General features: G+C 69.4%; 62 protein-coding genes, 1 tRNA gene and 4 pseudogenes (1 of these 67 only partly in view). 53 read left to right on the top strand and 14 right to left on the bottom strand.

The window, feature by feature from the left end; translation table 11 throughout:
* From dnaJ to ACF07B_RS19625, 4 genes are all read right to left on the bottom strand, one after another.
* Positions 1–518, bottom strand: partial view of a molecular chaperone DnaJ gene (gene dnaJ / locus ACF07B_RS19640; RefSeq protein ID WP_362393371.1) — the beginning only. Its footprint begins 670 nt before the window's first position; only the first 518 of its 1188 coding nucleotides appear in the window; its start codon is at positions 516–518; the stop codon falls past the left edge of the window.
* Positions 519–551: 33 nt separating this feature from the next.
* Positions 552–1211, bottom strand: a complete 660-nt coding sequence (gene grpE, locus ACF07B_RS19635; protein ID WP_326786568.1) for a nucleotide exchange factor GrpE — start codon at positions 1209–1211, stop codon at positions 552–554.
* Positions 1208–3052, bottom strand: a complete 1845-nt coding sequence (dnaK, locus tag ACF07B_RS19630) for a molecular chaperone DnaK (RefSeq protein WP_392179798.1) — start codon at positions 3050–3052, stop codon at positions 1208–1210. Before dnaK ends, grpE begins: the two co-directional genes overlap by 4 nt.
* Before the next feature lie 147 nt (positions 3053–3199).
* Positions 3200–4315 (bottom strand): MraY family glycosyltransferase, encoded by a 1116-nt coding sequence (locus tag ACF07B_RS19625; RefSeq protein ID WP_369484954.1) that lies wholly within the window; start codon positions 4313–4315, stop codon positions 3200–3202.
* A gap of 266 nt (positions 4316–4581) precedes the next feature.
* On the opposite strand from ACF07B_RS19625, the gene ACF07B_RS19620 reads away from it, so the two are divergent.
* From ACF07B_RS19620 to ACF07B_RS19605, 4 genes are all read left to right on the top strand, one after another.
* Entirely contained in the window at positions 4582–6858 is a 2277-nt protein-coding gene (locus tag ACF07B_RS19620) for a (Fe-S)-binding protein (RefSeq protein WP_369484956.1), read from the top strand.
* A 385-nt stretch (positions 6859–7243) separates the two neighbouring features.
* A complete protein-coding gene (locus tag ACF07B_RS19615) occupies positions 7244–8737 on the top strand; it encodes an FG-GAP and VCBS repeat-containing protein (protein ID WP_369484957.1) in 1494 nt (497 codons plus the stop codon).
* Between the two features lie 100 nt (positions 8738–8837).
* Positions 8838–9899: a Yip1 family protein gene (locus tag ACF07B_RS19610; RefSeq protein ID WP_392179797.1), complete on the top strand. Its 1062-nt coding sequence runs from the start codon at positions 8838–8840 to the stop codon at positions 9897–9899.
* A 227-nt stretch (positions 9900–10126) separates the two neighbouring features.
* Entirely contained in the window at positions 10127–11560 is a 1434-nt protein-coding gene (locus ACF07B_RS19605; protein WP_392179796.1) for a recombinase family protein, read from the top strand.
* Between the two features lie 74 nt (positions 11561–11634).
* Here the strand turns inward: ACF07B_RS19605 and ACF07B_RS19600 are convergent.
* A pseudogene (locus ACF07B_RS19600) lies at positions 11635–12054 on the bottom strand (replication initiator); the annotation flags it as partial.
* A gap of 39 nt (positions 12055–12093) precedes the next feature.
* On the opposite strand from ACF07B_RS19600, the pseudogene ACF07B_RS19595 reads away from it, so the two are divergent.
* Both ACF07B_RS19595 and ACF07B_RS19590 read left to right on the top strand, forming a co-directional pair.
* Positions 12094–12841 (top strand): annotated as a pseudogene (locus ACF07B_RS19595) (GntR family transcriptional regulator).
* Positions 12838–13395 (top strand): GNAT family N-acetyltransferase, encoded by a 558-nt coding sequence (locus tag ACF07B_RS19590; protein ID WP_392179795.1) that lies wholly within the window; start codon positions 12838–12840, stop codon positions 13393–13395. Before ACF07B_RS19595 ends, ACF07B_RS19590 begins: the two are co-directional and overlap by 4 nt.
* A 451-nt stretch (positions 13396–13846) precedes the next feature.
* On the opposite strand, the gene atpF is transcribed toward ACF07B_RS19590, so the two are convergent.
* The 3 genes from atpF to ACF07B_RS19575 form a co-directional block, all read right to left on the bottom strand.
* Positions 13847–14356: a F0F1 ATP synthase subunit B gene (gene atpF / locus ACF07B_RS19585; RefSeq protein ID WP_392179794.1), complete on the bottom strand. Its 510-nt coding sequence runs from the start codon at positions 14354–14356 to the stop codon at positions 13847–13849.
* Between the two features lie 254 nt (positions 14357–14610).
* Positions 14611–14688, bottom strand: a tRNA-OTHER gene (locus tag ACF07B_RS19580).
* The gene (locus ACF07B_RS19575; protein WP_392179793.1) at positions 14673–14876 is read right to left on the bottom strand and encodes a hypothetical protein; all 204 of its coding nucleotides are present in this window, start codon (positions 14874–14876) and stop codon (positions 14673–14675) included. Before ACF07B_RS19575 ends, ACF07B_RS19580 begins: the two co-directional genes overlap by 16 nt.
* Before the next feature lie 376 nt (positions 14877–15252).
* Here ACF07B_RS19575 and ACF07B_RS19570 point away from each other — a divergent pair, with 376 nt between their 5' ends.
* The gene (locus ACF07B_RS19570) at positions 15253–15438 is read left to right on the top strand and encodes a hypothetical protein (protein WP_392179792.1); all 186 of its coding nucleotides are present in this window, start codon (positions 15253–15255) and stop codon (positions 15436–15438) included.
* 390 nt (positions 15439–15828) lie between these two features.
* Here ACF07B_RS19570 and ACF07B_RS19565 read toward each other — a convergent pair.
* Positions 15829–16131 (bottom strand): annotated as a pseudogene (locus ACF07B_RS19565) (phosphoribosyltransferase); the annotation flags it as partial.
* A 64-nt stretch (positions 16132–16195) separates the two neighbouring features.
* Here ACF07B_RS19565 and ACF07B_RS19560 point away from each other — a divergent pair.
* Positions 16196–17941, top strand: coding sequence for a recombinase family protein (locus tag ACF07B_RS19560; protein ID WP_392179791.1), 1746 nt, complete (start codon positions 16196–16198; stop codon positions 17939–17941).
* 385 nt (positions 17942–18326) lie between these two features.
* On the opposite strand, the gene ACF07B_RS19555 is transcribed toward ACF07B_RS19560, so the two are convergent.
* Positions 18327–18827 carry a helix-turn-helix domain-containing protein gene (locus ACF07B_RS19555; RefSeq protein WP_392179790.1) on the bottom strand — a complete coding sequence of 167 codons (501 nt, stop codon included), beginning with the start codon at positions 18825–18827 and terminating at the stop codon, positions 18327–18329.
* Between the two features lie 164 nt (positions 18828–18991).
* Here ACF07B_RS19555 and ACF07B_RS19550 point away from each other — a divergent pair, with 164 nt between their 5' ends.
* The 38 genes from ACF07B_RS19550 (at position 18992) to ACF07B_RS19365 (ending at position 47433) form a co-directional block, all read left to right on the top strand.
* Positions 18992–19141 carry a hypothetical protein gene (locus ACF07B_RS19550; RefSeq protein ID WP_165430346.1) on the top strand — a complete coding sequence of 50 codons (150 nt, stop codon included), beginning with the start codon at positions 18992–18994 and terminating at the stop codon, positions 19139–19141.
* Between the two features lie 14 nt (positions 19142–19155).
* Positions 19156–19431, top strand: coding sequence for a hypothetical protein (locus ACF07B_RS19545; RefSeq protein ID WP_165430341.1), 276 nt, complete (start codon positions 19156–19158; stop codon positions 19429–19431).
* Positions 19428–20480 carry a YqaJ viral recombinase family protein gene (locus ACF07B_RS19540; protein ID WP_392179789.1) on the top strand — a complete coding sequence of 351 codons (1053 nt, stop codon included), beginning with the start codon at positions 19428–19430 and terminating at the stop codon, positions 20478–20480. Before ACF07B_RS19545 ends, ACF07B_RS19540 begins: the two co-directional genes overlap by 4 nt.
* Complete coding sequence (locus tag ACF07B_RS19535; protein ID WP_392179788.1) at positions 20477–21379, top strand: recombinase RecT; 903 nt, start codon at positions 20477–20479, stop codon at positions 21377–21379. The genes ACF07B_RS19540 and ACF07B_RS19535 overlap by 4 nt, the downstream gene beginning before the upstream one ends.
* On the top strand, positions 21379–22005 hold the full coding sequence (locus ACF07B_RS19530; protein WP_392179787.1) for a DNA cytosine methyltransferase: 627 nt from the start codon (positions 21379–21381) through the stop codon (positions 22003–22005). Before ACF07B_RS19535 ends, ACF07B_RS19530 begins: the two co-directional genes overlap by 1 nt.
* A gap of 4 nt (positions 22006–22009) precedes the next feature.
* Positions 22010–22561: a hypothetical protein gene (locus ACF07B_RS19525; RefSeq protein ID WP_392179786.1), complete on the top strand. Its 552-nt coding sequence runs from the start codon at positions 22010–22012 to the stop codon at positions 22559–22561.
* 159 nt (positions 22562–22720) lie between these two features.
* Positions 22721–23548 (top strand): hypothetical protein, encoded by an 828-nt coding sequence (locus tag ACF07B_RS19520; protein WP_392179785.1) that lies wholly within the window; start codon positions 22721–22723, stop codon positions 23546–23548.
* Positions 23545–24351: a hypothetical protein gene (locus ACF07B_RS19515; protein WP_392179784.1), complete on the top strand. Its 807-nt coding sequence runs from the start codon at positions 23545–23547 to the stop codon at positions 24349–24351. Before ACF07B_RS19520 ends, ACF07B_RS19515 begins: the two co-directional genes overlap by 4 nt.
* Positions 24348–24590 carry a hypothetical protein gene (locus ACF07B_RS19510; protein ID WP_358954294.1) on the top strand — a complete coding sequence of 81 codons (243 nt, stop codon included), beginning with the start codon at positions 24348–24350 and terminating at the stop codon, positions 24588–24590. The genes ACF07B_RS19515 and ACF07B_RS19510 overlap by 4 nt, the downstream gene beginning before the upstream one ends.
* Complete coding sequence (locus tag ACF07B_RS19505; RefSeq protein WP_392179783.1) at positions 24587–24766, top strand: hypothetical protein; 180 nt, start codon at positions 24587–24589, stop codon at positions 24764–24766. The genes ACF07B_RS19510 and ACF07B_RS19505 overlap by 4 nt, the downstream gene beginning before the upstream one ends.
* Positions 24763–25206 carry a hypothetical protein gene (locus tag ACF07B_RS19500; RefSeq protein ID WP_392179782.1) on the top strand — a complete coding sequence of 148 codons (444 nt, stop codon included), beginning with the start codon at positions 24763–24765 and terminating at the stop codon, positions 25204–25206. The genes ACF07B_RS19505 and ACF07B_RS19500 overlap by 4 nt, the downstream gene beginning before the upstream one ends.
* Positions 25203–26009, top strand: a complete 807-nt coding sequence (locus ACF07B_RS19495; RefSeq protein WP_392179781.1) for a hypothetical protein — start codon at positions 25203–25205, stop codon at positions 26007–26009. Before ACF07B_RS19500 ends, ACF07B_RS19495 begins: the two co-directional genes overlap by 4 nt.
* A gap of 214 nt (positions 26010–26223) precedes the next feature.
* Entirely contained in the window at positions 26224–26385 is a 162-nt protein-coding gene (locus ACF07B_RS19490) for a hypothetical protein (protein ID WP_392179780.1), read from the top strand.
* A gap of 235 nt (positions 26386–26620) precedes the next feature.
* Positions 26621–27067 carry a helix-turn-helix domain-containing protein gene (locus ACF07B_RS19485; protein ID WP_392179779.1) on the top strand — a complete coding sequence of 149 codons (447 nt, stop codon included), beginning with the start codon at positions 26621–26623 and terminating at the stop codon, positions 27065–27067.
* Positions 27067–28299, top strand: coding sequence for a PBSX family phage terminase large subunit (locus ACF07B_RS19480; RefSeq protein ID WP_392179778.1), 1233 nt, complete (start codon positions 27067–27069; stop codon positions 28297–28299). Before ACF07B_RS19485 ends, ACF07B_RS19480 begins: the two co-directional genes overlap by 1 nt.
* A 70-nt stretch (positions 28300–28369) precedes the next feature.
* On the top strand, positions 28370–28825 hold the full coding sequence (locus ACF07B_RS19475) for an HNH endonuclease signature motif containing protein (RefSeq protein ID WP_392179777.1): 456 nt from the start codon (positions 28370–28372) through the stop codon (positions 28823–28825).
* Positions 28785–30257, top strand: a complete 1473-nt coding sequence (locus ACF07B_RS19470) for a phage portal protein (protein WP_392179776.1) — start codon at positions 28785–28787, stop codon at positions 30255–30257. Before ACF07B_RS19475 ends, ACF07B_RS19470 begins: the two co-directional genes overlap by 41 nt.
* 19 nt (positions 30258–30276) lie before the next feature.
* Positions 30277–32538: a phage minor capsid protein gene (locus ACF07B_RS19465; RefSeq protein ID WP_392179775.1), complete on the top strand. Its 2262-nt coding sequence runs from the start codon at positions 30277–30279 to the stop codon at positions 32536–32538.
* 5 nt (positions 32539–32543) lie between these two features.
* Positions 32544–32717 carry an Rmf/CrpP fold protein gene (locus ACF07B_RS19460; protein ID WP_385861039.1) on the top strand — a complete coding sequence of 58 codons (174 nt, stop codon included), beginning with the start codon at positions 32544–32546 and terminating at the stop codon, positions 32715–32717.
* A 783-nt stretch (positions 32718–33500) separates the two neighbouring features.
* Entirely contained in the window at positions 33501–33980 is a 480-nt protein-coding gene (locus ACF07B_RS19455; RefSeq protein WP_392179774.1) for a hypothetical protein, read from the top strand.
* A 16-nt stretch (positions 33981–33996) separates the two neighbouring features.
* Entirely contained in the window at positions 33997–35007 is a 1011-nt protein-coding gene (locus ACF07B_RS19450; RefSeq protein ID WP_392179773.1) for a major capsid protein, read from the top strand.
* A gap of 1 nt (position 35008) precedes the next feature.
* Positions 35009–35260 (top strand): hypothetical protein, encoded by a 252-nt coding sequence (locus tag ACF07B_RS19445; protein ID WP_130438764.1) that lies wholly within the window; start codon positions 35009–35011, stop codon positions 35258–35260.
* A gap of 3 nt (positions 35261–35263) precedes the next feature.
* On the top strand, positions 35264–35662 hold the full coding sequence (locus ACF07B_RS19440; RefSeq protein ID WP_392179772.1) for a hypothetical protein: 399 nt from the start codon (positions 35264–35266) through the stop codon (positions 35660–35662).
* A complete protein-coding gene (locus ACF07B_RS19435; RefSeq protein WP_392179771.1) occupies positions 35656–35976 on the top strand; it encodes a hypothetical protein in 321 nt (106 codons plus the stop codon). Before ACF07B_RS19440 ends, ACF07B_RS19435 begins: the two co-directional genes overlap by 7 nt.
* Positions 35973–36332: a hypothetical protein gene (locus ACF07B_RS19430; protein ID WP_392179770.1), complete on the top strand. Its 360-nt coding sequence runs from the start codon at positions 35973–35975 to the stop codon at positions 36330–36332. Before ACF07B_RS19435 ends, ACF07B_RS19430 begins: the two co-directional genes overlap by 4 nt.
* Positions 36322–36747 (top strand): minor capsid protein, encoded by a 426-nt coding sequence (locus ACF07B_RS19425; RefSeq protein ID WP_392179769.1) that lies wholly within the window; start codon positions 36322–36324, stop codon positions 36745–36747. The genes ACF07B_RS19430 and ACF07B_RS19425 overlap by 11 nt, the downstream gene beginning before the upstream one ends.
* Positions 36748–36759: 12 nt before the next feature.
* Positions 36760–37233, top strand: coding sequence for a phage tail tube protein (locus ACF07B_RS19420; protein WP_392179768.1), 474 nt, complete (start codon positions 36760–36762; stop codon positions 37231–37233).
* The gene (locus ACF07B_RS19415) at positions 37230–37697 is read left to right on the top strand and encodes a hypothetical protein (protein WP_392179767.1); all 468 of its coding nucleotides are present in this window, start codon (positions 37230–37232) and stop codon (positions 37695–37697) included. Before ACF07B_RS19420 ends, ACF07B_RS19415 begins: the two co-directional genes overlap by 4 nt.
* Before the next feature lie 71 nt (positions 37698–37768).
* Positions 37769–37909: a hypothetical protein gene (locus ACF07B_RS19410; protein ID WP_392179766.1), complete on the top strand. Its 141-nt coding sequence runs from the start codon at positions 37769–37771 to the stop codon at positions 37907–37909.
* A 35-nt stretch (positions 37910–37944) separates the two neighbouring features.
* The gene (locus ACF07B_RS19405) at positions 37945–40107 is read left to right on the top strand and encodes a hypothetical protein (protein ID WP_392179765.1); all 2163 of its coding nucleotides are present in this window, start codon (positions 37945–37947) and stop codon (positions 40105–40107) included.
* A 2-nt stretch (positions 40108–40109) separates the two neighbouring features.
* Positions 40110–41015, top strand: a complete 906-nt coding sequence (locus tag ACF07B_RS19400; RefSeq protein ID WP_392179764.1) for a phage distal tail protein — start codon at positions 40110–40112, stop codon at positions 41013–41015.
* 15 nt (positions 41016–41030) lie between these two features.
* Entirely contained in the window at positions 41031–42014 is a 984-nt protein-coding gene (locus ACF07B_RS19395) for a hypothetical protein (protein WP_392179763.1), read from the top strand.
* A gap of 24 nt (positions 42015–42038) precedes the next feature.
* Complete coding sequence (locus tag ACF07B_RS19390) at positions 42039–43130, top strand: hypothetical protein (RefSeq protein WP_392179888.1); 1092 nt, start codon at positions 42039–42041, stop codon at positions 43128–43130.
* A complete protein-coding gene (locus ACF07B_RS19385) occupies positions 43130–44005 on the top strand; it encodes a hypothetical protein (protein WP_392179762.1) in 876 nt (291 codons plus the stop codon). Before ACF07B_RS19390 ends, ACF07B_RS19385 begins: the two co-directional genes overlap by 1 nt.
* 19 nt (positions 44006–44024) lie before the next feature.
* The gene (locus ACF07B_RS19380) at positions 44025–45968 is read left to right on the top strand and encodes a hypothetical protein (protein ID WP_392179761.1); all 1944 of its coding nucleotides are present in this window, start codon (positions 44025–44027) and stop codon (positions 45966–45968) included.
* 67 nt (positions 45969–46035) lie between these two features.
* Positions 46036–46833: a peptidoglycan-binding protein gene (locus ACF07B_RS19375; protein ID WP_392179760.1), complete on the top strand. Its 798-nt coding sequence runs from the start codon at positions 46036–46038 to the stop codon at positions 46831–46833.
* A 79-nt stretch (positions 46834–46912) separates the two neighbouring features.
* Positions 46913–47179 (top strand): hypothetical protein, encoded by a 267-nt coding sequence (locus ACF07B_RS19370; protein WP_392179759.1) that lies wholly within the window; start codon positions 46913–46915, stop codon positions 47177–47179.
* Entirely contained in the window at positions 47176–47433 is a 258-nt protein-coding gene (locus ACF07B_RS19365; protein ID WP_358954323.1) for a hypothetical protein, read from the top strand. The genes ACF07B_RS19370 and ACF07B_RS19365 overlap by 4 nt, the downstream gene beginning before the upstream one ends.
* 66 nt (positions 47434–47499) lie before the next feature.
* Here ACF07B_RS19365 and ACF07B_RS19360 read toward each other — a convergent pair whose 3' ends face one another.
* Positions 47500–48369 (bottom strand): Eco29kI family restriction endonuclease, encoded by an 870-nt coding sequence (locus ACF07B_RS19360; RefSeq protein WP_392179758.1) that lies wholly within the window; start codon positions 48367–48369, stop codon positions 47500–47502.
* Positions 48370–48532: 163 nt separating this feature from the next.
* Here ACF07B_RS19360 and ACF07B_RS19355 point away from each other — a divergent pair, with 163 nt between their 5' ends.
* From ACF07B_RS19355 to ACF07B_RS19325, 7 genes are all read left to right on the top strand, one after another.
* Positions 48533–49807, top strand: coding sequence for a DNA cytosine methyltransferase (locus ACF07B_RS19355; protein ID WP_392179757.1), 1275 nt, complete (start codon positions 48533–48535; stop codon positions 49805–49807).
* A 392-nt stretch (positions 49808–50199) separates the two neighbouring features.
* Positions 50200–50586 (top strand): very short patch repair endonuclease, encoded by a 387-nt coding sequence (locus tag ACF07B_RS19350; protein ID WP_392179756.1) that lies wholly within the window; start codon positions 50200–50202, stop codon positions 50584–50586.
* A gap of 169 nt (positions 50587–50755) precedes the next feature.
* Positions 50756–51985, top strand: a complete 1230-nt coding sequence (locus ACF07B_RS19345; protein ID WP_392179755.1) for a helix-turn-helix domain-containing protein — start codon at positions 50756–50758, stop codon at positions 51983–51985.
* A 56-nt stretch (positions 51986–52041) separates the two neighbouring features.
* Positions 52042–52479 (top strand): hypothetical protein, encoded by a 438-nt coding sequence (locus ACF07B_RS19340; protein WP_358954328.1) that lies wholly within the window; start codon positions 52042–52044, stop codon positions 52477–52479.
* A 331-nt stretch (positions 52480–52810) separates the two neighbouring features.
* Positions 52811–53272 carry a glycine-rich domain-containing protein gene (locus ACF07B_RS19335; protein WP_392179754.1) on the top strand — a complete coding sequence of 154 codons (462 nt, stop codon included), beginning with the start codon at positions 52811–52813 and terminating at the stop codon, positions 53270–53272.
* A gap of 86 nt (positions 53273–53358) precedes the next feature.
* Positions 53359–54168, top strand: coding sequence for a hypothetical protein (locus ACF07B_RS19330; protein WP_392179753.1), 810 nt, complete (start codon positions 53359–53361; stop codon positions 54166–54168).
* 98 nt (positions 54169–54266) lie between these two features.
* Complete coding sequence (locus ACF07B_RS19325) at positions 54267–54815, top strand: endonuclease domain-containing protein (protein WP_392179752.1); 549 nt, start codon at positions 54267–54269, stop codon at positions 54813–54815.
* A 106-nt stretch (positions 54816–54921) separates the two neighbouring features.
* Here ACF07B_RS19325 and ACF07B_RS19320 read toward each other — a convergent pair whose 3' ends face one another.
* The 3 genes and pseudogenes from ACF07B_RS19320 to dcd form a co-directional block, all read right to left on the bottom strand.
* Positions 54922–55419: a phosphoribosyltransferase gene (locus ACF07B_RS19320; protein WP_392179751.1), complete on the bottom strand. Its 498-nt coding sequence runs from the start codon at positions 55417–55419 to the stop codon at positions 54922–54924.
* Between the two features lie 227 nt (positions 55420–55646).
* Positions 55647–55871, bottom strand: a pseudogene (locus ACF07B_RS19315) (phosphoribosyltransferase); the annotation flags it as partial.
* Between the two features lie 10 nt (positions 55872–55881).
* Complete coding sequence (dcd, locus tag ACF07B_RS19310; RefSeq protein WP_392179750.1) at positions 55882–56457, bottom strand: dCTP deaminase; 576 nt, start codon at positions 56455–56457, stop codon at positions 55882–55884.
* Positions 56458–56588: the final 131 nt, after the last annotated feature.

Genomic DNA, 56588 nt, shown 5'->3' with positions numbered 1-56588 from the left:
GCCTGCGAGGTCATGCGCAGCGGAACGGTCGCGCCGTCCACCGCCTCCGTGAAGGAGAGCGTGACCTCGGTGTCGATGTCCTGGCCGCGCCTGGGCTGCGTACGCGTGCCCGTGGTGGGCCCGCCCCGGTTGAACAGGCCCCCGAAGACGTCGCCTATGCCGCCGCCGAAGCCGCCGGCTCCTCCCGCTCCCTGGCCCTGGGCACCGCCTCCGAAGAGGTCACCCAGGTCGAAGTTGAAGTTGCCGCCGCCCGCGCCGGGACCCGGCCGGAAGCCACCGCTGCCGAAGAGGGCACGCGCCTCGTCGTACTCCTTGCGCTTCTTGGGATCGCCGAGCACGTCGTTCGCCTCGGAGATCTCCTTGAAGCGCTCCTCGGCCTTGGCGTTGCCCTTGTTGGCGTCCGGGTGGAACTCGCGGGCGAGCTTCCGGTACGCCTTCTTGATCTCGGCCTCGGTGGCGTCCTTGGGGACGCCGAGGACCTTGTAGAAGTCCTTCTCGATGAAGTCCTTGGTGCTCATCCCCGACGTCCCTCCTTCCTCGTCCGTTCAAGCTCAGCCCTCGTCCGGGCCACCGCTCTCCTTGTCCTCCGCCGCCTCGGCCTGATCCTCGGCCTTGACCGGCTGCGCCCCGGGCTGCGGCTCGGCGACGGCCACCCGCGCGGGGCGGATGGTGCGTTCGCCGAAGCGATACCCCGGCTGCAGAATCGCCACGCACGTCGTCTCCGTGACGTCCGGCGCGTACGAGTGCATCAGGGCCTCGTGGATCGTCGGGTCGAAGGGCTCGCCCTCCTTGCCGAACTGCTGGAGTCCCATCTTCGCCGCGACGGTCTCCAGGGATTCGGCGACGGACTTGAATCCGCCGACGAGTTCCCCGTGGTCCCGCGCGCGGCCGATGTCGTCGAGCACGGGCAGGAGTTCGGTCAGGAGGCTCGCCACGGCGACCTCCCTGACCGCGATCCGGTCGCGCTCGACGCGGCGGCGGTAGTTCTGGAACTCGGCCTGGAGCCGCTGGAGGTCCGCGGTGCGCTCGGTGAGCGCCATGCGGGCCTGGTCCAGCTGGGCCGTCAGGCCGGTCAACTGTGCTGCTGCGTCCCCGTCCGGGGCCGCCGCCCCCTCCGCAGAGGGGGTGGCGGACTGCGGCTCGGCGTCGTCAGAGGTGGCGCCGGAAGGGACGTCGGGCTGCTCTTCGAAGCCCGGGGTCTCCTCCGTCACGCGGCACCGTCCCGGCGGTCCTCGTCGACGATCTCGGCGTCGACGACGTCGTCGTCGGCCTTCGGGGCCTCGGCGCCGTGGGCGTCGCCGCCCGTGGCCTGGGAGGCCTGGGCGTCGGCGTACATGGCCTGGCCGAGCTTCTGCGAGACCGCGGCGACCTTCTCGGTGGCGGTGCGGATCTCGGCGATGTCCTCGCCCTTGAGCGCGGCCTTCAGCTCCTCGACGGAGGCCTCGACCTCGGTCTTGATCTCACCGGGGACCTTGTCCTCGTTGTCCTTGAGGAACTTCTCGGTCTGGTAGACGAGCTGCTCGCCCTGGTTGCGGGTCTCGGCGGCCTCGCGGCGGGCGTGGTCCTCCTCCGCGTACTTCTCGGCCTCCTGGCGCATGCGGTCGACCTCGTCCTTCGGCAGCGAGGAGCCGCCGGTGACGGTCATCTTCTGCTCCTTGCCCGTGCCGAGGTCCTTCGCGGTCACGTGCATGATGCCGTTGGCGTCGATGTCGAAGGCGACCTCGATCTGCGGGACACCGCGCGGGGCGGGCGGCAGACCGGTCAGCTCGAACATGCCGAGCTTCTTGTTGTACGCCGCGATCTCGCGCTCGCCCTGGTAGACCTGGATCTGGACGGACGGCTGGTTGTCCTCGGCCGTCGTGAAGATCTCGGAGCGCTTGGTCGGGATCGTGGTGTTGCGCTCGATGAGCTTGGTCATGATCCCTCCCTTGGTCTCGATACCGAGGGACAGCGGGGTCACGTCGAGGAGCAGGACGTCCTTGACCTCACCCTTGAGGACACCGGCCTGGAGGGCCGCGCCGATGGCGACGACCTCGTCCGGGTTCACGCCCTTGTTGGCCTCGTTGCCGCCGGTCAGCTCCTTGACGAGCTCGGCGACGGCGGGCATACGGGTGGAGCCACCGACGAGAACGACGTGGTCGATCTCGGACAGCTGGATGCCGGCGTCCTTGATGACGTTGTGGAACGGCGTCTTGCAGCGCTCCAGGAGGTCGGCCGTCAGCTGCTGGAACTGGGCGCGCGTGAGCTTCTCGTCCAGGTGCAGCGGGCCCTCGGCGGAGGCCGTGATGTAGGGCAGGTTGATCGAGGTCTCGGTGGACGAGGACAGCTCGATCTTGGCCTTCTCGGCGGCCTCGCGCAGACGCTGGAGCGCCATCTTGTCCTTGGCGAGGTCCACACCGTGACCGGAGCGGAACTGCTGCACCAGGTAGTCGACGACGCGCTGGTCCCAGTCGTCACCACCGAGGTGGTTGTCACCGTTGGTGGCCTTCACCTCGACGACGCCGTCGCCGATCTCCAGGAGGGACACGTCGAAGGTGCCGCCACCGAGGTCGAAGACGAGGATCGTCTGGTCGTCCTTGTCGAGGCCGTACGCCAGGGCGGCGGCGGTCGGCTCGTTGACGATACGAAGGACGTTGAGACCGGCGATCTCACCGGCTTCCTTCGTCGCCTGACGCTCGGAGTCGTTGAAGTACGCGGGGACGGTGATGACCGCGTCGGCCACCTTCTCACCCAGGTACGCCTCGGCGTCGCGCTTCAGCTTCTGCAGGATGAAGGCGCTCATCTGCTGCGGGTTGAAGCTCTTGCCGTCGAGCTCGATCTTCCAGTCGGTGCCCATGTGACGCTTCACCGAACGGATGGTCCGGTCCACGTTCGTGACCGCCTGGCGCTTGGCGACCTCGCCGACGAGCACCTCGCCGTTCTTCGCGAAGGCGACGACGGACGGCGTGGTCCTGGCGCCTTCGGCGTTGGTGATGACGGTGGGCTCGCCGCCTTCGAGAACGCTGACGACGGAGTTAGTCGTGCCCAGGTCGATGCCGACCGCACGTGCCATTTCGATTCCTCCAGCAATGACTTGAGTGGAACGGACTCAAGTGTGCACGACGTCCGCCTCCCGGTCAACAGACCTGAGTCGTGGGGGCTCAACTCTTATCCGTTCCTTACACGCATGGAGCCTCTGACCTGGCGTTTTCTCGTAGAGTCAGTGCACCTTTACCGCACCGGGTGCCTCCGGACGGGGACGCCCCGGACGCCCCAGCGACCTCGGGACGGGTCCCCCGGGAGCGGGAATCGCATGCGGATGGGCACGACGCGGGCGGGCCCCGGGACGTACGGCGCCCACGACCGCGACGGCGGCCACCGCGCCGGCCACCCACCAGGCGGCCCCCGCCCCCAGCCACCCGAGGTCGATGCACAGGCCCACGAGCGCAGCCGCGAACGCCGCGAGACCCGTCACGACCATGACCCCCTGACGGGTGAGTCCCGCCCGCCGCAGCCGGTGCACCAGATGGTCCGGCGCCGGGCGCAGCAGCGGCCGCCCCGCCCGCCGCCGCGACACCAGGACGAGGACGGCGTCCGCGCTGGCCACGGCCGTCAGCGCGAAGGCGGCGCCGAGGCCGGTCCCGGCGGGCCGCTCCGCGTGCACCAGCACGACCGCCGAGGCCAGGACGAAGCCGGCGAACAGCGACCCGCACCGCCCCGGCGCGATCCTGGCGGGCGGCCATCCGTGCATCAGGAAGCCCGTGAGGGCGGCGGCCAGCACGCTGAGCAGCGCCGCGAGCCCGTCCATGAGCTCGGCGGCCGCGCACCCGCTGAGGGCGAACGCCGTGATGACACCGACCGTCCCCATCACCCCGTCGGCGTGGTCCAGCGAACGGAAGGCCTGGGTGACGAGGACGATCCAGACCACCGCCAGCACTCCGGCCGGCACGCCGAGCGCGTCGTAGGGGACGGTCAGCGCGGCGGCGACGGCGACGCCCGCCCCGCACACCACCGGGGGTACGGGCAGCAGATCGGCGGCCAGGCCGAGCAGGGCGATCCCGATCCCGGCGACCAGCAGCCGGCCCGTCGCGGGCCCGAGCGGGGCGGCGCCGGTCCAGTCCCCGGCCCAGCCGACGAGCGCCGTCGCGCCGGCCACGGCGACCCCGCCGAGGAGCGGAACGGGCCTCCCTCTTCCGGGGGCCCGCGGTTTCGCCCGGCGCGCGGGAAGCCCCCTCCCGTCGGCCGGGCCGAGGCGCAGGGAGAACGACCGCAGCAGCGCGGTGAGCGTGGCGGTCAGGAGCAGAGCGGCGATGGCGGCCGTGATTCCGTACAGCACGTCGCCAATTTAGGGGTAATTGTCACAGTATTGGGTGAATAACACGATCGGGTTTACGTGTCCCGTCGGCGCGGGGCGAAACGGACCTGCTGCCCGCCTCGCGCGCGGCCACTCAGGCTTCCCTCAGCGACGCAGATCACCGCACCTCTGACTACAGTGCGGCGGAGGAAGTGGGTAGTCTCGAACGGACTGCATAAGTTACCGCTTAGTAATCACCTTCGAGGTCAGTCTCGAAGCAACACCTCGCAGGCCCGAGGAGCCCCCGAATGCAACTCGCCGCGATCATTGTGTCGCTGGTCCTGACCGTGGTCGGCGTCGCGCTGATCGCGCGGGCCGTCGCGCAGATCTACCGGTTCATCAAGCTCGGCCAGGCCGTACCCGCCGGCAGCCGCACCGACGACTGGAAGGCCCGCAGCGTCACGCTGGCCAAGGAGTTCGTCGGCCACACCCGTATGAACCGGTGGGGGATCATCGGCGTCGCGCACTGGTTCGTGGCCGTCGGCTTCCTGACCCTGGGCCTGACGATCGTCACGGCCTACGGCCAGCTCTTCAAGGCCGACTGGACGCTTCCGGTCCTCGGCGGCTGGCTTCCGTACGAGCTCTACACCGAGTTCATCGCCCTGTTCACGACGCTCGGCATTCTCGTGCTGATCGCCGTCCGGCAGCTGAACCGGCCGTCGAAGCCGGGCCGCAAGTCGCGCTTCGCCGGCTCCAAGACCGGCCAGGCCTACTTCGTCGAGGCCGTGATCCTCGTCATCGGCCTCGCGATCATGACCCTGCGCGGCCTTGAGGGCGCGATCCACGGTGTCCACCACTACGAGGCCGCGTACTGGGCCTCGTACCCCCTGGTCGCCGCCTTCAAGGGTCTGAGCGTCGGAACGCTGCAGAACCTGGTCTACCTCACCGCCATGATCAAGCTCGGCGTCACCATGGGCTGGGCGATCACGGTCGGCCTCAACACCAACATGGGTGTCGCCTGGCACCGCTTCCTCGCCTTCCCCAACATCTGGTTCAAGCGCGACGCCAAGGGCGCGACCGCCCTCGGCGAACTGCTCCCGATGACCAGCGGCGGCAAGGCCATCGACTTCACCGACCCCGGTGAGGACGACGTCTTCGGCGTCTCCCAGGTCGAGCAGTTCTCCTGGAAGGGCCTGCTCGACTTCTCCACCTGCACCGAGTGCGGCCGCTGCCAGTCGCAGTGCCCCGCCTGGAACACCGGCAAGCCGCTCTCCCCCAAGCTCCTCATCATGTCGCTGCGCGACCACGCGCACGCCAAGGCCCCGTACCTGCTGGCCGGCGGCGGCAAGACCGTGGAGGGCGAGGAGAAGGCGTCCGAGGAGCAGCTCAAGGACGTCCCCGCGGCCGCCCTCGCCGAGGCCGAGCGCCCCCTCATCGGCACCGCCGAGGAGAACGGCGTCATCGACCCGGACGTCCTGTGGTCCTGCACCACCTGCGGCGCCTGCGTCGAGCAGTGCCCGGTCGACATCGAGCACATCGACCACATCGTCGACATGCGCCGCTACCAGGTGATGATCGAGAGCGCGTTCCCGTCCGAGGCGGGCACGATGCTCAAGAACCTGGAGAAGAAGGGCAACCCCTGGGGTCTTGCCAAGAAGCAGCGCCTCGAATGGACCAAGGAGGTCGACTTCGAGATCCCCGTCGTCGGCCGCGACATCGAGGACCTCAGCGAGGTCGAGTACCTGTACTGGGTCGGCTGCGCCGGCGCCCTGGAGGACCGGGCCAAGAAGACCACGAAGGCCTTCGCGGAGCTGCTGCACATGGCGGGCGTCAAGTTCGCGATCATGGGCGGCGACGAGAAGTGCACCGGTGACTCAGCCCGCCGCCTCGGCAACGAGCCCCTGTTCCAGGAGCTCGGCATGGAGAACGTCGCGGCGCTGAACATGGCCTTCGGCGAGGACGACGAGGACGAGTCCACCAAGAAGCCGCGGACGGCGAAGAAGATCGTCGCCACCTGCCCGCACTGCCTCAACACGATCGGCAACGAGTACCCGCAGCTCGGCGGTGACTACGAGGTCATCCACCACACCCAGCTGCTCCAGCACCTCATCGACGAGGGCAAGCTGCTGCCGGTCACCCCGGTCGAGGGTCTGATCACGTACCACGACCCGTGCTACCTGGGCCGCCACAACAAGGTCTACACGCCCCCGCGCGAGATCATGTCCGCCGTCCCGGGCCTGCGCCAGCAGGAGATGCACCGCCACAAGGAGCGCGGCTTCTGCTGCGGCGCCGGCGGTGCGCGGATGTGGATGGAGGAGCGGATCGGCAAGCGCATCAACAACGAGCGTGTCGACGAGGCTCTGTCGCTGAACCCCGACATCGTCTCCACCGCCTGCCCGTTCTGCCTCGTCATGCTGACCGACTCGGTCAACGGCAAGAAGAACGAGGGCAAGGCCAAGGAGTCCGTCCAGGTCGTCGACGTCGCCCAGCTCCTCCTCGAGTCCGTCAAGACCCCGGTCGAGGAAGAGCCCCCGGCGGGCGCGGCCGAGTCGGAGAGCGAGCCGGAACCGGAACCGGTGAAGTAGCCGGTCCCGGACGGTCCCGCGCGACCGTCCGCCGACCGCGTGTCCGGCCCGCCCGCCCGGCCGTCCCTCAGGCACAGCCGACCGGCCCGGTCCGGATCGGTCCGACCGACACCCCCGTGCTCCACGGAGCACGGGGGTGTCGCCGTGTCCAGGCACCCCGCACACCCGCGCCCCGGCCACAGACGCCGTCCGCGGGCCCTGCCCGTGGAGACAACCGAACAATCAACCACCGAACTCACGTACAACCCTTGGCCTCCTTCGGCGGTCTCCTGTTCGCCGATCAGTCAGTGAACTGCCGGACAACTCCAGGCAAATGCAGACGATCGGCTCCCTATTGACAGGGGATGTGCGCCCAGCGTCCCCGCATGCCGCAGGAGAATCCCGCATGCACATGCGTCACCCGCACCACCTGCGTCTCGCCCTCGCGACGGCCACGGCCGCCGCTCTGACGGGCGGCCTTCTGACCTTCTCGGCCGCGACCGCGACCGCCGCGGACTCCACCACGGTCCCGCAGGCCGACTTCAACGGCGACGGCAAGGGCGACGTGGCCTTCTCGGCCCACGGCGCCTACGTCAGCGGCCACGCGGGCGCCGGCCAGATCGTCGCCCTCTACGGCACGACCACCGGCGTCTCGTCCGCCAAGCGCAGCACGATCAGCCAGAACACCACCGGTGTCCCCGGCACCGCCGAGGCCGGGGACGGTTTCGGCGGTGAGACGGCGTACGCCGACTTCAACAACGACGGATACGACGACCTCGTCGTCGCCTCCCCCTGGGAGAAGGTCGGCACCGACACCAACGGCGGCGGCCTCGCCATCCTGTGGGGCTCCGCGAGCGGCCTCACCGGCAAGGGCGTCGACGTCCCGGACCCGGCCCCCTCCTCGCACGACTACTGGGGCAAGGACCTGGCCGCCGGCGACTTCGACGGCGACGGCAAGGCCGACCTCGCCGTCGGCAGCTCGGCGAGCACGATCTACGTCTACAAGGGCGGCTTCACCACGGCCGGCACCCCCGGCGCCCGTACGACGATCAAGCCCCCGATCCAGTCGGGCACCAACGACAACCCCTACGGCCCGCTCAGCCTGACCGCGGGCGATGTGAACGGCGACGGCAGGACCGACCTGATCGTCGACGGCTTCGAGACGGACTCCGACTACGGCTGGAACACGAACTACTACGTGCCCGGCACGGAGACCGGTCTGAGCGTGGCGTCCGCCAAGGCCCTCAAGCCCGGCATCGTCACCGGCGTCGGCGACATCAACGGCGACGGCTTCGGCGACATCGTCAGCGGCGCCGGCTGGGACTCCACCCTGGACGACGGCACCCCCGTCCCGGACTCCGCCAACGGCGGCAAGGTGAACATCACCTACGGCTCGGCGTCCGGCCCGGCCGGCACGACCGGGGTCACCCAGAACAGCGGAACCGTCCCGGGCACCTCGGAGAAGGGCGACGGCTTCGGCTGGGACCTGGACATGGGCGACGTCAACGGCGACAGCTTCCAGGACCTGGTCATCTCCGCCCCGGACGAGGACATCGACGGCGTCACCAACACCGGCATGGTCACCGTCCTGTACGGCTCCGCGGCCGGCATCAACGTCTCCTCCGGCACCCAGGCGTTCGCGCAGAGCACGGCGGGCGTCCCCGGCAACGACGAGAAGAGCGACCTGTTCGGCGCCGACGTCAAGCTCGACGACGTCACCGGCGACGGCCGGGCCGACCTGATCGTCGGCTCGTACGAGAACGCCGGCAACGGCGCGGTCACCTACCTGCCCTCCAACGGCAGCAAGATCACGACGACCGGCTCCCGCACCGTCTCGCCGAGCACCTCGGGCGTCTCGACGTCGGGCACCCCGCAGTTCGGCGCCGTCTTCGCCGACTGACCGCCGCCGAGGGGCCGGCCGTCCCCGGACGGCCCCTCCACGTGGCATTTCGTCGAACAGACCCACCCGTAGGGGCACCGCAGGTGGTGCCCCTTAGGGGATGTCACAGCTCGGACCCAATGCCGGGCCGGTTGCCCCGGCCCCGGCACGTCACTCTTCGGGACCAGGTACGTTCGATAACGTGGCTGGATTCAGGATCGGACGCGGGGGCCGGAACAACCGTGCCCCGCAAGGGCGACCGCAACAACAACCGTCGTACGGACAGTCCTCCCAGGGACGTGGACAGCAGTCCCCCCAGGGAGGCGGGCAGGAGCCGTACGGCTATCCGCCCGCGCCGTCGCAGCCGCAGTACGGGGGACAGCAGCCGTACGGCGGCCGGCAGGGCGGGCAGCAGGGCGGACAGCCCTACCGCGGCGGGCAGCAGGGCGGCTGGCCCCAGAACGGCGGACACGCCGGCGGGCACGGCGAGCCGGAGTACTTCGGCGACGGTCACCCGCAGCAGGGTCCGGACCCGTACGCCGCGAACAGCCCCGGCCACACACAGGCCTTCTCGATCGGCGAGGACCCCTACAACCAGGGGGACGTCTACCGGGCCGGCCAGGCGGCCGCTCCGCCGGTCGGCCCCAGGCTGCACTGGAAGGACCTGCTCAAGGGCATAGTGACGGCCCCGAACCGGACCTTCCTCCAGATGCGCGACTACACGATGTGGGCCCAGGCCCTGATCGTGACGTTCCTCTACGGCCTGCTGGCGGTCTTCGGCTTCGACGGCGCCCGCGAGGACGCCATCACCGCGACGCTCTCCAACGCCGTCCCGATCGTCCTGACGACCGCTGTCGCCCTCGTGCTCAGCACCTTCGTCCTGGGCGTGGTCACCCACACCCTGGCCCGCCAGCTCGGCGGCGACGGTGCCTGGCAGCCCACGGTCGGCCTCTCCATGCTGATCATGTCCATCACGGACACCCCGCGGCTGCTCTTCGCCATGTTCCTCGGCGGCGACGCGTCCTTCGTCAAGCTCCTCGGCTGGATCACCTGGGTCGCCGCGGGCGCCCTGCTGACCCTGATGGTCGGCAAGTCCCACGACCTCCCCTGGCCGAAGGCCCTCGCCGCGTCCTCCATCCAGCTGATCGCCATCCTGTCGATCATCAAGCTGGGCACGTTCTGACGCCGAGGCGGCACACGCTCCCACCGGACCGACGAAGAGGGACCCCCGGCACACCGCCGGGGGTCCCTCTCACGTCATGACCGCGAACCGCCGCGGCCGCGCGCCGCGCCTACGCGTCGAGCACCTGCCCGGACCGCCGGACGACGGGAGGTTCGACACTCCAAACTGACTTGACTCGATGACAGTAGTAATCTGATCCCCGCTCTTGAGGCTGGGGAGGCCCGGACGTGGCACGCCGAGTGGGGATCTACACCCGCATCTCGCGGGACGACGAGGGCGACGCGTTGGGCGTAGCCCGCCAGCAACGAGACTGCGAGCGTCTCGCGGATCTCCGTTCCTGGCAGGCCGTGAAGGTCTACGAGGACAACGACGTATCGGCCTACAAGCGCCACGTCGTCCGCGAGCAGTTCGAACTGATGCTGAGCGACCTGAGCGCCGGCCTCATCGACGGCATCGTGGCGTACGACCTAGACCGACTCGCGCGGCAGCCGCGAGACCTTGAGCGGCTGATCGAGGTCTTCGATGAGCGCCCACGGCTGGAGTTCGCAACGGTCACGAACGACGTCAATCTCGGAACGCCGGACGGCCGCACCATGTCGCGCATCATGGTCGCCTTCGCCAACAAGTCGTCGCACGATGCCTCGCGCCGCATCAAGCGCAAGCATTTGGACCTGGCCCAGCAAGGCAAGGACAGCGGCGGCCCGGCGCCGTACGGATGGCTCAAGGAAAACCGCAGCAAGGTCGACCCGCAAGCAGCCGCAGCCATCCGCGACGCTCAGCGCGACATCCTCGCCGGCGTCCGCATCGGTACGATCCGTACGCGCTGGCAGGAACAGGGCTTGGGGAACCCCCGCGCAGGAACCAAGCGGATGGCCCACCACCACGTCGAGCACATCCTCACGAACCCGAGGTTGGTCGGATACCGGACCTACCACGGCGAGATCCTGAACGGTGAGGATGGCCAGCCCGTCATGGGTGAGTGGGAGCCGATCAACACCCTTGAAGAGTGGGAAGCGGTGTGCGCCGCGGTCGCCGAGCGAAAGCAGAAACACCCCGGGCATCTCCTCGCGCGCAAGTACATGCTGTCGGGCATCGCTCGCTGCGGCCTGTGTAAGTCGAAGATCCGGGGCCAGACCAACCAACGGTGGGAGCCGGGATCCAAAGCAACGAAGTTCACCTACCGGTGCTCGGTCGTCAATGGCGGCTGCGGCAAGGTGGGACGCGTTGGGGAACCCGTGGACAGGCTGATAGCTCAACTCGCACTGGAGGAGCAGCGATCCCGAGCAGCCGTCACGACCGTTCCAATTGAACAACGCTGGTCGCGGGATGCCGAGTTGGAACAGGTCAACGAGGACATCATCCAGCTAGTGAACGCCGAGCGTTCAAAGCAGATCACCGTGACCACGCTCTTGCAGCTCCTTCCCGGCAAAGAGCGAGAGCGCGACGAGCTGAAGTTGGAGCGCGCCCGGTTCTACAAGGAACTGAAGCAGTCCGAGGCCAAGGGCGACGCCGCGAACCTGACGCTGGACGAGTTCTTCGATCTGCCGATTGAACGGCAACAAGAGATCGTGTTGCACAGCCTGTCAGCCGTGATCATCCATCCAGCAGGCAGAGGCAAGAGGAAGTTCGACCCGAGCCTCATCGAACCCGTGTGGCGCTGAAGATCACGCACGCCCCTGCAAGACGAGCGCACGGCGCACCCACTCTTCGTCGCGCTCAGGTGCACGCCGAAGATGGCGAGCCAGGATTCGCCGGGGGTGTGGCCCTGCCCGGCGTAGGTCCAGTGGGCGAGCACCAGCGTGGAGCCCTCCGAGTCATCAAGATCCTCGGGCAGACCACGTTCGCGGCGTTCCTGGCGTGCGCGGAAGTCGGCGCGGACCTGGCGCCGCTCGGACAGGGTGGTGGAGTAGGCGCGGGACTTGGTCATGAAGTGGCCGCGGAAGCCGAGCATGTGGGCCCAGCGCCACAGCATCCGGTCCGGATAGGCGTCGTCCAGGTCCCGGCACGCTTCGATCAGCCGTCGCGTGTGCGCGGGCAGCGGCAGGCCGTCGAGTTCCGAGAGCTCCCCGATCCGGCGGTCCACGGTCTCGGTCGTCTCGGCTGCCTTGGTGGCGTACTTGGCGACGTAGGAGGCGACCGCCCCGTCGGTCAGCTCGATGCCCTCGATGCCGCTAAGCAGCCGAAGTACCGACAGGTGGCCGACGCCCTACGCCGAGAGATCGACAACGGCGTCTACGAGCCTGGTGCGCGGCTCCCCTCAGAGAGCGATCTGTCCGCACGCTTCGACGCGTCGCGTAACACCGTCCGATCCGGGCTGAACTTGCTGGTCAGCCAGGGGTTGATCTCGTCCAGCCAGGGGCTCGGGTACGAAGTGCGGAAGCACGAGGTGTTTGAGCTGAATGCCTCACGCTTCGAAGATCTGAACTTTCCGCAGAACGGTGACGCGTACTCAACCGACGTGACGAACGCGGGAAGACGCCCTCACCAGACCTTCAGGGTCGAACTAACGACTGCGCCCGAGTACGTCGCGACACGACTCAAGGTCGAGACCAACTCCAGGGCCGTTCTTCGGTTCTGCCACCGGTTCGTAGACGACGTGCCGTGGTCGACCCAGGCCACGGCACTACCCGGATTGGCTCGTGGGGAAGGCACCCCGGTTGACGGAGCCCGGAGACATAGCGGAGGGGACGACTCGGTACCTGGCCAGTCTCGGGATTGACCAGATTGGCTACGCCGACGAGATCTCTGCTCGGATGCCGACCCCGGAAGAAGGCCGACTCTTGGAAATCGGAGCCGGGGTTCCCGTCTTGCTCTGGACGCGCACGGGGTACTCCACCACCCATCCGATCCGCCGCACGATCACCACCTTCCGTGGCGACCTGAACCGGATGAACTACGAGATCGGCGATCTCTCAGCCCGAAGTGAGAACGAGCCCCAGTGAAGATCACGCCCGCTGCGCCAGAAGATCTTGCCCGACTCCTTTCCTTCCGTGAGGAAGCCGCATCCTGGCTCAGTCGACTTGGTTCCGATCAGTGGAGCCGCCCGTACCCGGCAGACCGCTTGCTGGCCACCATCGAAGCCGGGACTGTGTTCATGGTTCGGGATGGCGAGGCAACTGCGGCGACGATCACTCTGACGTCTGAGGCGGAAGATGGGCTCTGGTCTGACGATGAGCTGAACGAGCCCTCGATGTTCGTCAACAAGCTCACGGTCTCTCGTGAGTACGCCGGCCAGGACATAGGCGGCAGGCTCCTCGACTGGGCAGGTGACCGTGCCTACCGATCAGCGGCGAAGTGGCTGCGGTTGGACGCGTGGACGGCCAATGACGCTCTTCAGCGCTACTACCTCAGGCATGGGTTCGAGCATGTTCGGACCGTTGCCGAAGGTCACGCCGTGAATGGCGGGCCACGAGTCTCGGGATGGCCTGCGCAGCGCCCTGCACGGCCAGCCGATCACGGCTTCGTGGACGAGACTCCGCAGCCCCTCGCAGGGTGATCCTGTTACGGGTTTCTCTACCTCATCAAGCCCCGGCTGCGCTCCGCTCCGCCGGGCGCGCTTCCCGGCTTCGCTGCGCGCCGCGCTCCTGCCTTCGGCCCGCTCGCGCGCGCTGCGCCGACGCGCGCCCACATGTGGATAGGGCGGTGGCCATGCGCCGATCACTGCATAGCGCGGCCACGGTCAGAGCAGTGCCTCCGGCGGGGGATCGGCCGGCACCGGGATGGAGGGGGCGCCGTTCCCGACCGCGGGTCCCTTGTGGCGTGCGCGGGGTGCTCTCATCCCGTCCACCGTCGACCCAGGCAAAGCCGAGCAGACGCAGCCCATGGCGTCCAGGTCGTTCGTACAGTAGCGCGCTCCACCTGGACGCCATGGACCACGCCCGCTCCACGGTGTGTGGGTCGACGGCGGACGGGATGAGAGCTGGGGAAGTGGTGGGTTGAGGTGGGGACTACTGCAAACCTGCCACGCTTCGAGCGTCGAGGTCTGAGAAGAAGCGGTCCACGATTTCGCTGTTGGCGACACTTTCGAGAGCCTCGCCGACTACCCGACCAGCCAGCTCCGTGGCCAACGACACGATGTCTCCCCGCAGTTCTGTCTCCGCGATGACGCGATCGGCCGCGAGCCGTGCCTGAGCTTCCACAATCATCGCCTCGCGTTCCCGCAGGCCCGCAGCGCGAATCTCGGCGATCAGTTGCGCGCCCTCCTCCAAAGCCCCCTGGCGCAGGCGCGCCGCCTCGTGTCGGGCCTCAGCCAGCTCCTCGCGATACTTGGCGAGGACTTCATCGGCTTCAGCCGCCAACTGTTCAGCACGTTCAGTCTGGCCCTCGATGGCGTCCTTCCGTTCGCCGAGGACCTTGTTGATGCGCGGTAAGAGAACATTGGCCATGCAGACGAAGACAACAGCGAAGCTCACCACGCCGACCACCGTCGGCGCGAGCCCAGGTATAAGAATGCCCATGCCAAGACCATAGGGGAGTAGTGATTGCGCTGCGCAGGGCATCAGGTAAGAGTTCGCTCCTATCTGGTGCAGCAGCCATCCCGCTCTCCCATCTGGATCAGCCAAAACTGCTATAGGTCGGAGGGTGCACCCTTCCCGCCCGAACCGTGCCCGATCGAGCGGGGACCAGCGGTGAACCGCGGGCACTCGCGGGCAGCAGGCAACGCAACGGCCCCTGACCGATCTACCTGGTCAGGGGCCGTTCACCAGCGCGGTGGGTGTGGGATTTGAACCCACGGTGACTCGCGCCACGACGGTTTTCGAGACCGTTCGCCGATCAGGAGTAGAAACCCCGGCCGTACTCCTCGGGCCCGACAGCGAAGTCGTCCGGACGATCACGGCGCAGCTCCTCATACCGGACCGCGAACACGTCAATGGCTTCATGAATCGTGCAGCCCAACACTTCGCTGATCGTCTTGAGCGCGAAGATGATCCGGTGATCGACGATGGCGCGATCTACGCTTGCCGGCAGTGTGGTCACGGGTCCCCCGAAGTCGCTGTACAGCAGCGGAGTACAGCAACCGCACAGACCGCAGTCAACCGAGTAAGACCCCTGGCAAGCCAACGGCCAGCCGATTGACCCTCAGTAACCGTCGCGCCCATAGTTCGCATCGAGAGGGTCAGGGACTTCGCAGAACAACTGTCGAAGTAGCGCGCCTGCCTGTGTGTCTACCGGAATGCTCAGCCGCCGCCAGCGGTCCAGTACCAAGCCGGCCTCACACAGTCAGCGTCCCGCCCCTGTGTCACACTGCTGCCGGCCGTCAGGGCGCGGCTTCGCGAGGGGGTGGAGCGTGGGAGCGGGCTTTGTTCTATGGGGCGTAGCGGTGTGGCTTCAGCTCGTGGGCACGGTGGTCGGCATGCGCGCGCTGATACTCGGACGAGTGCCCGGCCGATGGCTACAGCGCTACGTCGCGCAGCCGAGGGTCTGGGGGGCCGGTGTGCTGTTGCTCGTGGCTTGCGTGTTCTCCTCCGTGACTGCCGCGGTCATCGGAGCGGGGCTCATCGCCCTCGGACACGTCAGGACACTGACGTTCGACTACTGATCATCAAGTGCCCGCATAAGCGCGGGCTGGCCCTTGGGGCCGCAAGCTAGTTCCGGCCCTGAGTAGAAACCTTGGCAGGGAGGGCCACCCACGAGAACGTGCCTCCGGCGGGGGCGCTCAGGCTCCGAGATGGATGGGGCGCCGTTCGCGAGTGCCGACCGAGAGTGGCGTACGCGGGGAGTTCCCATCCCGTCCGCCATCGCCCCAGGCAGAGCCGAGCAGTCACGGCCCAGGGCGTCAAGGTCATTCGTACAGTGGCGCGCTCCGCCTTGACGCCCTGCGACCGGCCGGGTATTCGCGTCATCGGGTAAAGCTGCGGCCCGGCTCTCGCTGGCCGGACACACAGAAGCCCCCACCAGACGGCAGGGGCTTAGGCGCTGCGACCTGGGCTTACGCGTCCAGGACGGTGGTGTGGTGGTGGACCACAGGCGGCTCAACGCTCCAGGGGAAATTAATCCAGACTGAGTCGTCGGTCCGCTTCCAGACGTACTCGCATTTCACGAGCGAGTGGGTCTTCTCGTAGATCACGGCGCTGCGGACCTCGGCGACCTCGCCGACGCAGAAGTCGTGCACGAGCTTGAGTGTCTTGCCCGTGTCGGCGACGTCGTCGGTGATCAGGACCTTCTTGTCGGAGAAGTCGATCGCGTTGGGGACGGGGGCCAGCATGACCGGCATCTCCAGCGTAGTGCCGAGTACACACCGGTAATCGCTCGTCGTGGCCCCTCGCGAGACATAGTCTTGATCACGAGGGGGCTACATGACGACCACCGTTGTCGCAGCTCAGAGCGAGATTCCTCGCTCTCTTGTCCTTACCGGTGATGGGGGCGAGGGTCCTCGCCCACTCGCCGGTTTGCGCGGCGGCAGGTACGCACGTAAGAGCGCGTACCGCGGCAAGAGCGCGCGCCGAGGCTTCTCGGTGCGCGAGCAGCTCGACGCCTCGCAGGGTGACGCCGACCGCCTCGGCGTGAACATCGTTGAGGACTTCATCGACGATGACCGTTCGGCTTCTCGCTTCCGCGACCGCGAGCGCGAGGAGTTCGAGCGAATGATCGAGTGGATCGAGACTGGAAAACTCGACATCGTCCTCGCGTGGGGGTCGTCCCGACTCCAGCGCGACTTGGACATCTACACCCGGCTACGCAACACCTGTGCGACGCATGGCGTTCTGTGGTGCTACGGCGGCAAGGTCTACGACCTGTCGAACAAGGACGACCGTTTCCGCACGGGCCTCGACGCTCTGCTCGGCGAGCGCGAGGTCGACGAGTTGCGCGACAACGTCAAGCGGACGTTGCGCGCGAACGCGGCCACGGGTCGCCCGCATGGCATCACGCCGTACGGGTACCGGCGCGTGTACGACGAAAAGACAGGGGCATTCCTCCGGGTCGAAAAGGACCCAGAGCAGGCGCCGATCGTCCTAGAAATCTGCAAGCGGGTCGCGGACGGCGAGCCGTATAAGACGATCGCGAAGGACTTGCAGGCTCGTGGTGTTCCGGCGCCGGCCCTGCGTTGGACTAAGGGCATGGTCGTGCGGCTCTCGCACGAAAAGCCCGAGAATCCGGCGCACGAGGCTCTGTGGCGCGAGACGGTCGAGCGCCTCGCCCAGGGCGAAGCCGAGCTGTCCATCGCTCGCGACTACAACGAGCGCGACGAGCCGCTGATCGCTGCCGTGTGGCACGGTGCCACGATCAAGGATTACGCGACGGATATCCGGTACACGGGGGCGCGTACTCACCATGGCGTCGTAACCAACGAGGAGGCGTGGCCCGAGATCGTGCCCCCTCGGATCTACGCCAAGTGCCAGGCACTCATCACGGCAAAGGGAAGCAAGCCGAGCAACTCGCGCCCCGGCGTCGCGAAGTACCTCTTGTCGTCGATCATGTGCTGCTCGGAATGCGAGCATCCTGTTGTCTCCGACCCGACCGAGTACGGGATGAATTACCAGTGCAAGACCCCCGGAAAGAACGGGGCCAAGGGCTACCACGTCAGCGGCAAGCAGGCGCCGATCGACAAGTACGTGCTTGGGGTGCTGTTCGACTGGCTAGCCTCGCCGGCGTTCGTCGAGGCGTACACCAAGGGTGACGAGGAACTGCAAGAGAAGATCGCCAACGCTCAGGCCGAGGCCGAAATGCTCAAGGCCCGGTTGGAGGAGTTCCGCGACAAGGCCGCCGAGGGCAAGCTCGACGCGGACGGCCTCGCAGCCATGGAGGCGAGGCTAAAGCCGAAGATCGAGAAGGCCGAGGCGGACGCGAAGACGCTGCGGGCGCCGAGTGTCGTCGCGGACCTCGCCGGCGCCTCTCGCGAGGAGATCGAGAAGGTGTGGCCGCAGCTCAAGGTCGCGCAGCAGCGGTTGATCGTCGAATCGCTGCTTGAGATCAAGCTGCACCCGGTCGGCAAGGGGCGGCACAGCCGTGCGGGTGTTCCGATCGAGTCGTACGTGACGGTTGTCCGTAAGTCGCTGCGGCCGACGGTCACGAAGCAGTCCGAGGTCGCCAAGGCCGCGTAGGACTGGCACAGGACAGGAGGGGCCGCACGGCGTCTGCCGCGCGGCCCCTCCCGCTTGCTCAGTCCGGCCCGGGTCTGCCCTCGTCGGGCTCTGTTCGCTTGCCTGGGCCAGGGTGGGGGGCAAGGCCGTTCAGCGCGTCTTGTAGTCCTGCGGCGCCTGTTGGGGTGATGTGGCGGCCGTCTACGTCGATCGTCAGTCCGTCTCGGGTCGCTCGAACGACTGCGATTGCTCCTGTGTCCAGTTGGGTGCGGATTACGCGGATCAAGGTTGCCCCCCTGTTGGCATGGCTGACCCATGACTCGAACATATGTCCGAGTCAAAGGCCCGGATCAGCTTACTCCGCACAACACCGCAGGTCACGCGCGTACCACCCGGAGTGATCGCCCTAGTTCGACGCTTGGCCACCCTCGGTAAGTTCCTGGGGTAGCTCGCCAGCGGCGTACCGCCTCAGCAGTTCCTCGACCTTGGGCATGTCCTCACGCCCCACGCCTGGGGCGTGCACGACGACGACGGTCGTTTCGTCAGTACTGGCGCCGAACGGATCATCAGCGATGAGGCCGCAATACTGCTGCGAGGCAGCGATGCGCACCTCGCGCTCGGGACGACCGAGGGCCTTGGCCACGGCCCCGATGACCCCCGGCTCGACCATGATCGGCTTGTCGTGGGCGATCCGATGCAGGGTCGTATACCCCACCGTGGCGCCCGTCTCAGGATCGATGGCGCGCTCTGCGAGCTCGCGGTACGAGAGCCCCGTCTCTTCCCTGCACTTCCGAAGCAGGTCCCCGAACGGGGTCCCCTTCCGAAAGGGCGCGCCCTTGGGGCGAGGGGTGCCGGCATCCGACACGCTCTCATCTCCGTTCTTGTTGCAGAACTCGAACATTCTCATCTAACCAGCGATCACCGCAGTTCGCACACCTGGAACTGCGTTGACGTGCCGTTTCGACCCTCTTACGGTTGCGAGTGTTCGAGATGTGCAACAGTCGAGCGGGCGCTTTCCTGCGCTTTGCACCCTTGGCTGTTCGATTTGTGGAACACACCGGAGGGGGAGCCGTGACCACACCACAGACGCCGATACCGCCGACCGAGGCAAGCGACGACGGCGAACCGACCCCCGAGCAGATCGACCTCGTCCGTCGAGTCCTCGCCCCCCACATCCACCGGGCACGCGCAGAGCGCGCCGAGCAGCAGTCCGCAGCGTGAGGAGAGAACAGAGCGTGAGTCACGTCGAGTTCGTCGGCCCGCCGCCGAAGCAGCGCAACACCAAGCACGCCCGGATCGCCCGCGAGCTGCGGGCGCACCCGAAGGTGTGGGGCGTCGTGCGGAAGCCCGACACGCTGCCGCGAGCCGCCTCTGCCGCTCAGGCGATCCGCGACGCTCGACTGCCGGCCTACGCCCCTGCGGGATCGTTCGAGGCGGTCGCCCGCACGGTCACCGAGGGCGGACGCACCGAGCACCGCGTTTACGCCCGGTACGTCGGGGGCGAGCAGTGACGACCGCGCCCGCGGCGACCGTGACGCCGAGCGGCGTCGTCATCGCCCCGCCCGGACTCGACCGCGACCAGTGGCTCGCCGCGCGCCGTACGGGCATCGGCGGCTCGGACATCGCCGCCGTCCTCGGGATGAGCAAGTACACCTCGCCGCTAGAGCTGTACCTCGACAAGACGGGCGAGCTCGGCGACGTGCCACGCTCCCCCGAGCTGGAAGAGGCGGCGTTCTGGGGGCACAAGCACGAGCCGACCATCGCCCGCGTGTTCGCCGAGCGAACCGGTCTCGGCGTCGTCGAGGGCCCGGGGATGCTCGCCCACGTCGAGCGCCGTTGGATGCTCGCGAACGTCGACCGCTACGTGATCGAGCCAGGCGAGCGGATGCCGTCGAGCCTGCTTGAGATCAAGACGCGGTCCGCGTTCCAACTCGACGAGTGGCTGCTCGGCGTGCCGGACGGGCCAGCGCTGCAAACGCACTGGTACCTCGCCGTCACCGGCTACTCGCACGCGTACGTCGCCGCCCTGCTCGGCGGGAACCGTCTGGTCATTCACCGAGTCGAGCGCGACGAGCAGCTCGTCGAGCACCTCGTCGCCCTGGTCGGCGAGTTCTGGCAGCGCGTGCTCGACCGCACGCCGCCGCCCGTGGACGGTTCCGAGGCGACCGAGGAACTGCTCGGCCACCTCTACAAGGTCAATGCCGACGCCGTGACCGTCGCCGATCCGGCCGAGGTGCTGCCGCTGCTGGAACGCCGTCGCGAGCTCAAGGCACGCGAGACGAGGACCGCCGACGAGCTGCGCGAGGTCGACAACCGCCTGAAAGCCGTTGCCGGCGAGGCCGAGATCGTCAAGCTTCAGGGCCGCGTGGCCTTCACGTGGAAGCAGAACGGGCCGCTCTCGACGAAACGGTTCATCGCCGCTCACCCCGACCTCGCCGCCCAGTACACGTACAGCGTCGACGCGCTCGATACGAAGCGCCTCGCCGCCGAGCACCCCGACGAGTTCCGGGCGCACCGCGCCCGACGCCTCGTCGTCCCGAAGGAGAGCACCGCAGCGTGAGCACCAACCTTGCCGAGCGCGTCGCCGCCCGCCGCGGCCACCCGCCCGCCCGCCAGACCACCCGAGGCGCCGTCGCCCAGCAGCCCAACCTCGTGCAGTTCGTGCAGTCGATGCGCGGCGAGATCGCCCGCGCGCTGCCCGCGCACGTCGCCAACCCCGAGCGCATCGCCCGTATCGCCCTTACCGAGCTGCGTAGGGTCGAGCACCTCGCCGAGTGCACACAGGAGTCGTTCGGCGGCGCGCTGATGACCTGCGCGCAGCTCGGCCTCGAACCGGGCGGCGCCCTCGGCGAGGCATACCTGCTCCCGTTCTGGAACAAGCGTGTCCGGGCGTACGAGGTGCAGCTCGTCATCGGCTATCAGGGCATGATCCGCCTGTTCTGGCAGCACCCGGCCGCCGCGGGGCTCGCCGCCCACACGGTCCACGAGAACGACGAATTCGAGTTCGCGTACGGCCTCGACCCGGTCCTGCGGCACAAGCCGGCCCGGTCCGACCGCGGGCGCCCGACCGACTATTACGCCGTCGCGAAGATGGCGAACGGCGGCTCAGCGTTCGTGGTGATGAGCGTCGAGGACGTCGAGGCAATCCGGCAGCGCAGCAAGTCGCGCGACTCGGGACCGTGGTCGACGGACTACGACGCGATGGCCCGTAAGACCGTGATCAGGCAGCTTTTCAAGCTGCTGCCCAAGTCGCCCGAACTCGCCCGCGCCGTCGCGCACGACGAGGGGGTGCGGCGCGACACGTCGCCCGAGGGGCTCGACACGCCGCCGGACTACATCGAGGGCGAAGTCGTCGAGCAGGCGCCCGCTGGCGAGCAGCAGGCCGCGGTCGAGGACGTCCCGGCGGAGTTCGCCGGATGGCCCGAGGCCGCCGAGCCGCCCGCAGCAGGCGGCGAGTAATGGACGGACCGCGTATCGGTTCTCTTTGTTCCGGATACGGCGGTCTCGACCTGGGCGTGCGGGAAGTGCTCGGCGGCTCGGTGGTCTGGCATTGCGAGATCGACCCGAACGCGGCCGCCATCCTCGCCCATCACTGGCCCGACGTGCCGAACCTCGGCGACCTGTCCGCCGTCGACTTCGACCAGGTCGAGCCTATCGACGTACTGACCGCCGGTTTCCCCTGCCAAGACGTCAGCCTCGCCGGCCGCCGCGCCGGCATCGCCGAGGGCACTCGCTCCGGCCTATGGCTCCACGTCGCCCGAGCAATTCAAGCCCTACGCCCTTCCCTGGTGGTGATCGAAAATGTCCGCGGCCTCCTCTCGGCGACGGCGCATAGCAGCGTGGAACCCTGCCCGTGGTGTGTGGGAGACGGGAGCGCTGAGCCTCCTTTGCGAGCACTCGGCGCCGTACTCGGCGACCTGGCCCGCCTCGGGTACGACGCGGAATGGTGTTGCGTACGCGCGTCGGAGATCGGCGCTGCGCACCGCCGCGAGCGGGTGTTCATCGCGGCGCGGCCTGCTGCCGACCCCGACGGCGTCGTTCGTGCAGGACGCGATCGACCCGGCAGTATGGCGAGCGCGGCGTGAACGCATGAAGGCCCGACACCCCGGAATGGGCGACATGGGGCTGCCGCTCGGGCTCGCCGTCCGACTGCTGCCCACCCCGCGCACCTCGGACACCAACGGCGCGGCCTCCCACGGGGACGGCGGCCCGGACCTGCGAACCGCCGTCTCCCTGCTGCCCACCCCGCAGGCAAGCGAACACAGCGCGAGCCGGGAAACAGCCGAGCAGCGGGCCGCCACCGGACATCAGGCGTACCTGTCGCACGTCATGACATCGCTCACCACCGCCCAACCGAGACCCGAGGACGGCGGTACGCACTGGGGCCAGTACGCCGCCGCCATCGCGCGCTGGGAGGCGCTCACCCGTCCGGCTCCACAGCCTGTGGACGAACACGACCGCCTTAGCCCCGCGTTCGTCGAGTGGCTCATGGGATTGGACGAGGGGCACGTGACCGATGTCGACGGTCTGTCCCGAGGGGCGCGGCTCAGGGCGTTGGGGAACGGCGTGGTCCCCCAACAGGCCGCCGCCGCACTGCGGTTGCTGCTTGGCCGTCTCGACGACGTTCGTCTCGCCGCATGAGGTGCGGCCACTGGATCGGCGCCGCCCGCCGCCACTGCCGGGCCGTCGACGGCGTCCGCCGCTACCTCACCGGCTACCGATGTCCGGCCCATACACCCGCCGCCCTCGCCGGGCGGCCCGAACCTCCCAGATCGCCAACCTCGCTTAGGAGACGGACCGTTGAGCCTCGACGCCATGGATTGGGTGTGGACTCAGTCCGCAGCCAAGGGCACCGCCCGCATGGTGTTGCTCGCCATCGCCGACAAGTGCCCCGATGACACGTGCACCGCTTACGCCGGTACAACGATGCTCGTGCGGCGCACCAACGCCGCCCGCTCGTCCGTCGTGGCCGCAGTCGACAAGCTGCTCGCCGGCGACGAGCTGCGCGTCGTCGAGGGCGCCAAGGGGCCCCGCGGGGAGACCGTCTATCACCTGCCGCGCGCCGTCGGACACGCCCGCAGCGCGCCCGACGAGACCCGTTTCGGGGGTCCGGAATCCGGACCGGTACAGAATCCGGACCGGTCCGAGAACCGGACCCCTGGGGGTACGAAAACCGGACCGGAGGGGTACGGAAACCGGACCCCCACCGGTCCGGAATCCGGATCCCAGAACGCAAGAGAACGCAAGCACCAAGCAGAACAGCAGCAACCGCGCGCGACCCGGTCCCCGCTGATACCCGAACTGCATCCGCTCGGCGACGCGCTCGCCGCCGCCGGTATCCCGGTCCGCTGGTCGCTCGGCCTCGGCGAGCAGCGCGACGTGTGGCGCCTCGTCCAGACGCACGGCGTCGAGGCCCTCGTCGAGCGCGCCGCCGCTCGCACCGCCCCCGGCACCGAGGCGAAACCGGCCCGCTACTGGCTCAAGGTCTGGGGCGACCTCGACCGCGCCCCGTCCGCCCGCCCCGGCCCGAACGTCGTTCCCCTGCGATCGGCGAACCCCGCCGCCTACACCGACAACCTCGCCGCCGGCCTCGCCCTGCTGCAAGCCCAGAAGGAGGGCACCCCGTGATCGACAACCACATCGCCGCCTTGTTGGCGTACGCAGGCCGCCTCGACTCCCGCGTGCGCCGCACGCTCGCCGACCCGCAGCAGTCCGCCCGCACCATCGCCGACTGGACGGCCGCCCTCGCCGACGTACCCGCGACGCTGTCCGACACCGGTTGGGACGCCTCGCAGGCCGTGCGCCGCTACTACGAGCAGCGCGGCGCCGACCGGTCCGCGCAGTACCGGCCCGTCGAGCCGCACGACGTACTCGCCGCATGGGCGCCGCACCGCGCGGAGCTCATGAACCGGCACACCGACCCCGTACCGTCCGCCGACCCCGATGACCCGGCAGCGTGGCGCGAGGAACTGCTCGGCACCCGGGCCGCGGTCGCGACCGGACACACCCCGCCCGCTCAGTACCGGGCCGAGATCAACGCCGCCGGGCAGAAACGTCTCGCCGCCCTGGTCGCGGGTGTCGGCACCGGGCCGCGCCGGTACATGCCCGAGCACGTCGCACGCGAGCTCGCCCCCTTCCGGCCGGCACAGGCACAGCGCGAGGCCCTCGTCGCCGAGGGGCTGCCCGACCCGCTCGGCGCCAAGTGCCCGCACTGCCGCGCCGAAATCGGCAAGCGCTGCCGCAGCGGCTACCGCCGGCACCGGGAGATCAGCGGCGTACACCCCTCCCGCATCGAGGCCGTAGTCGCCCAACTCGGCACGCAGGACGAGCGCGACGAGGCCGAGCAGATCCGCCTGGCCCGCCTCATGTGCCAGCCACCCGCCCCGCGCGAGAGCCGCGCCCGCCACACCACCGGAGGACAGCACCGATGACCCCCGCAGCCGCGCGCGCCTTCATCGCCGCCCACCTGACCGACGAGCTCGACGTGCACCCCCACCTCGCCGCGCTCACCGCACAGAACCTCGCCGACCGCCTCGCCGCGGACGGATGGGAGATCACCACCACCCGGCACGCGCGACCGGTCGCGCCTCGCGCGCGGGAGCCGCGCGCTCGGCGCCTGCTCGCTCGCCTTACCCGCCGTGCCCGTACGAAGGGAGACCCGACCCCATGACCCCCGGCTTCGTCGCCGCGCTCGTCGTGCTGCTCGTCGTCGCCTCGGGTCTGTCGCTCGGCCACCTCGCCTGCCGACGAGACCCCGGGCCCCTGCGACGGCATCCGGCCGACACCCGCGGCGCCTGCCCGCCCGACTGCACCACCTGCACCGCACTGAACGAGGGGGACCGATGAACAGCCGCACCCGTACCCGTAGCGACTCCCGCCGTGGGCGTCGTGAGTTGCGCGAGGCCGAGCGCACCGCCCGCCGCGAGGGGCTCCGCCTGCTGCTCGCCCGCGCCGACCACGGAGTGCTCACGCCCGAGGACTCCGCCGCGCTGCGCGGCCACATCGAGGCCGAGGTCGCCGAGTGCGAGACGTTCCGGCGCAGCGCCGGCGGGCAGCAGGTCGCCGCGATGCGCCTGCACCGCACCCTCGCCGCCGCCGACGAGTGCCTCGTCGAGACCGAGGCCGACCGCGACCAGTACGCCGCGCGCCTCGCCCGCGTCGAGCAGCTCGCCGACAAGCTCGCCGCCATCGTGGCGGACGGCGAGCAGCAGCTCGTCGAGGACATCCGGCGCGCGTGCACGGGCGAGGACGAGATCGGGCAGGACGACGAGGAGAGCAGCCGATGAACCGAGCAGTCGCCGCTCGTGAGACGGTCGCGGCCCTGCGCACGATCCGTGAGCAGTGGGCCGAGCTGCTGCTCGCCGTCGACACCCCGCCCGCCGATGTGTGGCCCCCTCGGCAGCTCGCACACACGCTGCGCGCCGTTGACGATGAGCAGCTCGACGTCGTCGACCGCGCCCCGCTCGTGCTGCGCGAGCATCCCGCGCCGGCCAACCTCGACGCACTCGACACCGGCCTCGCCATCGAGCGGATGATCTTCGGTCTCGCCGACACCCTCGCTGCCGCTGTCCAGTGCGGCGAGCCGGGGGCGCATCGCGACCCGCGGCGTTGGGAGTTCGCCGACCCGGGCGCCGCCGACGCCCGGCACGCGCACGGCAGCCGGGCGCACGGTCTGCACTTCGCGTGCGTGTGGATCGAGGGACGCGTGCTCGACGAGGACACCACCCCCGAGCAGCAGCTCGACGGCACTCTCGCCGCGCCCCCGTTCGCTCCCCTGCCCGAGCACCTGCTGCACGAGGCACGGCGCACTGCGCGGATCGCCGAGGGGCGCCTGCTGCGGACACTCGGCCTCGACGCGCGCAGCACCCCGGTACCGGACCGGGCGTGCCCGTGGTGCGGCGGCGACCTCGAACTGCACACCGCCCCGGACACCGCACCGATGGTGACCTGCTCGACCGGCCGCGAGTGCACCGCGCCCGTGCCGCTCGACGAGCAGGGGCGGCGCGTATGGGGGTGGGGTGACCTCGTCGCCCTGGTCGCCGCACTGGCCGAGGCCGAGCCGACTCGGGCGGCAGAACGGGCAGCGTAGCGGCACCGCAGGTAGGGCCCCGGGCGCATTCCCCGGGGCCCATCTCGTTTGGGTAACGAAGCGTCAAAGCTCCCTGTTCGCACGGCCGTTACGCGGCAACCTCGAACCAGGAATCGCAGCCGCGATCCCACTCGGCCTGGATTTAGTTAGTTTCGCTAAGTAACTCTTTAGGTCTGTAGTCAACGGTCAAACTTTGCCAGGCAGGGAGCTCTAAATGTGGAAGCGACTAATTCGACTGATCGGCGAATCTTTGAAAAGTGGCGACGGAACATTGCGGCTCGTCGTCGTCATGGGCACAGGAGTGCTCGCCACGATCACCCTCGGCATCGCCGGCCTCGGCGTCGCGGTCGCAGCCAAGCTCGCCGGTCTGCTGTGAGGGGTCGGGATGCTGCATCACCTGGGGTGCGGTAACAACGTTATTCCGCCGTGACGCAGCGCGGACCGCCCCTCGTGTAGCTCGCAGCAAGAGATCACTTGCGCCGTTATCGTTCCGTGACCTAATGTTGGTGGCGCCTTCGGCGTGCCCGGAATCTCTGGCCCCTCACTCGTCCGCCCCGCCGCACTCCCCCCTGCGGCGGGGCGTTCGCATGTCCCCCTTGGGAGGTGAGCGCATGGCCGAGCCGATCACCGACCGCGACCGCGAGGCCGTTCGCCGCCTGCACGCCGAGGGCAAGTCCCGTAACGCCATCGCCCGGGAGATCGGGCGCGGCGCCGCCACCGTCTCAAAGATCGCGAACGAGCTCGGCCTCACCTTCGCCGGCGGCGCCCGCGTCGCCGCGGCCACCGAGGCACACCGGGCAGACGCCGCCGCACGACGCGAGCAGCTCGCCGACGAGGCACTCGACGGCGCCCTCGGACAGGTCGCCAAGACCAACGCGGCCGAGTCCGCCCGCGACGCCCGCGACCACGCCACCGCCGCCCGCGCCCTTACCGAGGTGCACGCCCGCGTCGCCGAACTCGCCCGCCACACCGGCACAGGGAGCAGCGGCGCCTCGATGCTCGACCGCCTCGCCGACGCCCTGCTCGGGAGTGCGGGAGGTGACCGCGAGGGGGTGTGATGACTGGCCCCCTGCCGCTCTCCGACAAGCAGCTCGACTCCATCCGCCGCGCCACCTGCCGTATCAACATCTGGCATGGCAGCGTCCGGTCGGGAAAGACCATCGCGAGCCTTGTTCGCTTCCTGCTCGCACTGCGCCGCGCGCCCGCGTCGGGGCTCGTCGTCATCGTCGGGCGCAGCTTGCAGACGATCGAGCGCAACTGCCTCGACGTCCTCGCCGACCCTCTGCTGTTCGGCGACGTCGCCGCCGATGTGCACCACACCCGGGGTGCCACAACCGCCGTGATCATGGGGCGGGTTGTGCACCTCGTCGGCGCCTCGGACGCACGGGCCGAGGGACGGCTGCGCGGCATGACCGCCTCGCTCGCCTACTGCGACGAGGTCACGCTGCTGCCGGAAGCGTTCTTTCGGCAGTTGCTCGCCCGGCTCTCGGTTCCGGGCGCGATGCTGATCGGGACCACGAACCCCGACTCGCCTAAGCACTGGCTGCGGACCGAGTACCTCGACCGGGCGCACGAGCTCGACCTCGTCGACTTTCACTTTCAGCTCGCCGACAACCCGAGTCTTTCCGAGGCGTATGTCGCCTCGCTCGCCGCCGAGTTCACCGGCCTATGGCGCCGTCGCATGATCCTGGGCGAGTGGGTTGTCGCCGAGGGCGCGATCTACGACGCATACGACGAGCAGCGGCACGTCGTCGACGAGCTGCCGGCGATGCGCCGGTACTGGCTCGGCATCGACTACGGGACGAGCAATCCGTTCTCGGCGATCCTGCTCGGCCTCGGCGTCGACGACCGGCTGTACGCGGTAAGTGAGTGGCGCCACGACGCGCGCGCCGCACACCGGCAGAAGACCGATGCCGCGTACTCCCGTGCCGTGCGCGACTGGCTCGACGAGCTCGACGTCGTCCCCGAGTGGACGTTCGTCGACCCGTCGGCCGCTTCCTTCCTCGTGCAGTTGTGGAGCGACGGACACCCCGGCGTGACCCGGGCCAGTAACAACGTCCTCGACGGCATCCGTTCCGTGTCCGTCGCCCTCGACTCCGGGCTGCTGCGCATCCACCGCTCGTGCGAGGGGCTGCTCGCCGAGCTGCCCGCATACGTATGGGACGAAACAGCGGCGGCCTGCGGCGAGGACAAGCCCGTCAAGAAGGACGACCACAGCGTGGACGCCGCCCGCTACGTGATCCATTCCACCGCGCACGAGTGGCGAGGACTGCTCACCACCGCCGCGTAAGCGATCCACCTCTGCCCCGGTCGCGCCCCGCTGGGGCCCCGGGGCTTTGCCATGCCCTAGGGGGCGCACCATGCGTGATTGGACCGACCGGTTCCTCGACAAGATCCGCGACGCCGAGGGCGGCTGCTGGGAGTGGACCGGGCACGTCAAGCCCAACGGCTACGGGCAGGTTCGGATCAACCGGCGCCCGTTGCACGCGCACCGCGTCGCGTACGAGGCGCTGCGCGGCTCGATCCCCGACGGACTCGTGATTGACCACCTGTGCCGCAACCGACGGTGCGTGAACCCCGATCACCTCGAACCGGTCACGCACCGGACCAACATCCTGCGCGGCACCGGGCCGGCCGCCCGCAACGCGAGGCGCACGCACTGCATACGTGGCCACCGGTTCGACGCCGCGAACACCTACGTCGCCCCGAACGGCGCCCGCAACTGCCGGACGTGCCGCGCCGAACGCAAGCGGACCCGACGACAGGGGGTGACACATGCCTTTGCCTGCCAACGGCGCACCGTGGCCGCCGCCTGAACTGTCCAAGCTGTACGCCGAGATACGGGTCGATGACGCGTGGTACAGCGGCGATCACGACAAGCTCGCCGCGGTCTACCGCGACAACGCCCTGCGCAAGGACGGTCAGCGCCGCCTGTGGGCACGCGACCGCAACGTGCACCCGGGCAAGCGCGACACCCGCCTGCACATCCCCCTCGCCGGCGACATCGCGACCGCGTCCGCCGACCTGCTTTTCGCCGAACCGCCGACGTTCACCGTCGCCGACGCAGCCGCGCAGGACCGACTCGACGAGATCGCCGAGGCCGACGGCATCGCGAACACCCTGATCGAAGCCGCCGAGGTCGCGTCCGCCCTAGGCGGCGTCTACCTGCGGGTTACCTGGGACCGCGCGCTCGCCGACCGGCCGCTGCTCACCGTCGTGCACGCCGACGCCGCCGTGCCCGAATGGCGCTGGGGCCACCTCGCCGCAGTGACGTTCTGGCACGAACTCGCCTCCGACTCCGCCACCGTGTGGCGCCACCTCGAACGGCACTCCCCGGGCCGCATCGAACACGCCCTCTACCAGGGCAGCCCCGACCGGCTCGGCGTGCGCGTGCCACTCACCGAACATCCCGAGGTCGCCGCCCTCGCCGCCTCGCTCGGCCCCGAGGGCGACTCGATCGAGACCGGTATCGACCTGCTGACCGCGGCGTATACCCCCAACATCCGGCCGAGCAGGCGCCACCGCGGCAGCCCGTTCGGACGCTCGGACTACGCCGCCCCGCTGTACGACCTGTTCGACGCGTTGGATACGACGTGGTCGAGCTGGATTCGCGACCTGCGGCTCGCCCGCGCGCGACTGCTCGTTCCCGACGGCTACCTGCGGGATCACGGACCGGGCCGCGGCGCCTCGTTCGATGACGACCGGGAGATCTGGCAACTTCTGAACATCCCCCCGACCGAGGGGGGCGGGATCACGCTGTCGCAGTTCGAGATCAGGGTCGCCGAGCACGCGCAAACGGCCGAGGCGATCACCCGGCAAGCGGTGCGCAGCGCCGGCTACTCGGCCCAGACATTCGGGCTCGGCGATCAGGTCGCCATCACCGCGACCGAGGTAAAGGCGCGCGAGCGGCGCAGCATGACCACGCGCGACAAGAAGGTGCGCTATTGGGCGCCCGCCGTCGCCGACATGCTGCACGTCCTGCTCATGCTCGACCGGGCCATGTTCACCCCGGCCCTTGTCGTCGAGCGGCCCCGGGTCGAGTTCGCCCCCGCAGTGAGCGAGGACACGGCCAGCACCGCGCAGACCCTCGCCCTGCTGTCTCAGGCCGAGGCCATCAGCACCGAGACCAAGGTGCGCGCGCTGCACCCGGATTGGGACGACACCGCAGTGCGCGAGGAGGTCGACCGCGTCCTCGCCGAGTCCGGCCGCACCGTGCCGGACCCCATGCAGGCCGGCGCCCTCGTCTGACTACGCGATAGGGGGCGCCGTGCCGATCCACCCCGGAATGGCCGAGGATCTCTCGGCCGGCGTGCATGATCTCTACGCCGACGCCGAGCTGCGGCTACTGGAGATCATGGCGCGGCAGCTCGCCGACGGGTTCGACGCCCCGGGCTGGGCCGCGGCCAAGCTCGCCGCGGTGCAGCCGTTGCGACGCGCGGCGCAGGCAGTTGTCGACGTGCTCGCGAGCGCGATGCAGCTCGAAGTGTTCGACGCGGTCGCCGAGGCGTACGACGTCGGGGCGCGGGCGGGGCTCGCCGAGCTCGGCGCCCTGTCCGACGCCGACGCCCGCCGCGCCGCTGAGGTCACCCCAAACACGAGGGCGATCGACCGGCTCGCCGCCGAGACTGTGCAGCTCGTCACCGCGACGCACCGCGGGATTCTGCGGGCGGTCGAGGATATCTACCGGAAGGTGGTCGCCGCCGTCTCCGGTACGCCGCTGCTCGGGATCGACACCCGTCGGCAGGCGACGCAGCGCGCGGTGCAGCGGTTCACCGACCGCGGGATCGGCTCGTTCACCGACAAGGCCGGCCGCACGTGGTCGATGACCACCTACGCGGAGATGGCCGTACGCACGAGTGCTGGCCGCGCCGCCGTCGAGGCGCACGCCGACCGGCTGCGCGCCGCCGACCTCGAGCTCGTCGTCGTCTCCGACGCCCCGCACGAGTGCCTGCTCTGCGCCCCGTGGGAAGGAAAGGTTCTCGCGCTCAACGGGCCCGGCGGCGTCCGCACGATCGGGGCCGAGCACGCGATCGACGACGGCCGCACGGTCCGCGTACGTATCGCCGGATCGCTCGACGAGGCGCGACGGCAGGGGTTGCAGCATCCCAACTGCCGGCACAGCGTCTCGGCGTTCCTGCCCGGGGTGACCGTGCTCCCCGTCGAGCAGGCGCAGGACCTTGACGGTTACGAGGCATCCCAGCGGCAGCGGGCGATCGAGCGTGCCATCCGGAAATGGAAGGTGCGCGCCGCCGCCGCGGTCGACCCCGCGGCGAAGCGGCAGGCCGAGGCGCGCGTGCGCGGGTGGCAGCAGAAGATGCGCGAGCACCTCGCCGCGCACCCCGAGCTGCGCCGCAAGCGTGAGCGCGAGGCCATCGGCGCCGGGAACCTCCCCACGGGTCGGCCCACACCGCCCGCCGAGGCGATCGACGCCGCACGGCTGCGCGCGGGCGACGAGCGTACCCCGGGCGAGATGAGCGACGAGCAGTTCGCCGCCGCGTTCCGGTCCGGCGTCCTCGACCAGGGTGACCGCGACCGGGCCGCAGCCGAGCTCGACCGGCGCGACGAGCAGGTGCTGCTCGACCGCATCCGCCCCGGCGGAGTCCTGGCCGACGACCTGACCGTGTTTTCTGACCGCGAGCTCGCCCGCGTCCTCGATCACCTCGACGACGAGCAGGTGCTGCGCGTCATGGCGGAGATGGACCGGCGCGACGTCGCCGCCACGCTGCCCGAGGTCCGCCCCGACCTTGTCGGGCTGTCCGACGAGCAGCTCGCCCACCGCGCCCGGATCGCCACCGACGCCGCCGAGTTCGCCGCGCTCGCCGCCGAGGCCGACCGCCGGCACCTGCTCGCCGCCGTCTTCCCCGGCGGACACTTCGCCGCCGACCTCTCCGGGTTCGGCGACGAGGTGCTCGCGTGGGCGGTCCGCTACGCCCGCCCCGACGAGGCCGCTCGGATCGCCGCCGAGTTCGACCGCCGGTACCCCATCGCGCCGCCCGCCATGGCCGCGGGCGCGACCGTCGACGACTACCTCGCCAACCGGTCCGCCCTCGACGAGGCCATGCGGCCCGTATCGCTCGATCACCCGCAGCCCGCGGACCCTGACGAATGGGGCGCCTACGGCTCCGACATCACCGTCGGCCCGGCCGGCACCGAGCACATGTCCGCCGCAGAACGCTGGGCCTACGAGCGCGAGCTCGCCGACCGCGAGGCACAGATCGCGTACACCCGAGAGGAGATACGCGAGATGTATCGCGAACACGTCCACCTGCAAGTGCTCGCCGCCGAGGACTACACCCGCGGCAACATGCTCAACCGAAAGGCCAAGGCCGCTGGCGTCGCCCCCTACAGCCTGTTTTCCGGCCCCGCGCATGTGGCGTACGCCCGCGCGTCCGAGGACTTGATCAGGTTCTGGGAAGAGGTGAGCCCCCGAGTCACGCTCGCCGAGTTCACCGAGCAGGTAACCGGCATCCGCAGCGATGCCGCGGAGACCGCCCGCCACGCGCGCGAAGACCAGCGCCGCAAGTTCTGACGGGGGTGTCCGTGAACGTCCGCGAGTCCGTAGTACGGGCGCAGGAAGCCGGCCGCGCCGCCGGACGGAGTGCCGCCCCTGTCACGTCGTGCCCGTACCCGCGCGGCGACTTGCGCCGCGCGGCATGGGTCCGGGGATACTCCAAGGCCCGACCGCTCCCCGACGAGTCCGACGACTAGGGTCCGGCGGAACGTGGCCGCTCAGTCGCGGGTGCGGCGAACGCACCGGGCGACGAGATCGGCCACAAGGTGGAGGGCCATAGCTCCAGCGACGCTAAGCGCGGGAGCACCCTCCGGAACATATCCGGCGATGCTGGCCACAACGGGCACCCCCGTGAGGCTGCCCGTGATCTCCAGGATGTGGGGCTTGCGCCACTGCCAACGAACCGGCCGCCACTGCGGCGCACCGACGTTCGCACGGCGGCTCTCGCGCCGAGCGCCGGTCCGCGTCTTGCTGCTCATCTTCAGGTCCCTCCCGTAGGTCTTCGCGTCGGGCGTTCCGACGCAACACCCAGACTGAAGAGGGCGATTCGGGACCTCAAACTGCATTTCCGCAGGTCAGGGGGCAAGTTAACAGCGCGGGCTAGGGTGGAGGGGGCGCCGCCTGCGGCGTCGCCTCCAGGGTAGCCCGTGTTGTCAACTTAACGCCCCCTGCCGCCCATTCAGGCCCGAAATTGCGTAGAAAAAGCCATACCGACGCCGTACACGCCGTAGACGCATGCGCGTTATTCCGCAATCCACGCAAACGCCCCAGTAGGGCCCGCCACATGAGGGCCCCTCCCTCATCGCCCGCACACCACCCCAAGGACGAACTCACTCATGTCTGAACCCACTTCGGTCCCCGCTGCAACGCCGAGCAGCGGCCCCGGCAACGAGACGCCTTCGCCACCGGTCCCCCCGGCGGCGACCGCGACTCCAGCGCCACCGCCGGCAGTCGACTCAGCGGCAGAGCAGCGCATCGCCGTGGCCGAGCAGTCAGCGCAACGCGCACAGGACGAGCGCGACGAGCTGCGGGCCGCGCTCGACGCGGTGAACAAGGCGCTCAACCCCGGCGCCGAGCAGGGCGAGCAGGACCCGGCCGCGCTCGCCGCCGCCGTCGCCGACCGCGACAAGCAGCTCGGCCAGGCCGCCGCCGATCTGCGAACGACCCGTGTTGAGCTCGCCGCCTATAAGGCAGCCGGCGAGCAGGGCGCCCGCGCCGACCGGTTGCTCAACTCCCGCTCGTTCCTCGCCGCGCTCTCCGAACTCGACCCGGACGACGCCAAGTTCGGCGAGCGGCTCGTCGACGCGATCAAGTCCGCCGTAGAGGCCGACCCCGATCTGTACCGCGCGGCCCCGAGGGGCCCCGTGCGCGGCGGAGCCGAGTTCAACGGCGCCCCCACGGGCGAACGCCGCGCCGCCACCTTGCACGACGCCGTCGCCGCCCGACTGAGCGGCGCCTGACCACAGGAGAACCGATTTGCCTACCTCCCTCGTCGAGGCGCGCAACAACGCGCAGGACGACCTCGACGTCAACGTGATCGACGAGTTCCGCAAGAGCTCGGACATCCTCGATCGGATGACGTTCGACAACGTCGTTTCCCCGACCGGCGGCGACACCCTGACCTACGGGTACCGGCGCCTGATCACCCAGCGCTCGGCCGACTTCCGCGCGCTGAACACCGAGTACACCCCCGCCGAAGTGCAGACGCAGCGCTACACCGTCGACCTCGTGCCGCTCGGCGGTTCCTTCCAGATCGACCGCGTGATCGCCCGTATCGGTCCGGCCGCCTCGGGCGCCGTCACGCTCAACATGCAGCAGCTCATCAAGGCGAGCCGCGCCAAGTTCGCCGATGCCGTGATCAACGGCGACAAGGGGGTCGAGACCAACGGGTTCGACGGCCTGTCGAAAATCCTGACCGGCAGCTCGACCGAGTACCTGCCGCTGAACAACGGCGTCGCCGCGGGGTTCGTCGACTGGACGGCGGTCAACGACAAGGCCGCCGCGCTCGCCGCGCAGACCCATATCGACAACTGGCTCGCCACCATGGACGACGCCCCGAACGTCATCTACGGCAACCGCAAGACGCTCGCGCTGTTCAAGCGGATCGCCGCCTGGTGCGATCAGATCGACAAGACGACCGACGCGTTCGGCCGACCGGTCACCGCGTACAACGGAATCCCGCTCGTCGACCTCAAGACCAAGGCCGGCAGCAACACCGATGTGATCGGCCTCGTCACCCGCGACCCCGACGGCGCCGGAACCGGCGGCAACGTGACCGGCCTCGGCGACCTGTACGCGGTCCGCTACGGCCTCGACGGCTTCCACGGCGCCTCGGTCGGGGGCGGCGCCCCGCTGGTGAACACGTGGCTTCCGGAGTTCGACCGCGCGGGCGCCGTCAAGACCGGCGAGGTCGAAATGGGTCCGGTGGCCCCCGTGCTCAAGGCCACCAAGGCCGCCGCCGTGTTCCGCAACATCAAGAGCGCGTGAGGTGACCGTGACGACCGTGCGCATCACCGCCCCCGTGTCCGGCTTCACCGGGGAGGGTCCGGGCGGACTGCCGTTCGTCGACGGCACCGCCACCACCAGCGACCCGGCGATCATCGGTTACTGCCAGGGAGCCGGGTACACCGTCGAGCCCCTCGACGACGACCCGCCGGACGACGAGTCCGCCACCGAGCCAGACGGCCCGTCCGACACCAAGTCGACGGGCCGTTCTGCTGCCCGCACCAAGAGGGGGTGATCTGTGGCGCGGCAGCCCTACGCCACCCCCGAGGCCCTCGCCGCATGGCTCGGCACCCCCGCACCCGCGGGCGCCGAGCGGCTGATCGCACGGGCCTGCCAGGACATCGACTCGGCCCTGCTGACCGCCGTCTACCCGGTCGACGAGGACGGCGACCCGACCGACCCGGCGGTCGCCGCCGCACTGAGCGACGCCGTCTGTGCGCAGGTCGAATACTGGATCGCCACAGGGGACGACGGCACAGGGGCCGGCGGCGTCTGGGACTCCGTCTCGATCGGCCCCGTGTCCCTGTCCGGGCGCAGCAAGAACTCGTCGGCGACGGCCGGCGTTGAGCTCGCCCCGCGCGCCGACCGCGCGTTGCGCCGCGCCGGCCTCACGCCGGGACGGGTGATCGCATGGTGAGACTGCCCGCGTTTCTGCTGCGGCATCGGATCACCATCGAGCCGTACCTCGGCGACTCCGCGTACGGCCCCCAGTACGGGCCCGCGGTCGCCGACGTGCCCGCGCTCGTCGCCGAGTCCGTGCGCCAGGTCCGCGCGGCCGACGGCCGCGAGGTCACCTCGACCGCTCAGGTCATCGCCGCCCCGGACCTCGACTGCCCGGCCGGCTCCCGTCTCATCCTGCCGACCGGCCGCACCACGACCGCGCTCTCGGTCGCCCGCCATACCGCCCCGGGACTCCCCGTCCCCGCCTGCTGCGAGGTGATGTGCGAATGAGTCCGCAGCGCTCCCGGCTCCGACTCAACGGCGACGCCGTGCTGCGCGGCACCCGCGCGGGCGCGCTGCGCGGACTGCTGCTTGGCGCCGAGCACGTCCTCGCCGAGTCCCGAAAGCTCGTGCCGATCGACGAGGCGACCCTCGAACGGTCCGGAACCGTGTCGGTCGACGAGCAGGACCTGACGGCCGCCGTCTCCTACGACACGAAATACGCGGTCAGGCAGCATGAGGAACTCGGATACCGGCACGCCCCCGGGCGGTCCGCGAAGTACCTCGAACGGCCGATGACCAGCGAGGCGGCGACGGTCGCCGCGCTGATCGCCGCGCAGCTTCGGCGGTCGCTGCGTGGCCGCTGACCTGCTCGACGCGCTCGCCCGGTACCTCGACGAGCAGGGTCTGCTCACCTACGACCCCGACGGCGTCGCGGGCGACACGTTCATCGAGACCCTTCCCCCCAAGCCGGCCGAGGCGGTCGGCCTCTGGCTGTACGACTCGGGCGCCCCGGACGCACGCAACGGCTACGAGACCCGCTCTGTGCAGGTGCGCGTGCGCGGCACCGCCGACCCGCGCGTATCGCGCCGCCGCTGCGAGGCGATCTACGGCGCACTGCACGGGGTCGCCGGAATCCAACTCCCCGCCGATGGACCGTGGTTGGTCCTCGCCGCAGCCCGTGCCACTCCCGCCCCGATGGGCACCGACGCGAACGGCAGACACGAGCACGTGCTGAACCTCGCCGTCGACGTCACCAACCCCACCCCACACCGCAGTTAAGGAGGTACCCCGTTGGCGTCGCGACCGATTGACGCACGGGGCTGGATCTTCGAGGTTCGCGATGCCGAGGCGACCACCGAGACGTGGCTGCCGATCGGCCTGCTCACGAGCTGGAACCGCAACGAGTCCGAGAACGAAGAGACGGCCGACACCACGACCAACGACAGCGAGGGCTACTACTCGCAGGACGTCATGCAGCGAGGCGCCACGATCGAGGTAGAGGGCCTGTACGCGCAGGTCACCTCGGGCACCCCCGACCCCGGGCAGGCGTACATCGACAACGAATGGGCCTACCGCCTCGGCGCCGACTCCCAGAACGAGATCCGTTGGCGGCACAAGACGCAGAGCGTATGGGTCATCTGGGACGCGACCGTGACCCCGGGCGAGCAGTCCGGCGGCACGAACGATAAGACGAGCTGGGGCGCGACGTTCACGCGCTGCGGCAAGCCGCGCACGGCCCCGGTCGCGGGTGGGGGTACGACGTGACGGACGACGCCCGCGCCCTGGTCGCGCAGCACGAGAGCGATGTCGCCGACTTCGACGCGTTCTTTTCCGAGCAGGCCGAGCAGCGCGAAGGGGTGCCGCTCAAGCTGTACGGCCGCGAGTACCGCCTGCCGACGTCGCTCCCCCTGCTGTTCACCCTGCAAATGGAGCGGCTCAAGGACTCCGCCGACCCCGATGACATCCGCAAGATGCTCGCCTCGCTGTTCGGCCCGGACGCGCTCGACGAGTGGGCCGCGCGCGGCATGACTGACCGGCAGCTCGGCGTCGTCCTCGTCTGGTCGACCGCCAACTGCCGCCGCCCCGGCTCGGTCTCGATGGCCGATGCCGCCCGCCTGTACGACGAGCGCGAGGGTGCCACGACGGGAAAAGCAGCGCCGAACCGGGCCGAGCGCCGGGCCAAGAGCAAGGGGAAGGGGAAGCAGCCGGCGAGCTCTGGCAGGCGGTAATCCGCCACTGGGCCGCGGTCGAGTCCGACCTCGCCCGCGAGTACCACCTCGACGCTGAGCAGCTCGCCCGCTTGTCCACCCGTCGTTTCCTCGTCCTGCTCGGCGGACTGCCCGCCGAGAGTGCGTTCGCCCGCCTGTGGCAGCGCACGCCCCGCACCGTGACCGACCCCTCAGAGATCGCACGACTCACCGGAGTGCCTATCGATCACTGACAACTGAATAGCGCGGCCAAGGGAGGTGAGCTCCCTTGGCACTCACCATCGGCGAGCTCGTCGGGTTCATCGACCTCGACGACAGCGGCGCCCGGCAGGGTGTCGCCTCGGCCGAGGGCGCGCTGCGCGACTTGCAGCGCGGCACGGATGGCAGGCTGCGCGATCTGCGCGGCCGGTTCGTCGCCGAGTCCGCGGCGATGGGCGCCGCCCTCGGCGACGAGGTCGGCGAGGGCTCCGAGCGTGCATCGGGGCGCCTGGCCCTGGTCGGCAAGGCCGTTGCGGGAATCGGCGTCGGTCTGCCCGCGGTCGCCGCGGTCGGCGTCGCGATCGGCGGACTCGCCGCCGGCGCCGTCGCCGCGCAGGCCGCGGTCAAGGCGTTCACCCTCGCCGCCGGACCGCAGCTCGAACAGGTCACCTCGGCCTACGACCTGTACACGGCGGCGCAGGATGCCGCGGCCAAGGGCGGCGAAGAGGCCGCCGCCGCACAGCAGGCGTATCAAGACGCGCTCGCCAAGATGCCGCCCGCGACGCGGGCGACGGCCGAGTCGTTCATCGGACTGAAAGAGGACGTCAAGTCCTGGTCCGACTCGCTCAGCAGCACCACAATGCCCGTCTTCACCAAGGGCATTGAGCTGCTGCGCGACCTGCTGCCGACCCTGACCCCGTTCGTCAAGGGCGCGGCAGCGGCGTTCGGCGACTTCCTCGACGAGGTCCGCGCCGGCGTCGAGTCGGCGCCGTTCAAGCGGTTCGCCGCCGACATGGGCGAGGCCGCCGGCCCGAACCTCGCCAACTTCCTCGACGTTCTCAAGAACGTCGCTATCGGGTTCGCCGGCATCCTGTCGGCGTTCCTGCCCGTCTCGACCGGCATGTCGGGCGGGCTCGCCGATCTCTCGGCGCGGTTCGCGGAGTTCGGGCAGAACCTCGGCGACTCCGAGGGGTTCGCGAACTTCCTCGACCTCGCTCGCACTGGGGCGCAGACCCTCGGCAACCTCGGCGGCGCCGTCCTCGACCTGCTCGTCGCCCTCGGCCCGCTGCTCGGCACAACCGCGCTGCTCGTCTCCGTGTTCGCGCAGGTCATCTCGGCCGTACCGACTCCGGTGCTCACGGTTCTCGCGACCGTCATCACGACCGTAACACTCGCGGTCAAGGCGTGGACCCTGTGGCAGAACATCTCGGCCACGGCCACGCGCGCGTGGGCAGCGACGCAGGCCGCATGGAACGCGGTCATGGCCGCCAACCCGATCGTGCTCGTTGTCGGACTGATCGCGCTTCTCGTCGCCGGCGTCGTCCTCGCCTACCAAAAGAGCGAAACGTTCCGCCAGATCGTTCAAGCTGCCTGGTCCGGCATCCAGACGGCCGCCTCGGTCGCCTGGGGGATCTTGAAGGCGGCGTTCGACGGCATCGTCGCCGCGGCCGGTTGGGTGATCGACTTCGTCAAGGCCAACTGGCCGACGCTGCTCGCGATCCTGACCGGACCGATCGGGATCGCGGTCGGGCTGATCGTCAAATACTGGGACAAGATCAAGTCCGGCTTCTCGTCCGCCTGGTCCGCCGTGCGCACGCTCGGCTCGGACGGCGTCAAGTGGGTCGCCGGCCTCCCGGGGCGCATCGTTTCGGCACTGGCGAGCCTCGCCTCGAAACTCTGGAACGTCGCTACGGCCGCGTTCCGCCGCTTCAAGGACGGACAGGTTCAGCTCGCGCTCGCCGCCGTCGACTGGCTGCGCGGACTGCCCGGCCGCCTCGTCTCCGCCGTCGGCTCCCTCGGCTCACTCCTGCTCGGCAAAGGCAAAGACGTGGTCCGGGGCCTATGGAACGGCATCAAGTCCATGGGCGGGTGGATCAAGGACAAGCTGATCGGCTGGGCCAAGGACATGATCCCCGGGCCGATCGCTCGGGCGCTCGGGATCAACTCACCCTCGCGCGTCATGGCGCGCGACATCGGCCGCTGGATTCCCGCCGGTCTCGTCCGCGGCATCGAGGGCGGACAGAACGCCGTCGACCGCACCATGCGCCGGCTCGTCACCCCGCCCGCCGTCCCCGCCCTGCCACAGCTCGCCGCCCCCTTCGGGGCGGGCGGAACAACGTTCGGGCCGAGCGGGCGCGGCGCCTCGGTCCACATCGAGCACTGGCACGGCGGCGAGCAGACCCCCGAGCAGAACGCCGCCGCGCTCGCCTGGCACATGAAGCAGAGGGGGTGATCGTGGCCGCCGGCGACAAGGTCACCCAGCGCGGACACGTCCAGTTCGGCGACGAACTGCTCATCGGCCCCGGCACCCCCTACCGGTGGCGCTCCCTGACCGGGTGGGAGGAACTCCCCGCCCTCGACTCCGGAAGCGTCAACCGCGCCGACGGACACGGCAGCTACCCCGGACACCTGCTCGCGCAGGCGCGCACGATCACGCTCGACGACATGGTCGTGCGCGCCCCGTCCGGCACCATCGGCGCCGCCGTCCGCGCACTGAACACCGCGACCGCCCCCGGCGACGACGAGCAGCCGCTCGTCGCGTGGATCGACGAGCGCGGCCCCCTGCTCGCCTACGCCCGTGTGGTGCGCCGCGCGATACCCGTCGGCAAGGGCTACGCGCTCGGCACCGTCATCGGAGCGGCGATCCAGTGGGAGGCATCCGACCCACGCCGCTATGCCCTCGTCGAGCAGCAGGCCGAGACCCGCCTGCCGATGCCCGAGCCGGGCCTCGACTGGCACGTCGACCCCGGCCCCGAGGCACTGACCTACCCACTCGCGTTCGGCACCCCGGGCAGTACCGGCACGGTCACCGCGACCAACGACGGCGACGCCCCCGCGCACCTGCTCGTGCGCTTCCGCGGCCCCGTCGAGCTCCCGTCCATCACCAACCTGCGCACCGGCGCCGTCCTCGAATACGACATCGCCCTCGCCGCCGACGACGAGCTGCTCGTCGACACCGCGGCCGGCACGGTCACGCTCAACCGCACCGCCTCGCGCCTCTACACCGCGACCGCCCGCAGCGTGCCCGAGCCGCTGTTCACCCTCACCCCCGGCGCCGCCTCGCTCACCTTCCGCGCGGCCCCCGGATCGAGCGATCCGCGCGCCGCCTGCTCGCTCCGGTGGCGCTCTGCCTACTGGTAAGGAGGACACCCCGACGTGACCGTGCGCGCCGGATGGCTGCTGCCCAACGGGCAGACCAGAGAAGACACCCGCCTCGCACCGCTCGGCACCATGGCGCCCGAGTCCGCCATGACATCCCGCGACGGCGTGATCGCCGGCGGCGACCCACTCAAGGCGACCGGCGTCGCCGCCATGCAAGTGCAGATCAGCACCGGCCGCGCCCTGGTCCAGGGCACCACCGCGCAGGGCGCCTATCCCGTGGCCGTGACCTCGCCCGAGACGCTCACCGTCGGCGACGGGAACGCGCAGTACACGCGCATCGACTCAGTAGTGCTCAAGGTCTACGACGGTCTGTACGACACGAGCGAGCAGACCGCGGTCGCCGTCGAGATCGTCCAAGGCGCCGCCAACGCGACGCCGAGTCCGCCGAGCCTGCCCTCGGCCTGTCTGCGCCTGTGGGACATCACGGTTCCAGCGGGCGCCTCGGCCGGTACCGGCGGGATCACATGGGAAAGCGCGCTCGCCGACCGCCGCCGCTACACCGCGGCGTACGGCGGGATCATCCCCCGTGGCTGGGGACTGTCGTTCGCGGGCGCCTACCCGGGCCAGTACCGCGACAACGGCGCCGGCCTCGACCGCTGGGACGGCACGGCGTGGCAGCCCCTCGAACCGTCCGTCGGGTGGACCGCCGTAACGCTCGCCTCGGGCTTCACCAACAACGGCAACGCGCAGGGCACCGTGCGATACCGGCGCATCACGATCGCCGGCGTCCCGTTCCTGCAACTCCGCGGCGGCGTGTCGTGGGCGACGTCCGGCTCGATCCCCAACTCGGGAAACTTGCTCGCCTCAGTGCTGCCCGCCAACTGCCGCCCCGCCGCGCTCACGTCCCTGCCGATCGCGGCCGGCGGCGTCGACATCAAGCTCGACGCCCAGACCAGCGGACAACTGCGCCTCATCAGCAGCTCAGGCGTGACCACCTGGGCCGCTCTCTCCGGAGTCCAGTACCCACTCGACGCGTAAGGGGGTGAGCCCGTGGCCGCCCCCATGTACCGGGCGCTGCTGTGCGACTTGCGCTCTGATCAAGTCCTCGACGCGCTGCCGCTCACCGACGTGTCACTCGACGACTACATCGGCAAGACCGGCTCGGCGAACGTGACCGTCCCGCTCCCGAACCGACAGATCGCACAGCGAGCGCGCTCCGCCGTCGAACCGGGCCGCACCGCTCTGTGGATCGAGCGCGGCCCCGAAATCTGGTGGGGCGGCGTGGTCTGGACTGCCAACCTCACCAGCAACGACCGAGGCTTTCTCGGTCTCCAGATTGGCGCCGGCGGATGGGCGAGCTACCTCGATCACCGGGTCGTCTTCCACACCCAAGAGGCCAAGGGCACCGATCAGTTCGACATCGCCCGCGGCCTGGTCGCCTATGCACAGTCTGTGGACGGCGGCGACATCGGCATCGAGTTCGGCACGGAAGTCTCGGGAGTCCTGCGGGATCGGCTCTACCGCCGGTACGACCAGCCACGCATACGCGAGCTGCTCGACCAACTCGGCGCCGTCGAGGGCGGATTCGAGTGGCGCATCATGTCGTACCGCGACCCGGGAAGCGGACGGCGCATCAAGCGGTTGCAGCTCGGCTCGCCGACCATCAAGGCCGGAACGAGCGAGATCGTCCTCGACCGCCCCGGGCCGATCACGTCGTACGGGTGGCCGATCGACGCGAGCGTGCAGGCGAACGCGTGGCAGGCGAGGGGCGCCTCGGACAACCGCAACCAAGCCGCCGAGTCGCTGCCGCTGCTGTCCGATGTGCTTGTCGCCGACGAGGACATCGCCGCCGGCTGGCCACGCCTCGACGGCACCGCCGACTACTCCACCGTGACCGAGCAGGCCACCCTCGCCGCACACGCCGTCGCGGACCTGGCCGCCGCCCGCCGACCGCGGACCATTCCCGAGATCACCGTCGCACTCGACCGCGTCTCTCTGTCCCCGGCCTTGCTCGGGGCAACGGTCCGCGTACGCATCCGCGACGACTGGTTCGCCGAGGGACTCGACGAGCGGTACCGCGTCGTCGGCCTCGCAATCTCCCCACCCGTGCGCGGCCGACCCGAAACCGCAAAGCTCTACATGGAGGCTACCTAGTGGCTGCTGTACCGCTCGATCTGCTCGACCGTATCCGCGCCCTCGAGCGGCAGGTGCGCGAGCTCACCGGACGGGCGCAGATGCGCCCCGCACTGAATGAGGTACTGCACGGCGACGTCGTGATCGGCGAGGGCGGACGGTTGATCGCCATGGCGCCGAACGGCAACCGCATCTTCATGACCGGCGAGACCCCGGCGGGTGACTGGGCCGTCGGCATCGCCCGCCCCACGGACGGCACCGCCGCCCTCACCGTCGGCGACGAGAACGCCGCTGGCGCCGGACAGATGGTCCGCATGTGGAACCGCGACCAGGGCAACCGCGACGTGATCGTGATGGATGACGCGTTCTCCGAGCGCTTCCTCGGCCGCCCCTGGATACCCATCGGCCTGTACCCGACCGCGCGGCAGTCCTATACCGGCACCACCTATGAGACCGCGTGGTGGGGCGCGAGCCCCGCACACAACGCGGTCGCCGTGATCGTCGTGTTCACGTACGCCGGCACGGGTGGCGGACAGGTGAAGGTGACCATGACGCCGTCCGGGGGCAGCGCGAGGACCCTCGCCGAGTACGAGGTCGCCGCGAACACGTGGACGCAGCGCACGATCGAGGCGCCCCTCGACGGCGTCGAGTTCCTGCAATCCGTGACGTGGGACGTCAGCCACCGCGCCAAGAACAGCGGCGTCAACGTCGAGACACGCCTCTACCGGGCCTACACCCGGAACACCTTCACCGCCGACGAGGCGCCCGACACCCCCGCACGCACGGCCACCACAGCAGCAGCGGCACAAGACCCGTTCAGCGTTCCGGCCGCGTCGTTCGCCGACAGTCCGCCGGCCGCCGTCGACGAGCCGGGACTGCGCACCATCGACGACTGACAAGGAGGCGCCCTCTTTCGTGCTGCCCGAGAACATCCCGAGTGTCACCGTGCGCGGACGGTTCCTCGACCCCTCCGGTCGCCCCCTGTCCGGCGCCGTCACCTTCCGCGCCCCCGCGCAGCTCACTTTCCCGCAGTCCGACGTGATCCTCGGCGGCCCCGTCGTCGCCCAGCTCGACGCGCAGGGATCGATCGAGGTCACGCTGCCCGCGACCGACGCCCCCGACATGGACCCGTCGGGATGGGCGTACATCGTCGCCGAGCAGCTCGCCGGAATCCCCGTCGGCCGTACGTACAACGTCCTGCTACCCAAGGCGCGGCCCCTCGTCGACCTCGCCGACATCGCGCCGACCGACCCCTCGAAACCGAACTACGTCGGCGTACCCGGGCCCAAGGGCGACACCGGACCGGCCGGCGCCCCCGGCTCGCGCATCTACACAGGCAGCACCGCGCCCGCCGCCGACCTCGGCGTCGACGGCGACCTCTACATCAGGTACGAGACGGCGACCGTGCTCACGGTGACCAGTACGACCGTCACCACCTGGCAGCGCACCGCCGGATCGTGGGCGCAGCTCGGCGGCGAGGTGCGCGGCGCCGCGTGGTACGTGAACAACGGCAGCACGTCGAGCACCGGCACCAGGGCGGGCGACTTGCTGCTGCGCACCGACACCGGCGACGTCTACCAGAACAGCGGCTCCGGATGGGGCACCGCGCGCGGGAACCTGCGCGGCCCCAAGGGCGACAAGGGCGACCCCGGGCCGACCGGCGCCACTGGCGCCCCGGGCGTCGTCCAGTCCGTCAACGGCAAGAGCGCGGCCGACATCGTCCTCGCCGCGGCCGACGTCGGCGCCGTCGCCAATACCGGCGGATACAGCCGCACCGACGGAACCCTGCACGTCGTCTACGCCGGTACGGGCGCCGACGTGTTCAAGGCGTCCAACGCCGATCAGTCCGCGTACACCGCCGTCAACAAGAACGCCGAACTCGTCTCGAACACCGCCGCCAAGGTCAAGAACCTGACCGTCGGCTCGGTCACCAACTACGGCGCCGGCGATGACGGAATCTTGGCCGTGGCCAACGCCGCCACCGTCCCGAGCAGCAGCCACCCGTCGGGGGCGCTGCTGTACGCCGAGGGCGGGGCGCTGAAAGTACGGCAGTCCGACGGCACGACGTTCACTGTCGGCGCTGGCGGCACGGGCGCGGTCGCGTCCGTCAATGGCAAGACCGGCGCCGTCGTGCTGAACGCCGCCGACGTCAGCGCCGAGGCCGCCGGAACCACCGTCCTGCTCACCGGGAACCAGACGATCGCCGGATCGAAGACGTTCAGCAACGTTCCCTCGTCGAGCGCGGCACCGACCGCCGACAACCACCTCGTCCGGAAAAGCTACGTGGACGCGCTCGGCGGGGGCGAGTGGCGCGCGTCCGACTTCGGTCTGCTCACGTGGGCATTCGACCCCGCCGTCGGGCACTCCGCCCCGCTCTACCCCGGATCGGGCCCGATCCGCGTCACCGCCGTCTACCTGCGGTCGGCGGCGTCCGTGACGAAAATCGTGTGGCACTTCGGCGGATACGCGGGCGGACTCACCACGGGATCGTGGGCCGCGCTCTACAACTCCGCCGGAACCAGGGTCGCGCAGACCGCGGACCTGTCGACCGCGGGCGCCGAACCGGCCGAGGTCCACAACGCGGGCGGGGCGACCGTCTCGGTCCCGCTCACCACCGCCTACTCCGCCGCCGCCGGCCTGTACTACGTCGCGTGGCGCTTCCAGTACAACACCAGCACGGGCGACGGCCCGATGATGCTCGTTGCCGAGAGCTCGTTCGGTTCACCACCCAACGTCTTCGGTCTGACCACCGTTCGCCGGTTCGGCTCGTACGCGACCGGCGCCGCGACGGCGCCCGCGTCCCTCACCCTCAGCTCGATGGAGAACGGGAGTAACCGGTTCTGGGCCGCGCTCGCCTAGACCACCCGCCCACTCAACGCCCCGCGCCGATACCGGCCCGGGGTTTTCTCATGCCCGAGGAGGGCCCTTGCAGTTCGTCACCCGCGCCCAGTGGGGCGCCCGTCCCTCCCGCTACGCGCTCAGCCACATAGGCAGCACGCGCGGAGTGAAGATCCATTACGAGGGCACAGCCGTTCCGGCGTCCCTCGCCCGCCCCGAGAATCACGGGCAGTGCGCGGGCCGCGTCCGCGCGATCCAGGCGAGCCACCTCGCCAACACCAAGGAGAACTATTCCGACATCGCGTACAACGCGATCGTCTGCCCGCACGGCTACGTGTTCGAGGGGCGCGGCGCCCACAAGAAGACCGGCGCCAACGGGAACAGCTCGCTCAACTCCGCGCACTACGCGGTGTGCGCCATGGTCGGCGACTCCGGTCTGACCACCCCGACCGACGCGCAGCTCGCCGGCCTGCGTGACGCCGTCGAGTGGCTGCGCAAGAGCGGCGGCGCCGGAAACGAGATCAAGGGACACCGGGACGGCTACGCGACCGCCTGCCCCGGACCGGCGCTGTACGCGTGGGTCCAGAAGGGCGCCCCGCGCCCCGGCGGCACCACTCAGCCCAAGCCCAAGCCGCCGGCGTACGAGCCGTTCCCCGGCGCCGACTGGTTCAAGAAGAGCCCCCGCTCACCGATCATCACCGCCATGGGACGGCGCCTCGTCGCCGTCGGCTGCTCCGCCTACCGCGAGGGCCCCGGGCCCCAGTGGACCGAGTCCGACCGACAGTCGTACGCGCGGTGGCAGCGCCACCTCGGCTACCGCGGCGACGACGCCGACGGATGGCCCGGCCGCGCTTCCTGGGACGCGCTCAAGGTCCCCAAGGACTGACCCCGACCACCCAGCCCCACGGGCCGCCCGCACACCGCAGGCGGCCCGTTCCCTTCTCTACGGAACGAGGTACCCGCCCGTGACCGACGCCGCTCGCCGCACCGTCCGCACCGCCGTGCAGACAGTGCTCGCCCTCGCCGCCGGCGCCCCGCTCATCATCGACGCCGCTGGCATCCCGCAGACCGCGACCGGCGTCGGCGTCGTGCTCGCCGTCGCCGCCGGCATCACGCGCGTGATGGCCCTGCCCGTCGTCGACGGCTTGCTGCCCCGGTGGCTGCGCGCTGCCCCGCACAGCGACGACGAGCTGCTCGCCCTCGACCGCGCAGACAAGGGGGCCGCCGAGTGACAGACCCCTCGCCGTCCGATGTCGCCCTCGAACTGGAGCGACTCCGCGGCGCGGTCGAAGCGGGATTCGCCCGCGTCGACGGATCGCTCGCCTTGCTCGTCCAGCGCGGCGACCAGACCGACAAGCAACTCGACGAGCTCGAAAGCCGTATCGACGCGCTCGAACGCTCTCGGTGGCCCCTCCCGTCCATCGCCGCGCTGGTCGCGGTCGCCGGGCTCCTCCTGACCATCTGGCAAGTGACGCACACACGATGAAGCCCTGTGCCCCGGACCGTCAGACGACGATCAGGGGCACGGGGTTCACGGAGTTCTAGGCGCGGACTAGGCGTCCGCGTCGTTGTCCTCTGGGTCTTCTTCCTTGATCTTTCCAGCGGCCTTCAGCTTGGGCTCGGAGTCGTGGACTTCGGTTCCCCGGTAGTAGCGCCAAGCGCTCGCGTAGTCGGCCTGGGCATCGTGATACATGATCACGTAGCCCATAAGCGCGGCGACTTGCCATCCGTCCGGAAGGTTCGCCGCGACGAGTCGAAATGCCTGGTCGGCGGTCATCGGGCCAGGCGGCACCGAGACCGTCACGTCCTGGTAGATGCCCGACTCCTCGTAGCGGAAGTTGTACGGCAGCCCGTTCTTGATCTGCGCGAGGAGCGATTCGAGGGTCTGCCCACCAGCGGCGAGCCCGACCACTTCTCGCCCCAGGTCGATTCGGAACAGCACGTCGAAGTGGTTCTTCTTCAGCACGGTGCGGTCGCGGTTACGGCCCGGGTCCTTGTTGCCGAACCCGTTCGTATTCCACGGAATGTGCCCGTCTTTCCTGTACTGCTTGATCAACAGCTTTTCAGGAGCGACGGCCGTGAAGTCCTCAGCGACGAAAAGGCACTTGAACGTCATCTCGTCGAGCGAGATCCCTATGCGCCCCGAGATCTTCTTGAGGTGGTTCCCGAGACGCTGAGACAGGGGCTTTTCCGCTTTGCCCACGTACACCAACTTGGGTTCCGGGTCCTGCTCCGTCTGCCGGTAGAGCTGATAGACGCCGGATCGACTGGCGAGATTCTCGATAACGGCTCTGCGGTCCAACTCGTCGAGGTTGTCCTGCGTGAGCGGGGCGGGCGTCAGCTTGTCCAGTTCCTCCGCAAGCTGGTCCCCCAGCGCCTTGGTGATGCTCAGGCGGAACTGGTTGCTGAACGATGCGGACATGCCTGGCCCAACCTCCCGTGGCGCGTGATCACCGTCACTCTATCCGGTGATTCCGGTGGTCACGTGGCACAAGTTCGCGAATGTGCTACGAAGATCAACAACTCCGCGGTACGCTTTGCTCATGTCTGAGCTGGGGAAAGCGCACAACAAGGTCAGGACGTCCGTGGAACTGTTCGCGGGCGGTGGGGGGCTCGCGATGGCGGTGCATCGCGCGGGCTTCCGTCCCCTGCTCGTCAACGAGTACGCCAAACGGGCGTGTGAGACGCTTCGCGACAACGGCGCGGCGGTCCGGGACAAGGACGACACGAGCATCCCCAAGCCGGGCAAGGCCCGTCCGGGCCGACGGGCCGACGGCTGGCCCCTCGTCGAGGGCGACGTACGCGGCATCCCGTCGTTCAAGTTCCTCAAGGACGCCGAGGTCGACGTTCTCGCGGGCGGGCCCCCGTGCCAGCCGTTCAGCCTCGGCGGCGTCCACAAGGGCACGGAAGACGAGCGGAACATGTTTCCCGAGATGTTCCGAGCCATTCGTGAAATGCGTCCCAAGGCGGTCATCTGCGAGAACGTGCGCGGCCTGCTCCGCCCGTCGTTCAAGCCGTACTTCGACTACATCCTGCGTGAAATGCAGTTGCCGTTCGTCCAGCGCGACGGGGCGACATGGGAAGAACACGACGAGAAGCTGCAAAAGACGCTGGCCGAAGACAGGACCGATCCGGCCGAGCGATACATCGTCACCGCGATGCCGGTCAACGCGGCCGATTACGGTGTTCCCCAGATCCGTCAGCGCGTGATCATTGTGGCGTTTCGAGCCGACCTCAATGTCGACTGGGAGAAGCACAAGCCCGGTCCGACACACTCAGAAGCCGCCCTCATTCAGTCGATGCACGACGGGTCGTACTGGAAGCGGCACAAGGTCTCCGCCGAGGTTCGAGATCGTTTCATGGCCAACCTGCCTCAGCAGCCCTTGCCCGTCGACGACGGCCTGAACTTGAAGCCGTGGCATACGCTCCGGGACGCCATCGCCGGCATTTACGAGAACGAGGGCAAGCCGCTGCCTCGCGTCCTCCTGGAGCACGTCCACAACAAGGAAGAGGTCGGCGGGGTCGCCGATCACGTGGGATGGCCCGGCGCTCGAACCTATCCCGGGCACACTCCGAACGTGCTGGACCGCCCCGCCAAGACCGTAAAGGCCGGTGTGCACGGCGTCCCCGGTGGCGAGTCCGTCATGCAGTTGGACGACATCACCTTTGACGGCAGCGGGTACCGGTACATGACCGTTCGAGAGACCGCCCGGGTGATGACGTTCCCCGACGACTGGGCCCTGGCGGGTCCACGCGGCGAGAAGATGCGGCAGCTGGGGAACGCTGTGCCCGTCAAGCTGGGCGAGGTCTTCGCCAAGGCCGTGGCCTCCGCCCTCGATGACGCCGAGGGACGCAAGTGACCGACCCTACGAACGGTCAGAAGGGCTGGAGCGATCAGCTTCCCCCCGACCGGGCGTGGAAACCGAAAGCCGGCATGACCCGGGCGGCGCGCTCAGCAGAGCAGGATCGCGCGGCCGGGGGGCTTCATCGACGTGCGGTCGACCTAGGACAGGGCCGATACGCACGCGCGTCCATCGCCCTCCGCCTCTACCGACGTACCCGCCGAATCCGCGCCTATCTCCGCTGGTCCGACCAGGGAGATACTCACGAGCGGTACGTCGGCGAGGTGGACGCCACGACGCGAGCAGCGAACCTGGCGCAAGCGTGGACCTCGGCCCGCGATCAAGGATTCGTAACCGACGAGCAGGTACCGGCCGGATCGTGGGCGTCGTCCCCCGCCTCGCGAGCGGTCATGTCCGCCAACAAGGGACGGGACACCAAACCCGAGAAGCTGCTGCGGTCAGCCCTTCACCGGCACGGCCTGCGGTACCGCGTTGGGGTGAGGCCCGTCCCCGACCTGCGCCGGACCGCCGACGTCGTTTTCACCAGGGCTCGCGTCGCCGTCTTCGTCGATGGCTGCTACTGGCACGGTTGCCCGGAACACCACCGGCCGGCCAAGCAGGGCGCGGCGTTCTGGCAGGACAAGATCGCCGGGAATCAGGCCCGCGACGCCGAGACCAACGAGGCGTTGCGCGACGCGGGATGGCTAGTCATCCGCGTGTGGGAACACGAGGATCCAGAGCAGGCAGCGCAAGCGGTGGCCGAGGCAGTGAGGTTGAGGCAGAACACGAGCGCCTAGATCAGGCTGGAGTCCCGCTGGTCAGCTCGACCAGGTGGCACGGCAACGTCCCCCGTACGGCCCCACATGACCTATCGGGGGCGTTCTGTTGTTCTGCCGCCACGGAGGACGCCAACCGCGCCTCATGGGTACCGTTCTTGAGAGAGCCCGAACGGATGGAGCCCCGCGCATGCTGGAAGAAGCCGAGGAGATCGGCCGCCGTGTTCGCCGCGCGCGCCTGCGCCTGGGCATGCCACAGGCGGACCTCGCCGCCGCCCTGGGGAAGTCTCAGGGGTGGGTGTCCAAGATGGAACGCGGACAAATCGAGATCGACCGCGTCGGCCTGCTCAACGCCATCGCGGCTGAGCTTCACGTTCATCCCAACGACCTGATCGGGCGCCCATACACCAGCAGCCCGGCTGACAATCAGTGGCAGGTCGCCGCCGCGTCCATCTTGCGTGAACTACGCCGCTACGACCTCACGCCGGTGTTCGAGGGCACCCCCCGGCCGTCGAGCGAACTATGGCGCGACATGACCAGGCTGCACCGTCTACGAGACGCCGCCGCCAACGTGGCCATCCTGCGTGTGCTGCCGGACCTGCTACGCGAGGCGCGGGCGCTCGCCGAGGTCTCCAGCGGCCACGAACGCGAAGAGGCGTACGCCATCTACGCCGTCGCCTGCAAGTTCGCCCACACGGCCGCCCACGCCCTCGGACACGCCGAACTGATCACCATGGCCGCCGAGCGTGCGGCCTGGTCCGCCCGCCTGTCCGGTGACCCCGTCATGCCCGCACTCGCCGACTGGATGCGCGTATGGGACATGTGGGCGACCGCCGACTGGGACGACGCCCTGTCACTGTCCGACAAGGCCCTCGGCAGCATCCAGGACGACTATGACCTCGGCGATCCCCTCGCCGTTCGGATGTGGGGATCTCTGCACCTCCGCGCCGCCGTGTCGGCCGCACGTGCGGGTCGGCCGTCGGAGTCCGAGGACCGCATCGCACATGCCCGCGCCGCCGCAGAACGCATCACGAACCACCAGGGCCCACCGGTCTACGACCGCCATTCAGTGACGTTCTCACCGGGCAACGTGCAGATTCACGCGATCAGCGTGGCGCTCGAATCCGGCGACCAGACACGAGCGCTCGCGATAAACCGCCGCACAAGTCCGGAACTGGTCGCCGCCCTGCCCAACTCTCGACAAGGGCACCACCACATGGACCTCGCGCGGGCCTGGCTGTGGGACGGAAACCGGGACAAGGCACTCGCCGAACTGGAGACCGCCGAGCGCATCGCCCCACAGCTGGTGCGTAACCACCCCATGGCCCGTTCGACGCTGCGGAGCATCGTCTACGCCGAGCGCTCCGCGACGCGTGAGAAGCTGCGCCGCATGTCAGACCGCTTCCACCTCGACGGATGAGGGTCGTATTCCTCTGATTCATATTGGGCCCCTGGCGCACTCTTAGCGTCAGGGGCATGACTCGACGAGGAAACCCCCATCTCCCTTCGCAGGGCGGCGAGTTAGGGACCGCCGCACCGTTCTATCCCCGACTCGGCGACCTCGCTCGGGACACCGCCAAGGGCGAGATCGGCGTCGTCGTGGCTCTGCCCGGCGACGGCAGACGGACTTACGGCCTGGTGCCGCCCGGAGGCGGTGACGAGTGGTCCGCCCCCTACGACGGAACCACCCTGCGCCCTGTCCCCGCTCAGGTCACTCACATCACGCCGCAGAAGCGAGATGTGATGTACGACCAGCGCGCCGAGCAGGGCGGCCTACCCGTCACCGTCCACTACGAGGACGGCGGGACCAGCGAATCCCTGCTCGTGCTCGACCCCGCGCAGCTGGAGCTGTACGCCTACCAGGTTGGGCGCATTCTCGAACTGCGCGACGCGGCACGCGGGGGCAAGCTGTGAGCGCCCGCCACGCGTCCGCCCGCTTACGGCGCCTCTCCGATCCTGTCGGGTTCTTCCTCAGCGTCCTCTGGGCCATCGGCACGGCTACCGGTTTCACCTGTCTCGGGATGCTCGTAGGCACCGGCTTCGACAGCCCGCGAGCCAACAGCCCGGCGCTGACCATCCCCGACGCCGCCCCGGAAGCGGCATAAGGCCCCCCGCCCGCCCGGATGCTTCCTGCTCCCCCCTGGGCGGGCGGGGACTCCACCGCGGCCGAGGCCGCCAACCGGGGCCTGCCGCGGTGCGCACCACCACGTCCGAAGCACCACCCCAACACAAGGAGGCACGGAACGTGACCACCGCACAGAAGCGCACCACGACCGACGCACGGACGCTGATCAGCACGGAACTGCGCGAGACCCTGGTCGACAACATGCGCGCCAAGTTCCCGCAGCTGACCGAGGAGAAGGCCGACCGTGGCGTCGGGCAGATGCTCGCCTTCCTCGCCGCGTGCGACTACAGCGACAAGCCGCTCAGCCCGTCGCCCCTCGTCGACGACTTCTGGCACGCCTTCCTGCTCCACACCAAGGCGTACCGGGAGTTCTGCGAGGAGAGGTTCGGCCGATTCCTGGACCACCAGCCCGGGTACCTCGACCCGGAGGAGCACGGGGGCGGCAAGGCACTCCGTGCCCGGACGGTCGACGCGATCACACTCGCCGGCTACGAGATCGACATGGAGTTCTGGCCCGAGCTGGACCTCGCCGAGTGCTCGCAGTGCCACGCGAACTGCTCGGACAGCCCGTTCCATCCCTGAGGTGCCCCCGCCGGCCTCCGGTCTGTGCCACGCTGTGGCCAGGCCGGGGGCCGGCCCCCTTTGCCCGACCAACGCAGGAGACCGCGGTGGATCGCATCGAATGGCAGGACCTACCAGCAGAAACCCGGGCCGCCGTCGAGCGCCACACGGGCCTGGTCGACGACGCCACGACCGCGCCACACGGCGTCATGTCCCGACTCGCCTGCACCGTCGACGCCCGAACCGGCCGGACGTTCGTCAAGGGCACCCGCGAGGATGACCTACAGGCGTGGGTGTACCGCCACGAGGCCAAGGTCACGCAGTACGCACCCCGAGCGCCGCGCGTGCTGTGGGAGGTCAATGCCGGCGGGTGGCGACTTTACGGATACGAATACGTCGAGGGCCGATACCCCGACCTGAGTCCGGGGTCCGACGATCTCGCCGCCCTCGTACGCACACTCATCGCTGTATCCAAAACGCCATGGCCCGAGGCCCTGAACAAAAAGCCGCTTCACACACGATGGGCCGAGTTCCTACCCGAGGACGTACCGAGCGGGTTGCAAGGCCGAGCACTCGCCCACACAGACATGTCCCCCCACAACATGCTCATGAAGGACGCCGACGAACTGCTTCTACTGGACTGGGCCCTTGCCTGCCCCGCCCCTTCATGGGCAGACACCGCGCTGACGATCCCCCGGCTCATCTCCGCCGGGCACACACCGGAGCAGGCCGAGACCATCGCCCGGCAGATTCCTGCGTACCTCGCGGCCAACCCAGCCGCCGTTACCATCTTCGCGCGCACGGTCTATTCCGCGTGGGAAGACTGGGAGCGGACGCGCCCATTGCCGCATCGCGCCGCCCTCACCGCTGCCGCCCGAGAGTGGGCCAAGCATCGCGAGGGCGTGCCGCTTCCGTAGCGAGGCCGCAGTAAGGCCACGATCACCGTCAGCCCGAGACCCGGTGTTCAGACTCGCATTGCGCGCTCGCTGTCAGTGCTTCGCTCTAGGCTCCCGCCATGGTCTGGATGGCGGAGCTGAGCTTCGAGTACGAGCCGCGAGACGAGTTTTGCGCCTGGTGCGATGAATGGGTCACCCGACTCGTCAAAGGCCAGATGTGTGTGAAGTGCTACCGCATGCAGCAAGGAATGAAGAAGTACGGGCTCTCCATAGCCGGGTACAACGCGATCTGGCGCGCGCAGGGCTTTGCCTGCGGCCTCTGTGGGGACAACGAGGAGCCCTGCGACGGCGGTATCCCTCACACTGCACCCCGGCCTTGGCACATCGATCACGATCACGCCTGCTGCCCGCAGAGGGGGTCGTGTGGCCGCTGTGTGCGGGGGATCCTCTGTCAGCGCTGCAACTTCAATGAGCTGCCACGCTATGAGCGCAATCTTCGCCGGCGTGTGGGCCTGCGGAACCCCCTGATTGACGCCTACCTCATCGACCCCCCAGCCAGGTCTGAAGAGGCCAAGATCATCAGGGGTCGTGACGACACTTACCTGCCGACATCCTGGTCTTTCATCCATGACGAGCAAGCGGTCGAGAAGCTGACACAGAACAAGTGAACGACAATCCGTTGTCCCGGCTCAACGCGCTTCGCTTCCTGGAGCGGGCGAAGGCACGGGACCGCGCCAGCCAGCAGGGCAACCGAGCCGATGAGCGCTCGGTCCCTCAGGCGTCGAAAACCTGCCCAGCACGCTTCACGACGGGCGGTTGAACCGACCACGGGAAGTTCACCCAATCGTCGGTGCGCTTCCACACGTACTCGCACTTGACGAGGCTCTGCGACTTCTCATAGATCACTGCGGACCGCACCTCGGCCACGTGGTCAAGGCAGAAGTCGTGCACGAGCTTCAGGGTCTTGCCAGTGTCGGCGACATCATCAGCGATCAGCACCCTTTTGTCGGTGAAATCGATCGCATTTGGTACAGGTGCCAACATCACAGGCATTTCGAGCGTCTGGCCGACGCCCGTGTAAAATTCAACATTTACAAGGTGAAGGTTCTTGCAGTCCAGCGCGTACGCCAGACCACCAGCGACGAACACCCCGCCCCGAGCGATCGACAGTACGATGTCGGGCTCATACCCATCGTCGGCGATCGTCTGCGCCAGCTCGCGAATCGCGAGGCCGAACTGCTCGTAGGTGAGGTTCTCGCGTACGTCAGTCATGCTCTCTCGCAGGTCTCGAATGCCCAGTGGTACGGAAGTCAGCCGCGCCCACACCGCCGCCTACCGACCGGAGCCGGGCGGCGGCGCGAGCCGGTACGAGAGATCGCCAAAGACGCCCTCCGCGCCCTTCGGCCATGTGTTTTACTCGGATCACTACATTGGGCCTTGCGAGGGACCTCGAACGTAGTGCCGCGCACCTCCCGGTGTCCGCTACACCGGGACCGGCTCGGAACAACGAGCGTCGTCCCGACCCCGGTGTAGAACTCGACGTTCACCAGGTGGATGTTCTTGCAGTCCAGGGCGTAGGCGAGCCCGCCCGCGACGAAGACCCCGCCCCGGGCGATCGAGAGCACGATGTCCGGCTCGTACCCGTCGTCGGCGATGGTCTGGGCGAGTTCGCGTACGGCGACGCCGAACCCTTCGTAGGTGAGGTTCTCGCGCACGGCGGACATGGGTATCGCCTCAGACCTGGGTGCGGTGGAAGTTCAGGAAGGACCGCGATGCGGTCGGTCCGCGCTGGCCCTGGTAACGGGAGCCGTACCGGTCGCTGCCGTACGGGAACTCGGCCGGCGAGCTGAGCCGGAACATGCACAGCTGCCCGATCTTCATCCCCGGCCACAGCTTGATCGGCAGGGTCGCGAGGTTGGACAGTTCAAGGGTGACATGCCCGGAGAACCCGGGGTCGATGAACCCGGCGGTGGAGTGGGTGACCAGGCCCAGCCGGCCCAGCGAGCTCTTGCCCTCCAGCCGCGACGCGAGGTCGTCGGGCAGCGAGATGACCTCGTACGTACTGGCGAGGACGAACTCTCCGGGGTGGAGGATGAACGGCTCGTCGCCCTCGGGCTCGACGAGCCGCGTGAGGTCCGCCTGCTCGACCGAGGGGTCGATGTGGGGGTAGCGGTGATTCTCGAACACCCGGAAGAAGCGGTCGAGCCGCACGTCGATGCTCGACGGCTGCACCATGGATTCGTCGTAAGGATCGATCCGGACCCGCCCGGCGTCGATCTCGGCCCGGATGTCCTTGTCTGAGAGAAGCACGCCCTGAGGATACGCACGGCGCGCGGGGGCCCCCCAAAACGGGCCGCCCCCCCCGCCCCGACTCCCCCGCCCCCAAAGTGTTCAACAACGCCCCCCGCCCCACAAACGCGGGGCCGGGGCCCCCCCGCACA

Origin of the sequence: Streptomyces sp. NPDC015532, from assembly GCF_043078065.1 — a bacterium.
Classification (GTDB): domain Bacteria; phylum Actinomycetota; class Actinomycetes; order Streptomycetales; family Streptomycetaceae; genus Streptomyces.
This window is presented reverse-complemented; position numbering and strand designations above follow the sequence as displayed.

Bases quoted from the DNA above. Each gene is read 5' to 3' on its own strand.
- ACF07B_RS19555 (WP_392179790.1), bottom strand. From the start codon at position 18,827: ATGAGAATGTTCGAGTTCTGCAACAAGAACGGAGATGAGAGCGTGTCG.
- ACF07B_RS19390 (WP_392179888.1), top strand. From the start codon at position 42,039: ATGTACCGGGCGCTGCTGTGCGACTTGCGCTCTGATCAAGTCCTCGAC.
- ACF07B_RS19615 (WP_369484957.1), top strand. From the start codon at position 7,244: ATGCACATGCGTCACCCGCACCACCTGCGTCTCGCCCTCGCGACGGCC.
- ACF07B_RS19495 (WP_392179781.1), top strand. From the start codon at position 25,203: ATGAACCGAGCAGTCGCCGCTCGTGAGACGGTCGCGGCCCTGCGCACG.
- ACF07B_RS19490 (WP_392179780.1), top strand. From the start codon at position 26,224: ATGTGGAAGCGACTAATTCGACTGATCGGCGAATCTTTGAAAAGTGGC.
- ACF07B_RS19525 (WP_392179786.1), top strand. From the start codon at position 22,010: ATGAAGGCCCGACACCCCGGAATGGGCGACATGGGGCTGCCGCTCGGG.
- atpF (WP_392179794.1), bottom strand. From the start codon at position 14,356: ATGGGCATTCTTATACCTGGGCTCGCGCCGACGGTGGTCGGCGTGGTG.
- ACF07B_RS19435 (WP_392179771.1), top strand. From the start codon at position 35,656: ATGGTGAGACTGCCCGCGTTTCTGCTGCGGCATCGGATCACCATCGAG.
- ACF07B_RS19505 (WP_392179783.1), top strand. From the start codon at position 24,587: ATGACCCCCGGCTTCGTCGCCGCGCTCGTCGTGCTGCTCGTCGTCGCC.
- dnaK (WP_392179798.1), bottom strand. From the start codon at position 3,052: ATGGCACGTGCGGTCGGCATCGACCTGGGCACGACTAACTCCGTCGTC.
- ACF07B_RS19340 (WP_358954328.1), top strand. From the start codon at position 52,042: ATGACTCGACGAGGAAACCCCCATCTCCCTTCGCAGGGCGGCGAGTTA.
- ACF07B_RS19510 (WP_358954294.1), top strand. From the start codon at position 24,348: ATGACCCCCGCAGCCGCGCGCGCCTTCATCGCCGCCCACCTGACCGAC.
- ACF07B_RS19485 (WP_392179779.1), top strand. From the start codon at position 26,621: ATGGCCGAGCCGATCACCGACCGCGACCGCGAGGCCGTTCGCCGCCTG.
- ACF07B_RS19470 (WP_392179776.1), top strand. From the start codon at position 28,785: ATGCCTTTGCCTGCCAACGGCGCACCGTGGCCGCCGCCTGAACTGTCC.
- ACF07B_RS19325 (WP_392179752.1), top strand. From the start codon at position 54,267: ATGGTCTGGATGGCGGAGCTGAGCTTCGAGTACGAGCCGCGAGACGAG.
- ACF07B_RS19500 (WP_392179782.1), top strand. From the start codon at position 24,763: ATGAACAGCCGCACCCGTACCCGTAGCGACTCCCGCCGTGGGCGTCGT.
- ACF07B_RS19350 (WP_392179756.1), top strand. From the start codon at position 50,200: ATGTCCGCCAACAAGGGACGGGACACCAAACCCGAGAAGCTGCTGCGG.
- ACF07B_RS19620 (WP_369484956.1), top strand. From the start codon at position 4,582: ATGCAACTCGCCGCGATCATTGTGTCGCTGGTCCTGACCGTGGTCGGC.
- ACF07B_RS19610 (WP_392179797.1), top strand. From the start codon at position 8,838: ATGTCACAGCTCGGACCCAATGCCGGGCCGGTTGCCCCGGCCCCGGCA.
- ACF07B_RS19345 (WP_392179755.1), top strand. From the start codon at position 50,756: ATGCTGGAAGAAGCCGAGGAGATCGGCCGCCGTGTTCGCCGCGCGCGC.
- ACF07B_RS19430 (WP_392179770.1), top strand. From the start codon at position 35,973: ATGAGTCCGCAGCGCTCCCGGCTCCGACTCAACGGCGACGCCGTGCTG.
- ACF07B_RS19360 (WP_392179758.1), bottom strand. From the start codon at position 48,369: ATGTCCGCATCGTTCAGCAACCAGTTCCGCCTGAGCATCACCAAGGCG.
- ACF07B_RS19480 (WP_392179778.1), top strand. From the start codon at position 27,067: ATGACTGGCCCCCTGCCGCTCTCCGACAAGCAGCTCGACTCCATCCGC.
- ACF07B_RS19570 (WP_392179792.1), top strand. From the start codon at position 15,253: ATGCGCGCGCTGATACTCGGACGAGTGCCCGGCCGATGGCTACAGCGC.
- ACF07B_RS19560 (WP_392179791.1), top strand. From the start codon at position 16,196: ATGACGACCACCGTTGTCGCAGCTCAGAGCGAGATTCCTCGCTCTCTT.
- ACF07B_RS19320 (WP_392179751.1), bottom strand. From the start codon at position 55,419: ATGACTGACGTACGCGAGAACCTCACCTACGAGCAGTTCGGCCTCGCG.
- ACF07B_RS19530 (WP_392179787.1), top strand. From the start codon at position 21,379: ATGGACGGACCGCGTATCGGTTCTCTTTGTTCCGGATACGGCGGTCTC.
- ACF07B_RS19475 (WP_392179777.1), top strand. From the start codon at position 28,370: ATGCGTGATTGGACCGACCGGTTCCTCGACAAGATCCGCGACGCCGAG.